This window comes from Pseudomonas fragi, assembly GCF_002269505.1.
In the GTDB taxonomy this organism is placed as follows: Bacteria; Pseudomonadota; Gammaproteobacteria; order Pseudomonadales; family Pseudomonadaceae; genus Aquipseudomonas; species Aquipseudomonas fragi_D.
Window position 1 is genome coordinate 1 of sequence record NZ_NQKQ01000010.1, and the last position, 56,055, is coordinate 56,055.

At 58.8% G+C, this 56,055-nt stretch carries 53 protein-coding genes, 2 tRNA genes and 1 pseudogene (1 of these 56 only partly in view); 37 read left to right on the forward strand and 19 right to left on the reverse strand.

The genetic code is table 11. The features are described from left to right. Position 1: 1 nt before the first annotated feature. From CJU81_RS10840 to CJU81_RS10855, 4 genes are all read left to right on the forward strand, one after another. A tRNA-Glu gene (locus CJU81_RS10840) sits at positions 2–77 on the forward strand. Positions 78–228: 151 nt separating this feature from the next. Next, positions 229–663 (forward strand): acyl-CoA thioesterase, encoded by a 435-nt coding sequence (locus CJU81_RS10845; RefSeq protein ID WP_095036593.1) that lies wholly within the window; start codon positions 229–231, stop codon positions 661–663. 73 nt (positions 664–736) lie between these two features. Then, positions 737–1,696, forward strand: coding sequence for a tRNA dihydrouridine synthase (locus CJU81_RS10850; RefSeq protein WP_083369462.1), 960 nt, complete (start codon positions 737–739; stop codon positions 1,694–1,696). Positions 1,697–1,819: 123 nt separating this feature from the next. Further along, on the forward strand, positions 1,820–2,272 hold the full coding sequence (locus tag CJU81_RS10855; RefSeq protein WP_016780349.1) for an Hsp20 family protein: 453 nt from the start codon (positions 1,820–1,822) through the stop codon (positions 2,270–2,272). Positions 2,273–2,412: 140 nt separating this feature from the next. Here CJU81_RS10855 and pbpG read toward each other — a convergent pair whose 3' ends face one another. From pbpG to CJU81_RS10870, 3 genes are all read right to left on the reverse strand, one after another. Further along, a complete protein-coding gene (pbpG, locus tag CJU81_RS10860) occupies positions 2,413–3,351 on the reverse strand; it encodes a D-alanyl-D-alanine endopeptidase (protein WP_095036594.1) in 939 nt (312 codons plus the stop codon). A gap of 301 nt (positions 3,352–3,652) precedes the next feature. Continuing rightward, positions 3,653–3,862, reverse strand: coding sequence for a helix-turn-helix domain-containing protein (locus CJU81_RS10865; RefSeq protein WP_095036595.1), 210 nt, complete (start codon positions 3,860–3,862; stop codon positions 3,653–3,655). A gap of 9 nt (positions 3,863–3,871) precedes the next feature. After that, entirely contained in the window at positions 3,872–4,423 is a 552-nt protein-coding gene (locus tag CJU81_RS10870; RefSeq protein WP_095036596.1) for a DUF2975 domain-containing protein, read from the reverse strand. Positions 4,424–4,642: 219 nt separating this feature from the next. Here CJU81_RS10870 and CJU81_RS10875 point away from each other — a divergent pair, with 219 nt between their 5' ends. After that, the gene (locus tag CJU81_RS10875; RefSeq protein ID WP_095036597.1) at positions 4,643–5,584 is read left to right on the forward strand and encodes a class I SAM-dependent methyltransferase; all 942 of its coding nucleotides are present in this window, start codon (positions 4,643–4,645) and stop codon (positions 5,582–5,584) included. A 221-nt stretch (positions 5,585–5,805) separates the two neighbouring features. Here the strand turns inward: CJU81_RS10875 and CJU81_RS10880 are convergent, their stop codons facing one another. Next, positions 5,806–6,324 (reverse strand): Dps family protein, encoded by a 519-nt coding sequence (locus CJU81_RS10880; RefSeq protein ID WP_016780352.1) that lies wholly within the window; start codon positions 6,322–6,324, stop codon positions 5,806–5,808. 205 nt (positions 6,325–6,529) lie between these two features. On the opposite strand from CJU81_RS10880, the gene CJU81_RS10885 reads away from it, so the two are divergent. Together CJU81_RS10885 and CJU81_RS10890 are read left to right on the forward strand one after the other, a co-directional pair. Continuing rightward, the gene (locus CJU81_RS10885) at positions 6,530–7,225 is read left to right on the forward strand and encodes an AzlC family ABC transporter permease (RefSeq protein ID WP_095036717.1); all 696 of its coding nucleotides are present in this window, start codon (positions 6,530–6,532) and stop codon (positions 7,223–7,225) included. Beyond that, on the forward strand, positions 7,222–7,533 hold the full coding sequence (locus CJU81_RS10890) for an AzlD domain-containing protein (protein ID WP_095036598.1): 312 nt from the start codon (positions 7,222–7,224) through the stop codon (positions 7,531–7,533). The genes CJU81_RS10885 and CJU81_RS10890 overlap by 4 nt, the downstream gene beginning before the upstream one ends. On the opposite strand, the gene CJU81_RS10895 is transcribed toward CJU81_RS10890, so the two are convergent. The 3 genes from CJU81_RS10895 to CJU81_RS10905 form a co-directional block, all read right to left on the reverse strand. Further along, entirely contained in the window at positions 7,481–7,675 is a 195-nt protein-coding gene (locus CJU81_RS10895) for a hypothetical protein (protein ID WP_095028200.1), read from the reverse strand. The genes CJU81_RS10890 and CJU81_RS10895 overlap by 53 nt on opposite strands. Positions 7,676–7,769: 94 nt before the next feature. After that, a complete protein-coding gene (locus CJU81_RS10900; RefSeq protein WP_095036599.1) occupies positions 7,770–7,964 on the reverse strand; it encodes a hypothetical protein in 195 nt (64 codons plus the stop codon). A gap of 132 nt (positions 7,965–8,096) precedes the next feature. Further along, complete coding sequence (locus tag CJU81_RS10905) at positions 8,097–8,447, reverse strand: hypothetical protein (RefSeq protein ID WP_095036600.1); 351 nt, start codon at positions 8,445–8,447, stop codon at positions 8,097–8,099. A 232-nt stretch (positions 8,448–8,679) separates the two neighbouring features. Here CJU81_RS10905 and CJU81_RS10910 point away from each other — a divergent pair, with 232 nt between their 5' ends. Next, the gene (locus CJU81_RS10910) at positions 8,680–9,498 is read left to right on the forward strand and encodes a shikimate 5-dehydrogenase (RefSeq protein WP_095036601.1); all 819 of its coding nucleotides are present in this window, start codon (positions 8,680–8,682) and stop codon (positions 9,496–9,498) included. Between the two features lie 37 nt (positions 9,499–9,535). On the opposite strand, the gene CJU81_RS10915 is transcribed toward CJU81_RS10910, so the two are convergent. Beyond that, positions 9,536–10,207, reverse strand: a complete 672-nt coding sequence (locus CJU81_RS10915) for a YceH family protein (RefSeq protein ID WP_095036602.1) — start codon at positions 10,205–10,207, stop codon at positions 9,536–9,538. Between the two features lie 114 nt (positions 10,208–10,321). Further along, positions 10,322–11,629, reverse strand: coding sequence for an MFS transporter (locus CJU81_RS10920; RefSeq protein WP_095036603.1), 1,308 nt, complete (start codon positions 11,627–11,629; stop codon positions 10,322–10,324). A 110-nt stretch (positions 11,630–11,739) separates the two neighbouring features. On the opposite strand from CJU81_RS10920, the gene CJU81_RS10925 reads away from it, so the two are divergent. After that, positions 11,740–12,249: a DUF1993 domain-containing protein gene (locus CJU81_RS10925; RefSeq protein ID WP_095036718.1), complete on the forward strand. Its 510-nt coding sequence runs from the start codon at positions 11,740–11,742 to the stop codon at positions 12,247–12,249. 69 nt (positions 12,250–12,318) lie between these two features. On the opposite strand, the gene sstT is transcribed toward CJU81_RS10925, so the two are convergent. Next, a complete protein-coding gene (gene sstT / locus CJU81_RS10930; RefSeq protein ID WP_095036604.1) occupies positions 12,319–13,551 on the reverse strand; it encodes a serine/threonine transporter SstT in 1,233 nt (410 codons plus the stop codon). Between the two features lie 281 nt (positions 13,552–13,832). On the opposite strand from sstT, the gene CJU81_RS10935 reads away from it, so the two are divergent. Beyond that, positions 13,833–14,996 carry an MFS transporter gene (locus tag CJU81_RS10935; RefSeq protein ID WP_095036605.1) on the forward strand — a complete coding sequence of 388 codons (1,164 nt, stop codon included), beginning with the start codon at positions 13,833–13,835 and terminating at the stop codon, positions 14,994–14,996. On the opposite strand, the gene nhaR is transcribed toward CJU81_RS10935, so the two are convergent. Further along, positions 14,983–15,882 (reverse strand): transcriptional activator NhaR, encoded by a 900-nt coding sequence (gene nhaR, locus CJU81_RS10940; RefSeq protein ID WP_095036606.1) that lies wholly within the window; start codon positions 15,880–15,882, stop codon positions 14,983–14,985. The two genes, CJU81_RS10935 and nhaR, sit on opposite strands and share 14 nt — an antisense overlap. 135 nt (positions 15,883–16,017) lie before the next feature. Between nhaR and CJU81_RS10945 the strand changes: the two genes are divergently transcribed. Both CJU81_RS10945 and CJU81_RS10950 read left to right on the forward strand, forming a co-directional pair. After that, positions 16,018–16,257, forward strand: a complete 240-nt coding sequence (locus tag CJU81_RS10945) for a hypothetical protein (RefSeq protein ID WP_095036607.1) — start codon at positions 16,018–16,020, stop codon at positions 16,255–16,257. Positions 16,258–16,287: 30 nt separating this feature from the next. After that, positions 16,288–17,043 carry a TerC family protein gene (locus tag CJU81_RS10950; RefSeq protein ID WP_095036608.1) on the forward strand — a complete coding sequence of 252 codons (756 nt, stop codon included), beginning with the start codon at positions 16,288–16,290 and terminating at the stop codon, positions 17,041–17,043. Between the two features lie 60 nt (positions 17,044–17,103). Here the strand turns inward: CJU81_RS10950 and CJU81_RS24050 are convergent, their stop codons facing one another. Continuing rightward, the gene (locus CJU81_RS24050) at positions 17,104–17,271 is read right to left on the reverse strand and encodes a hypothetical protein (RefSeq protein ID WP_176464827.1); all 168 of its coding nucleotides are present in this window, start codon (positions 17,269–17,271) and stop codon (positions 17,104–17,106) included. 224 nt (positions 17,272–17,495) lie between these two features. Between CJU81_RS24050 and CJU81_RS10955 the strand changes: the two genes are divergently transcribed. Continuing rightward, complete coding sequence (locus CJU81_RS10955) at positions 17,496–18,173, forward strand: peptidase C39 family protein (RefSeq protein ID WP_176464828.1); 678 nt, start codon at positions 17,496–17,498, stop codon at positions 18,171–18,173. A 107-nt stretch (positions 18,174–18,280) separates the two neighbouring features. Here CJU81_RS10955 and CJU81_RS10960 read toward each other — a convergent pair whose 3' ends face one another. Further along, positions 18,281–19,564, reverse strand: coding sequence for an NAD(P)/FAD-dependent oxidoreductase (locus CJU81_RS10960; RefSeq protein WP_095036609.1), 1,284 nt, complete (start codon positions 19,562–19,564; stop codon positions 18,281–18,283). A 184-nt stretch (positions 19,565–19,748) separates the two neighbouring features. Between CJU81_RS10960 and CJU81_RS10965 the strand changes: the two genes are divergently transcribed. Next, positions 19,749–19,825, forward strand: a tRNA-Val gene (locus CJU81_RS10965). A 277-nt stretch (positions 19,826–20,102) separates the two neighbouring features. On the opposite strand, the pseudogene CJU81_RS10970 reads toward CJU81_RS10965, so the two are convergent. Next, positions 20,103–20,955, reverse strand: a pseudogene (locus CJU81_RS10970) (IS5 family transposase). A gap of 333 nt (positions 20,956–21,288) precedes the next feature. Between CJU81_RS10970 and CJU81_RS10975 the strand changes: the two are divergent. Both CJU81_RS10975 and CJU81_RS10985 read left to right on the forward strand, forming a co-directional pair. Next, the gene (locus tag CJU81_RS10975) at positions 21,289–21,804 is read left to right on the forward strand and encodes an AAA family ATPase (protein ID WP_095036610.1); all 516 of its coding nucleotides are present in this window, start codon (positions 21,289–21,291) and stop codon (positions 21,802–21,804) included. An 810-nt stretch (positions 21,805–22,614) separates the two neighbouring features. Further along, the gene (locus CJU81_RS10985; RefSeq protein WP_095036611.1) at positions 22,615–23,283 is read left to right on the forward strand and encodes a DUF3313 domain-containing protein; all 669 of its coding nucleotides are present in this window, start codon (positions 22,615–22,617) and stop codon (positions 23,281–23,283) included. 72 nt (positions 23,284–23,355) lie between these two features. On the opposite strand, the gene CJU81_RS10990 is transcribed toward CJU81_RS10985, so the two are convergent. Further along, positions 23,356–23,562 carry a hypothetical protein gene (locus CJU81_RS10990; RefSeq protein ID WP_016780385.1) on the reverse strand — a complete coding sequence of 69 codons (207 nt, stop codon included), beginning with the start codon at positions 23,560–23,562 and terminating at the stop codon, positions 23,356–23,358. Between the two features lie 560 nt (positions 23,563–24,122). Between CJU81_RS10990 and bcsQ the strand changes: the two genes are divergently transcribed. The 10 genes from bcsQ to CJU81_RS11040 all read left to right on the forward strand — a co-directional run bounded on the left by bcsQ (position 24,123) and on the right by CJU81_RS11040 (position 39,801). Continuing rightward, entirely contained in the window at positions 24,123–25,202 is a 1,080-nt protein-coding gene (bcsQ, locus tag CJU81_RS10995) for a cellulose biosynthesis protein BcsQ (RefSeq protein WP_095036612.1), read from the forward strand. Next, complete coding sequence (gene bcsA, locus CJU81_RS11000; protein ID WP_095036613.1) at positions 25,199–27,421, forward strand: UDP-forming cellulose synthase catalytic subunit; 2,223 nt, start codon at positions 25,199–25,201, stop codon at positions 27,419–27,421. Before bcsQ ends, bcsA begins: the two co-directional genes overlap by 4 nt. After that, the gene (gene bcsB, locus CJU81_RS11005; protein ID WP_095036614.1) at positions 27,421–29,688 is read left to right on the forward strand and encodes a cellulose biosynthesis cyclic di-GMP-binding regulatory protein BcsB; all 2,268 of its coding nucleotides are present in this window, start codon (positions 27,421–27,423) and stop codon (positions 29,686–29,688) included. Before bcsA ends, bcsB begins: the two co-directional genes overlap by 1 nt. A gap of 6 nt (positions 29,689–29,694) precedes the next feature. Further along, a complete protein-coding gene (gene bcsZ, locus CJU81_RS11010; protein WP_095036615.1) occupies positions 29,695–30,933 on the forward strand; it encodes a cellulose synthase complex periplasmic endoglucanase BcsZ in 1,239 nt (412 codons plus the stop codon). Continuing rightward, positions 30,909–34,841 carry a cellulose biosynthesis protein BcsC gene (locus CJU81_RS11015; protein WP_095036616.1) on the forward strand — a complete coding sequence of 1,311 codons (3,933 nt, stop codon included), beginning with the start codon at positions 30,909–30,911 and terminating at the stop codon, positions 34,839–34,841. Before bcsZ ends, CJU81_RS11015 begins: the two co-directional genes overlap by 25 nt. Positions 34,842–34,858: 17 nt before the next feature. Next, positions 34,859–35,527 carry an SGNH/GDSL hydrolase family protein gene (locus tag CJU81_RS11020; protein WP_095036617.1) on the forward strand — a complete coding sequence of 223 codons (669 nt, stop codon included), beginning with the start codon at positions 34,859–34,861 and terminating at the stop codon, positions 35,525–35,527. Then, a complete protein-coding gene (locus tag CJU81_RS11025) occupies positions 35,524–36,186 on the forward strand; it encodes an alginate O-acetyltransferase AlgF (RefSeq protein ID WP_095036618.1) in 663 nt (220 codons plus the stop codon). The genes CJU81_RS11020 and CJU81_RS11025 overlap by 4 nt, the downstream gene beginning before the upstream one ends. Positions 36,187–36,204: 18 nt before the next feature. Beyond that, on the forward strand, positions 36,205–37,620 hold the full coding sequence (locus CJU81_RS11030) for an MBOAT family O-acyltransferase (RefSeq protein WP_095036619.1): 1,416 nt from the start codon (positions 36,205–36,207) through the stop codon (positions 37,618–37,620). Between the two features lie 11 nt (positions 37,621–37,631). Continuing rightward, positions 37,632–38,768: an alginate O-acetyltransferase AlgX-related protein gene (locus tag CJU81_RS11035; RefSeq protein WP_095036721.1), complete on the forward strand. Its 1,137-nt coding sequence runs from the start codon at positions 37,632–37,634 to the stop codon at positions 38,766–38,768. A 202-nt stretch (positions 38,769–38,970) separates the two neighbouring features. After that, complete coding sequence (locus CJU81_RS11040; RefSeq protein WP_095036620.1) at positions 38,971–39,801, forward strand: AraC family transcriptional regulator; 831 nt, start codon at positions 38,971–38,973, stop codon at positions 39,799–39,801. Here the strand turns inward: CJU81_RS11040 and CJU81_RS11045 are convergent. Then, entirely contained in the window at positions 39,798–40,385 is a 588-nt protein-coding gene (locus CJU81_RS11045) for a LysE family translocator (RefSeq protein WP_095036621.1), read from the reverse strand. The genes CJU81_RS11040 and CJU81_RS11045 overlap by 4 nt on opposite strands. Positions 40,386–40,544: 159 nt before the next feature. Between CJU81_RS11045 and CJU81_RS11050 the strand changes: the two genes are divergently transcribed. From CJU81_RS11050 to CJU81_RS11065, 4 genes are all read left to right on the forward strand, one after another. Continuing rightward, positions 40,545–41,102, forward strand: a complete 558-nt coding sequence (locus tag CJU81_RS11050; protein ID WP_095036622.1) for a helix-turn-helix domain-containing protein — start codon at positions 40,545–40,547, stop codon at positions 41,100–41,102. Positions 41,103–41,128: 26 nt separating this feature from the next. Next, positions 41,129–42,475 (forward strand): glutamine synthetase family protein, encoded by a 1,347-nt coding sequence (locus CJU81_RS11055; protein WP_095036623.1) that lies wholly within the window; start codon positions 41,129–41,131, stop codon positions 42,473–42,475. A 121-nt stretch (positions 42,476–42,596) separates the two neighbouring features. Further along, positions 42,597–43,382, forward strand: a complete 786-nt coding sequence (locus CJU81_RS11060) for a hypothetical protein (RefSeq protein ID WP_441007416.1) — start codon at positions 42,597–42,599, stop codon at positions 43,380–43,382. Positions 43,383–43,404: 22 nt separating this feature from the next. Beyond that, complete coding sequence (locus tag CJU81_RS11065; protein WP_095036624.1) at positions 43,405–44,463, forward strand: linear amide C-N hydrolase; 1,059 nt, start codon at positions 43,405–43,407, stop codon at positions 44,461–44,463. A 136-nt stretch (positions 44,464–44,599) separates the two neighbouring features. On the opposite strand, the gene bamA is transcribed toward CJU81_RS11065, so the two are convergent. After that, positions 44,600–46,966: an outer membrane protein assembly factor BamA gene (gene bamA, locus CJU81_RS11070; protein WP_095036625.1), complete on the reverse strand. Its 2,367-nt coding sequence runs from the start codon at positions 46,964–46,966 to the stop codon at positions 44,600–44,602. 183 nt (positions 46,967–47,149) lie between these two features. On the opposite strand from bamA, the gene CJU81_RS11075 reads away from it, so the two are divergent. The 3 genes from CJU81_RS11075 (at position 47,150) to CJU81_RS11085 (ending at position 49,645) form a co-directional block, all read left to right on the forward strand. Beyond that, the gene (locus CJU81_RS11075) at positions 47,150–47,833 is read left to right on the forward strand and encodes a response regulator transcription factor (RefSeq protein WP_095036626.1); all 684 of its coding nucleotides are present in this window, start codon (positions 47,150–47,152) and stop codon (positions 47,831–47,833) included. Continuing rightward, on the forward strand, positions 47,830–49,089 hold the full coding sequence (locus CJU81_RS11080; RefSeq protein ID WP_095036627.1) for an ATP-binding protein: 1,260 nt from the start codon (positions 47,830–47,832) through the stop codon (positions 49,087–49,089). Before CJU81_RS11075 ends, CJU81_RS11080 begins: the two co-directional genes overlap by 4 nt. A 106-nt stretch (positions 49,090–49,195) precedes the next feature. Further along, positions 49,196–49,645 (forward strand): hypothetical protein, encoded by a 450-nt coding sequence (locus tag CJU81_RS11085; protein ID WP_095036628.1) that lies wholly within the window; start codon positions 49,196–49,198, stop codon positions 49,643–49,645. Here the strand turns inward: CJU81_RS11085 and CJU81_RS11090 are convergent. Next, positions 49,639–51,225, reverse strand: coding sequence for an aldehyde dehydrogenase (NADP(+)) (locus tag CJU81_RS11090; protein ID WP_095036629.1), 1,587 nt, complete (start codon positions 51,223–51,225; stop codon positions 49,639–49,641). The two genes, CJU81_RS11085 and CJU81_RS11090, sit on opposite strands and share 7 nt — an antisense overlap. A gap of 341 nt (positions 51,226–51,566) precedes the next feature. Next, positions 51,567–52,178, reverse strand: coding sequence for a TetR/AcrR family transcriptional regulator (locus CJU81_RS11095; RefSeq protein WP_095036630.1), 612 nt, complete (start codon positions 52,176–52,178; stop codon positions 51,567–51,569). Positions 52,179–52,295: 117 nt separating this feature from the next. On the opposite strand from CJU81_RS11095, the gene CJU81_RS11100 reads away from it, so the two are divergent. From CJU81_RS11100 to CJU81_RS11115, 4 genes are all read left to right on the forward strand, one after another. Continuing rightward, complete coding sequence (locus CJU81_RS11100; protein ID WP_095036631.1) at positions 52,296–53,501, forward strand: MFS transporter; 1,206 nt, start codon at positions 52,296–52,298, stop codon at positions 53,499–53,501. A gap of 184 nt (positions 53,502–53,685) precedes the next feature. After that, positions 53,686–54,909 carry an SfnB family sulfur acquisition oxidoreductase gene (locus CJU81_RS11105; RefSeq protein ID WP_095036632.1) on the forward strand — a complete coding sequence of 408 codons (1,224 nt, stop codon included), beginning with the start codon at positions 53,686–53,688 and terminating at the stop codon, positions 54,907–54,909. A 2-nt stretch (positions 54,910–54,911) separates the two neighbouring features. Next, positions 54,912–55,577 carry a methionine ABC transporter permease gene (locus tag CJU81_RS11110; RefSeq protein ID WP_095036723.1) on the forward strand — a complete coding sequence of 222 codons (666 nt, stop codon included), beginning with the start codon at positions 54,912–54,914 and terminating at the stop codon, positions 55,575–55,577. 33 nt (positions 55,578–55,610) lie between these two features. Next, positions 55,611–56,055, forward strand: the 5' portion of a protein-coding gene (locus tag CJU81_RS11115; RefSeq protein ID WP_095036633.1) for a MetQ/NlpA family ABC transporter substrate-binding protein. Its footprint extends 326 nt past the window's final position; the window shows 445 of its 771 coding nt (coding positions 1–445); the start codon lies at positions 55,611–55,613; its stop codon lies beyond the right edge, outside the window.

Consider the following 56,055-nt stretch of genomic DNA (forward strand, 5'->3'; position numbering starts at 1 on the left):
TGTCCCCTTCGTCTAGTGGCCTAGGACACCGCCCTTTCACGGCGGTAACAGGGGTTCGAGTCCCCTAGGGGACGCCACGATTACCCGCTTTGCGGGATTTATAAGGGTCATTCGATTATTGAATGGCCCTTTTGTTTGTCTGCAGTTTTTTAATTCCTGCTCTTCAACCTTCCCGTCGCCCCCTCTGCGTTACACTGCGCTCCTTATTTATGTACAGGGAGACAAGGCATGAGTTGGGATTTGGCAGCACCGTTCATCATTGACCTGCAGGTGCAGGCTGAAGACATCGACGGTTTTGGCCACGCCAATAACGCAGCCTATGTGGTCTGGCTCGAACGTTGTGCCTGGCGCCATTCGCAGCGCCTGGGGCTGGATCTCACCGAGTACCGCCGCCTTGACCGCGCCATGGCCGTTTCCCGGCATGAAATCGACTATCTGGCCAGCGCCTACGAAGGCGACGAGTTGCAACTGGCAACCTGGATTGTCGATTGCGACCAGCGCCTGCGCATGACCCGGCACTTTCAATTGGTACGCCCCTGCGATGGCGTGACCCTGTTGCGGGCCAAAACCACTTTTGTCTGTATCGAACTGTCCACGGGCAAGGCCAAGCGCCTGCCGCCCGAGTTCCTTGACGGTTATGGCCCGGCTGTCGTGACGGCCTGACCGTTAGCACCTGCTCATACCGATTGCCCGCAGAACCACGTAAACTGCCGCACGTTTTTTATGAGAGTCACCCATGCAAATTGCTTTGGCGCCGATGGAGGGGTTGGTCGACAACATCCTGCGTGATGTCCTGACCCGCACCGGCGGTATTGATTGGTGTGTGACCGAATTTATTCGAGTCACCGAACGGCTTTTGCCCGAAGCCTACTTCCATAAGCTCGCCCCCGAACTGCAGCACGGTGCGCAGACGCGTTCCGGTGTGCCCCTGCGCGTGCAGCTGCTGGGTTCCGATCCGGCTTGCCTGGCTGACAACGCGGCGCTGGCGGTGGAGCTGGGCAGCGGGGTGATCGACCTCAACTTTGGTTGCCCGGCCAAGACCGTAAACAAGTCCCGTGGCGGCGCGGTGCTGCTCAAGGAGCCCGAGCTGCTGCACGCCATTTTGCTGCAGGTTCGCCGTACCGTGCCTGCGCATATCCCGGTCACCGCCAAGATGCGCCTGGGCTTCGATACGCCGGACAGCGCCAATGAGTGCGCAATCGCCTTGGCCGAAGGCGGCGCCAGCCAGATCGTGGTGCATGCGCGGACCAAGATGGATGGCTACAAGCCGCCTGCGCATTGGGAATACATCGCTCAGGTGCAGGAAGCGGTCAAGGTGCCGGTATTTGCCAACGGTGATATCTGGTCAGTTGAAGACTGGCGCCGTTGCCGTGAAATCAGTGGTGCTGAAGACATCATGCTGGGTCGCGGGCTGGTGTCGCGTCCCGATCTGGCCGCGCAAATTGCCGCTGCCCGCGCCGGTGTTGAGGTGGTGCCGATGACCTGGGCCGACTTGCAACCGATGATCCGCGACTTCTGGGCACAGGCCGAAGCCCAGTTGACTCCGCGCTCGGCGCCGGGGCGACTCAAGCAGTGGCTGGCGATGCTGACCCGCAACTACCCTGAAGCGGTGGTGCTGTTCAATGCCATGCGCCGCGAAACCGACTGTGAGAAGGTTCGTCATCTGGTCAATAACCCGCCAGCCGACGCTGCCTGAACCAACTGAAAAAAATTTCAAAAAAAGCTCTTGAAATGATTTTGCCGGTCCCTATTTAAGGGGTACGCGATGCCGAAACCGGGTCGCGTAACAAAATCTCGCTGAAATCAGGAGGATGAAATTATGAGCAACGCTTTCTCAATGGCGCCACTGTTCCGTAATTCTGTCGGCTTTGACCGTTTTAGTGATTTGTTTGAAACCGCACTGCGTAATGATTCAAGCGGTGGCTACCCACCTTACAACGTTGAAAAACGCGGTGAAGACAGCTATCGCATCGTGGTAGCAGCGGCAGGCTTCCAGCAAGATGATCTGGACCTGCAAGTAGAGAAAGGCGTGCTGAGCGTAAGCGGCAGCAAACGCGAAAGCACCAGCGAAGAAGGCGTGACCTTCTTGCATCAAGGTATTGCACAGCGGGCATTCAAATTGTCCTTCCGTCTCGACGACCATATCGAGATCAAAGGCGCAAACCTGAGTAACGGTTTGCTAAGCATCGACCTGCAGCGGGTGGTGCCGGAAGAGGCAAAAGCCAAACGCATCCCGATCAATGGGGATTCGCAGCCTGCTCTGCAAAACTGATCTGAGCATGTGCCAGGCAAGAACCCCGTCCAGGTGACGGGGTTCTTTCTATCCGCGGTATGTAACGAGCAGTACGCAGGCATTTGTCCCCGATCCTCTCCCCGGGGCAAGTGCCTGCATTTCACCTCATCTGCAACCCTTTACTTGCCCGCCTGACCTGCAGTCAGCTGGTTTTTTTGCAGGTTTTTTTCGGCTTTGTAGCGCAAGGCTACATCGGGTACACCGCCACTTTTGCCGGTTTCAACCCAATTGCGAATCCGCCCGGCATCAGCGAAGTGGGTGTATTTGCCGAACGCATCCAGAATAACCAGGGATACCGGGCGACCGCCCATTTCAGTGACCAGTACCAGGCAGTGGCCAGCCTGGTTGGTAAAGCCGGTCTTGGTGATCTTGATGTTCCACTTGTCCTTGTTGACCAGATGGTCGGTGTTATGAAAACCCAGGGTGTAGTTGGGCTTGCGGAACGCCACGGTCTTTTCCTTGGTGGTGCTCAACTGGCTGAGCATCGGGTAGTGCCGTGCAGCGGCCAGCAGCTTGCTCAGGTCGCGAGCGGTGGATACGTTGTGGATCGACAGCCCGGTGGGTTCAACGTAATGAGTGCTCATCATGCCCAGGCTTTTGGCCTTGGCGTTCATCGCCGCGATAAACGCTACATAACCGCCCGGGTAGTGATGGGCAAGGCTGGCGGCTGCGCGGTTTTCCGAGGACATCAGGGTGATCAGCATCATTTCGTGGCGCGACAGTTCGCTGCCAATTTTCACCCGCGAGAACACGCCTTTCATCTCCGGTGTGTCGCTGATGTTTACGGATATTGACTCATCCATCGATTGCTTGGCGTCCAGTACCACCATGGCGGTCATCAGCTTGGTTACCGAGGCGATCGGCACGATGGCATCGGGGTTGCTGGCAAAAATGACCTTGTTGGTTTGCAAGTCGATCAACATGGCGCTGCCCGAGGCAATATGCAGCTGCGAGGTATCCCTTGGGGCCGAAATGCTTTCAGCCGCTGCGGCGATTGAAGAGGCGCTGGTGCCTGCCAGAACTAAACACAGGCTCAAAATAGAAAGATGAATTTTCACGCAGAATGACTCAAGAATGGTTGGGAAGTACCGGGCTGCAACGCTTGTTACAAATATAACGTTACATTTAGTCAGTATGGATCAATGCCGCCAGAAATGCCTGATATCGCAGGGGTTTGTCAGAGAAAAATCGAGCGCACTGACGAAACAAGGATTTGTGCCGCGGCGAGCCTAGCAGGGTGATGCTGTTGGTTGGCTGAACAGGCTGGAGTGTCGGCGGGGGAGATTGGATTCAGGCTGCGGGCAGGGTTGCGTGACGGGCCGCTCGCTTCTGCCAAGTGCGCGCAGCGAGCGGGTGTATTCAGGATTCAGCTCGATAGTGCAGCAAGTCTCCTGGCTGACAATCCAGTGCGATGCAGATGGCTTCCAGGGTTGCGAGCCTTATGCCTTTTACTTTCCCTTGCTTGAGCAGTGACAGGTTCTGCTCGGTAATGCCGACCATCTGCGCCAGGTCCTTGGATTTGACCTTGCGCATGGCCAGCATAACGTCCAGCTTAATCTCGATCGGCATTTTGGCCTCTTATACAAACTGCTGGTTTTCCCGCGCCAACGAACAGGCGTTGTACAGGCTGCGGGCGATGATCATAAGGGAAGCCGAGAGGAACAAGGCAACAAGATGCGAGGGATAGAAGCTGACGGTGAACAAGCGTTCGCCCTCGGGCCGCAAAAATGTGATCCAGACGCTCATCACCGGGGTCAGCAGGAGGCAGGCCAGCACCCAGGCAGCGACGCTTTTGCCCACTTTGCCGAGTAACAGCGCAGACTCCGCTGAAAAATACTCACCCTTGCTGTAGGCCAGAAACAGGCTGCGCAGTGCCAGCAAGCCCTTGGCAAGTATCAGCAGGGGAATGCTGGACAGGGCTATGGCGCCAGCAACCTGCCACCAGGGCATTATCTCGATGTTGGCATGCAGTGTTTCGGTCATGGCGCTCAGGCTGAAACCGCCTACATAGGTGCCTATGACGTTGGGGAATAGCCAGTAAGTAATATTGGCCAGCAGCATGGCTACAACAAGTGCCAGCGTGACGTTCGCCAGGATGCGGCTGCGATTGGCCAGGGGATCAGTTGTCATCGAACAATCCTTATCTTTGTATGTGTGTTTGTTGAAAATCTGCAATTCGTACAGGGCGAGTGTCGTGCTCTGAGCGGTGAAAATATCGTAATACGATGAGAAATGATTGTAAAACGATAATTTATTCGCCTTTCATAACAAATATTTCCGCTGCAGTGATTAGGCAGTGCTGCGCAATTGTGTAAAATGCCGGCCCCTTGAAATTGACCGGCCGGCCCGATGACTCCTGAAGCGTTAACCACCCTGCACCAGCACTTATTGACTGCACTGCAGACTGCGCCCGCTGAAACCCGGCGTTTGTTCCATGGGCGCGGGCGCTGCTGGCCCGGGCTTGAGCAATTGACGGTGGACTGGCTGCAAGGCGTGGTGCTGGTGTCGCTGTTCAAGGAGCCCGAGGCCGAACAATTGGTGGCCCTCAAGCAACTGTTGCAGACCATCGCACTGTCACCCGCCTGGCAGGCCAGCGGTGCACACACGTTGGTGCTGCAGCATCGCTATATGCTGCAGAGCGACACCGAGTGGCTGGTGGGCGAGGCGATTGACGAGTGCACGCTGACTGAAGGCGGGCTGCGCTATCGCGTGGATCTGGGCCGCAAGCAGAACAACGGTCTGTTCCTGGATATGCGTTATGGTCGCGATTGGGTTAAGGCCAATGCCGGAGGCAAGCGGGTTTTGAACCTGTTTGCCTACACTTGCGGGTTTTCCGTGGCCGCAATCGAGGGTGGCGCGCAGCATGTGGTCAACCTCGACATGTCCCGTGCGGCCCTGAGCCGTGGGCGCGACAACCACCGCCTGAACGGGCACGACATGAGCAAGGTGACGTTCCTGGGGCATGAGCTGTTCAAGTCGTGGGGCAAGGTGAAAAGCACCGGCCCTTACGATCTGGTGATTATCGATCCGCCATCGTTTCAAAAAGGCAGTTTTCTGCTGACCAAGGATTACCAGCGTGTAGTGCGCCGCCTGCCAGAGTTGCTCAGTGAAAACGGCACGGTACTGGCCTGCATGAATGACCCGGCACTGGGTTCGGATTTTCTGATCGATGGCGTCACCCGGGACGCGCCGAGCCTGCGTTTTGTCCAGCGTCTGGAGAATCCGCCGGAATTTGCGGATACCGACGCCGAGTGTAGTCTCAAGGCGCTGGTGTTCAAGCAGGGCGTTTGACAGGCAAAAAAAGCCCGCAGGGGAGGCGCGGGCAAGGGGTTCATTGAATGAGCAATGAGCGCGGCGAATATACCGTTCGCCGCGCTCAAAGACTGTGAAACAAAATTCATGCTGCGCCAACCTGTAGTCGCTGACGAGGAACGAAGGCTGCGAGCTTTGGATCTTAAGGGCTCGCAGCCTTCGTTCCTCGTCAGCGACTACAGGTTGGAAGGGGTTATGCGTTATTTGGTGCGCGACGACTCAAACAGGAACCATACGCGACGCTCGGCCTCGTCGATCCAGTTTTCCAGCAGGCTGGTAGTCGCCACATCGCCCAGCTCGGAGCACATGTCGTGGGTCTCACGCATATAGGCGGCCAGCTGGATATTGTCTTCGCGCAGTTCTGCCAGCATGTCTTCCGGCGTCACGAAGTCGGCGTCGTTGTCCAGCAGGCGTTGCAGCTTCTTGATGTGGCCGATGGAGCGGATCGTGGTGCGCCCCAGCTTGCGTACACGCTCGGCAATGGCATCGGTGGTCGCGTAAATCTGGTCAGCCTGCTCGTCGAGCAGCAGGTGGAAATCACGGAAATGCGGGCCGGACATGTGCCAGTGGAAATTCTTGGTTTTCATGTAGATGGCGAAGGTGTCTGCGAGCAGCGCGTTCACTTCGGCTGCAATATCGATACAGGCTTGTTCGCTCAGTGCCGTAGGTGTCCGCAGATCGGCCTTTCTGCTTTCCTTGGCGGATTTCAGGTCTTTCATGGTGGTTCCTCGTGGCAGCGGTTGATCGGAATTAACGTCTCTTGAGTGCGGCTGACTAAAGACCAGGTTTGCTCTCTCGTCAAACGCGGCGGGCCGCTTTCAAGCGGGCCGCGTCAAGTTATGAGGACAGCAGAGCAAGATCGTTCAAGACTTTTTGCCCTGGAGTTGCGACCCTTTGCCGCTGCTTACTGCCGGAATGTTTTTGATGCCTGATGCCCTTGCTCGAACCGCGTTTGTTCGCGGCACCATTGCCTGCCTGCCGCTGACCCTGGCGTGCGCCCCTTGGGGGCTGCTGGCGGGCTCCACGGCGATCGATGCCCAATTGACCCCCGCACAAAGCCAGGGGCTGTCGCTGTTTGTGTTTGCCGGGGCGGCGCAATTGGTCGCTATTGGCATGATCAAGGGCGGCGCCAGTGCGATTTCAATTCTGGTGACCACCTTGCTGCTGACCTCGCAACACTTGCTCTATGCCATGCACTTGCGTCCGCTGGTGGCGCCGCTAGAGCCCAGATGGCGCTTCGGCCTGGGCTTTTTGCTCACTGATGAGTTCTTTGCCCTGGTCAGCCCGTTCGACCAGAAGACTTTCAATCGCTGGTACGCGCTGGGCGTAGGATTGTGCATGTACGTGGGCTGGAATATTTTCACCTTGTTGGGCGTCGTGCTGGGCAAGAGCATCCCCGGGCTGGACCAGTTGGGGCTGGAGTTCTCGATTGCCGCGACCTTTATCGCGTTGATTACGCCAATCGTGCGCAATATCCCGACAGTCGTTTGCGTGGCGGTCTCGTTGTTGAGCGTGGTGCTGTTCGGCTATTGGCAGTGGGAGTCGGCCATTGTGCTGGCAGGGCTGGCGGGGATGGTTGCGGGTTATCTGTGCAAGCGTCTGGGAGGTATCTGGGCATGATCTGGGCAATTATCGGCGGGATGACCCTGATCCTGTTTTTCAACCGCTACCTGTTTCTGGAACCGCGCTTGCCAATTCGCCTGAATCGCGGGGTAAAGGAGTTTTTGAGCTTTGCGGTGCCGGGGATGCTGACGGCGATTTGCGGGCCGATCATTTTCGTCAAGGATCACCAGCTCGACCTGAGCCCCGGCAACCCGTACCTGCTGGCCGGGCTGTGCGCCATCGGATTGATGCTGTGGAGCCGCAACGTGCTGCTCAGTGTCGCGTTGAGTGTGGCGCTGTTTTATCTGTTTCGCTGGTGGCTTTGATCTGAGCGGCGGCGCGCGAGGTAAACGGGCCGCTGACGGCAACGCCGTCACTGACCACATACCAGCACGCCAGCAGACCGTCGGCACGCAACGGAGCGGGTACGGCACTGCCGATCACCGACATGACATGAATCTTGGGCATACATACCTCCTTCAACAATGGCGCTACCTTACGGGCCGGGCCGCTGCGCAAGAAATCATTGCGCTTGATAGTCGTCATTGATGCCGATGAGGTGTCAGTCAACCACCTGATCAAGCATGTGCATCACTTCTTGATCGCTCAACAGCCCTTCGCGCACAAGATGCTGGGTCAACAATGACACCAGTTTGGCGGTGCGGTGACCTTCGAGCTGCTTGAGCTCGGTCAGGGTGTTGTACACCTTGCTGGAGGTGCAGAGCCCGACGATATGGTGCGGGTTTTGTGTAGGCATAAAGGTCGTCCTTGTTTTTATGTGTGTGTCGCTGATGGCGCCGCTGGCGCTCATAATGCCGCAGTACGCGGCACTATGATGTTTCATCCGCGACATTCACATCGTCTATCCGGGCCCGCCGTTGTGCCGGGGTTACCAGCGTGGCGGGCCGTAATAGCCCCGTGGCGGGCCGTAGTACACCGGTTGCGGCCGACCGTAGTAGCCCTGATAGTAAACGGGCTGGGGCGGCTGTACATACACCGGTTGCGGTTGGTAATAGACCGGCGGGGCCTGTACATAAACCGGTTGTGGCTGCACATACACCGGTTGTTGTACATACACCGGGCGCTGCTCATGGCCGGCGATAACCGAGCCAACCACCGCAGCCCCCACTACCGCGCCAAAAATTGCAGGCCCGGGGCCCCAGCCACCATGGGCGGATGCCTGCCCTGCGACAGCCAGGGCGCCGATAAGCAAAGCGATTTTGGGGATGGTACGCATCATGACGAATCCTCGAATTCCAGCCCCGACGTTCAGGTCTGCACCAGACCACAGATAATCGCGGGGATAACATTAAGACCGTGTTTTTTTAAAAAACTGCGAAGCGCTCGGGTAAATTTTGTGTAAGGTCTGCGGGCGCTGAGACGTTTCAGCGCGGGCGACTGCATTATGATCCAACAAATTTCCCGGCGCGGCTTGTGCCGTCCATCTAAAAGCATTCAGCAAGGAGATGAGCATGCAAATGAATCCGAATAAAGACACCCGACTGTGCATATCGCTGTCAGGCCGACCGGGTAACTTCGGGCTGCGTTTCCATAATCATCTATACGAACAACTGGGCCTGAACTTTTACTACAAGGCCTTCAGCAGCAAAGACCTTGAAGGGGCGGTCACGGGTATCCGCGCCCTGGGCATTCGTGGCTGCGGCGTGTCGATGCCCTTCAAGGAAGCCTGCATTGCCCTGGTGGACGAGCTGGACGCGTCGGCGCGGGCCATTGCGTCGATCAACACCATCGTCAACACCGACGGCCATCTCAAGGCCTACAACACCGACTACATCGCCATCGCCCAGTTGCTGGACAGCCATAAAGTACCCAAAGACATCACCTTTGCCCTGCGTGGCAGCGGCGGCATGGCCAAGGCCGTGGCTTCGGCGTTGCGTGATGGTGGGTATCGCAATGGCCTGATCGTGGCGCGTAACGAGGCAACAGGGGCGGCCCTGGCAGCAAGCTGCGGCTATGAATGGCAGCCTGAGCTGGGCGCGCAGCGGCCGCAAATGCTGATCAACGTGACTCCGGTGGGCATGACGGGCGGCGCTGAGGCCGACGATCTGGCCTTCGAGGCAGACGCCATCGATCGCGCAGACATCCTCTTTGATGTGGTGGCGATCCCGGTAGAAACGCCATTGATCGTGCGCGGCCGGGCCCAAGGCAAGCAGGTGATCACGGGGCTTGAAGTGATTGCGATCCAGGCCCTGGAGCAGTTCGTGCTGTACACCGGAGTGCGGCCCACTGCCGAGCAGTTTCAGGCGGCAGTGGCGTTTGCTCGCAGCTGATGGCGATGGGGGCGAGTGATCTCGCCCCTGAGCAGATTTACTCCAGCTCTGCCAGACGTGCTTCGAGGGCGGCAATCCGCGCCTCAAGGGCTTCAAGACGTTCCAGTGACACACTTGCGCCGCTGCTGCGCTCTGCAGGTTGTTGGCGGGCGGCCATGATTGTTTCGATTTCGGCCGGGTCGCCCAGAGCGTGCATATAGCGGTCTTCGCGCTGTCCGCTCTGACGCGGCACCAGCAGGGCCAGATCGCGGGCAATCAGACGTTCCAGCTGATGCTGAACCTGTTCGGTGTCTTCGAAGTCGTGCATGCGTGAACTGCGGGTTAGCAGCTCGTTGAGGGTTTGCGGACCGCGCAGGAACAACAGGCCCAGCAACACCACTTGCTCAGGCACCAGTTCCAGCGCCTTGTCGACCTTATGTTCCCAGCGATCCGCCCGGCTACCCATCACCAGACGGGTAAAGCCGCGGCCTTCCAGCGCGCGCAGGCTTTGCCCGACCTGACCTTGCGTGAGGTTAAGCACCGGCTCGCGGCTGGTTTTCTGGTTGCACGCCAGCACCAGCGCATTGAGGGTCAGCGGGTAGGTTTCCGGGTTGGTGGCCTGTTTCTCGATCAGGGAGCCGAGGATGCGGATCTCGGTGCTGTTGAGCAGAGGTCCTGCGTCAGAATCGTTTTGTACGTTTTCTGAGAACTGATCAGCGGGAACTTCCATTTTCATCTCCAATTTGAGTAACCGTTGCCAGCGGCCATTGTGGAGTCTTTTGCGCGGTAGAGCGACTGGCAAGTCATTGCGGCTCGCTGCCACAGGTTGTTATCTGAATGGCTATCAGCGATTGACCAGTTTGGCGGGCAGTGCGATCACCAGCAGGCAACTCAGCAACAGGCAACTGGCGAAGAACCACATCGCGCCGGAACTGCTGCCCGTTACGTCGATGGCAATCCCCATCAGGGAGTTGCTCACCAGTCCGGCGATATTGGCCAGCGAGCACGCCAGAGCGAAGCCGGTAGCGGCTGCGCGGCCCTTGAGAAAGGTTGCCGGCAAGCTGAAAAAAACCGGTACGGCGCCGATGATGGCGGCTGAGGCAATCGCAAACAACAGAACGGTGGCAACCACGCTGTGGCTAAACCAGGTGCTGGCCGCCATTGCGGCCGCACCGACCACAAAAGGCACAATGATATGCCAGCGCCGCTCGCGATGCCGGTCGCTGCTGGCGCCGATCATCAGCATGCCGATCAGGGCGGCAACGCTGGGCAGGGCGGTGAGTACGCCAATATGGAAGTTGTCGGTTACCCCGGCGTTGCGAATAAAAGTCGGCATCCAGAACGCCATGGCGTAAGCGCTGAGCAGGATGGAGAAGTCGATACCGCCCAGCATCCAGATCTTGAGGTTGAAAAATCCGTCGCGAAAACTGTGCATGCTGTTCTGGCCTTCGGCGTTGTCCTGGTGCAGTTGCTGCTCCAGTAACGCTTTTTCGTCGGCGTTCAGCCATTTAGCCGTGTGATGGCTGTTTGGTAGAACCCGGAAGGTCAGGATGCCCAGCAACACGCTGGGGATCGCTTCGAGCGCAAACAGCCATTGCCAGCCGCGTAGCCCCGCGACAGTGTCGAAGGCGCCCATGATCCAGCCTGAAAGCGGCCCGCCGATCACGCTGGAAAGCGGCATGCCGATCATGAACAGGGCAATGATGCGGCCGCGTCTTTGGGTCGGGAACCAGGTGGTCAGGTAATACAGCACGCCGGGCAAAAAACCGGCCTCGGCCACGCCCAGCAGAAAGCGCACGATATAGAACTGGGCAGGGGTGGTCACCAGCAGGGTGCAGGCCGAGAGCAGGCCCCAACTGATCATGATTCGGGCTATCCAGACCCTGGCGCCGACTTTTTCCAGGATCAGGTTGCTCGGCACTTCGAACAGGATATAGCCGACAAAAAATAGCCCGGCCCCCAGACCGAATGCGGTTTCGCTGAACTGCAGGTCGCCGAGCATCTGCAGCTTGGCAAAGCCGATATTGATCCGGTCCAGGTAGGCGGCCAGGTAGCAAAAACACAAAAAGGGTACGAGCTTCCAGGTGATCTTGCGATAGAGCGCCTGAACCGGGGTCGCCGCAGGAGCGGTGCCAGGATGTGCTAAGGGCATGGATGTTTCCTGCGGGAGGCCTGATGGTTGATCTTCATACACCAGATGATCACTGGCGTGTCTATAATCGGCGCACATTCCATTCCTGCCCACAGACTGTCGAGACTTTCATGACTATCTCTCTGTACGCCGCTTCCGTTCCCGTGTTCAAACAAATGCTCAATGCCCTGAGCGGTGTTCTGGCCAAGGCTGAAGCACATGCGACCGCCAAGAACATCGACCCGAGCGTGTTCTTGCAAGCGCGCCTGGCGCCGGACATGTTCCCGCTGGTGCGCCAAGTGCAAATCGCCGTTGATTTCACCAAGGGTGTTTCGGGCCGTCTGGCTGAAATCGAATTGCCAAAATATGACGACAGCGAAGTGACCTTTGCCGACCTGCAAGCGCTGATCAGCAAAGTGCTGGCGTTTGTAGATGGCATCAAGCCAGAGCAAATCGACGGCAAGGAAGGCATCGAAATCATCACCCGTCAGGGCACGCCCAAAGAAAAACGCTTCACCGGCCAGGCGTACCTGCTGTCCTACGGCTTGCCGCAGTTCTTCTTCCACGTAACCACTGCTTACGCGATCCTGCGCCACAACGGTGTTGAGATCGGCAAGCGTGACTACATGGGCGCGTTCTAAGCAAATCCCTTGTGGCAGCGGGCTTGTGCGCGATGGCAGCATCGCGCACAAGCCCGGCTCCCACCTGACTCAGCCCTGTTGCAGGGGCTTGTCTTCCTGGGCCATACAGGCCGCAGCAGTAAACAGAACGTCGGTGGACGAATTGAGTGCAGTTTCTGCTGAATCCTGCAGGATGCCGATAATGAAACCCACGGCCACCACCTGCATGGCAATCTCGCTCGGGATGCCGAACAGGCTGCACGCCAGCGGAATCAACAGCAGCGAACCGCCCGCCACACCCGATGCGCCACAGGCGCAAATGGCCGCCACCACACTCAGCAAAATGGCCGTCGGAATATCGATCGCAATCCCCAGCGTATGCACGGCAGCCAGGCTCAGCACGGTGATGGTGATCGCTGCGCCCGCCATATTGATGGTGGCACCCAGCGGGATTGATACCGAGTAGGTGTCTTCATGCAGGCCCAGGCGCTCGCTCAATGCCATGTTTACCGGGATATTGGCCGCCGAACTGCGGGTGAAAAACGCGGTAATGCCGCTTTCGCGCAGGCACAAAAACACCAACGGGTAAGGGTTGCGACGCAACTTCCAGAACACGATCAGCGGGTTGACCACCAGCGCCACAAACAGCATGCAGCCGATCAACACGGTTAGCAGGTGCAGGTAGCCCAGCAGGGCGCCGAAGCCTGAGCTGGCGAGGGTTGCGGCGACCAGACCGAAAATCCCCAGCGGGGCAAAGCGGATCACCACGCGCACAATCAGGGTGACGCCGTTGGACAGGTCATTGAGCACGGTGCGGGTGGTGTCGCCGGCATGGCGGATGGCTACGCCCATGCCGATGGCCCACGCCAGGATGCCGATAAAGTTGGCGTTGATCAGCGCGTTGACCGGGTTGTCGACCACGCTCAGCAGCAGGCTCTGCAGCACTTCGCTGATACCGCCGGGCGCGGTAATGGCGATGTTTTCAGTGGCCAGTACCAGGTTTGACGGAAACATCATGCTGGCGATAACAGCCACGACGGCAGCAGCAAATGTGCCGAACAGGTACAGAACAAGAATCGGGCGAATATGGGTTTCCTGGCCGTGTTTGTGGTTGGCAATCGAGGCCATAACCAGCACAAACACCAGGATGGGTGCTACGGCTTTCAAGGCGCTGACGAACACCTTGCCGATAAAGGCCACCGAAAGGGCTGCGGAGGGCGCAAGCCAGGCCAGCAAAATACCGGCAATCAGACCGATCACAATCTGGGTTACCAGGCTGGTGCGCTTGAGCTTTTGCAGCAGGGTAGGTGGAGTGTCAGTCATAAGGGTTTCTCTAGTTGTTCTGGGTAGCGCATTGAAAAACTGTGGGGCGAACAGCGGCAAACGGGCAGGCTGATCGACGCAAGTCGGCGGGATGCGAACTTTATCATAGACGTGTAGGGGCTTTCCTATGCAGGGGCAATCTGCCACATCTCCGGCTGAACTTATCTCGGCTCATTTGGCCGCAAGCCGAAGCATTCTGTTACCATTGCCCATCCCCCACTTATCTTCAAATCAGCGGGCCTTAAGGGCTTTCGCTGGCCTCGTTGTCTCTGGAGTTATTCATGCTGTTGCCCATCCTGCTGCTGTCTGCGGCCGGCTTTACCGTGCTCACCACCGAATTTGTGATCGTCGGCCTGCTGCCTTCGATTGCCCGCGACCTTGAGGTCAGCGTGCCCCAGGCCGGTTTGCTGGTGACCTTGTTCGCCTTCACGGTTGCGGCCCTTGGCCCGTTCCTGACCGCCTGGTGCGCGCGCTTTGAGCGCAAGCGCCTGTTTATCTCGATTTTGCTGATGTTCGCCTTCGCCAATACCGTGGCGGCGCTGGCGCCGAATATCTGGGTGATGGCTTTTGCCCGGCTGCTGCCGGCATTGGGCTTGCCGGTGTTCTGGGCTCTGGCCAGTGAAACGGCGGTGGATATCGTAGGCCCGGAATACGCCGGGCGGGCGATTGCCAAAATCGGTTTCGGCATCGTCTGTGCGACCGTGTTTGGCATTCCCGTAGGCACCTTGATCTCGGATGCCTGGGGCTGGCGCAGTGCCTTCGGTATTCTGGCGGTGGTCGCCCTGGCCAAGGCCTTGTTGCTGTGGCTGTATTTGCCCGTGACCCGGGTGGTGAAAGAGCATGTCACCTTGAGCTCACAGTTTGCCCTGCTGCGCAGCCCGCTGATGATTGGCCATATCGTGCTGTCAGTACTGGTCTTCAGCGGCATGTTCACGGCCTACACCTATCTGGCCGATATTCTTGAGCGTCTGGCAGGTTTTGACGGCTCGCTGGTGGGGTGGTGCCTGATGGGCTTTGGCGCCGTCGGTCTGATCGGCAACTCGCTGGGCGGGCGCATGGTGGATCGCCATCCGCTGATCGCCTCGATGGTGTTTTGTGCCTTTATGATCAGCGGCCTGGTGGCGCTGGTGCCGAGCATTCACTCAACCTTGGGCCTGGCAGCGGCAATGGGCATTTGGGGGGTGACGCAGGCCGCGATGTTTCTGGTCAGCCATGTACGGCTGATGAAAGTTGCCCCGCATGCACCGGCATTTGCCGCGTCGCTGAACATTGCCGGGGCCAATCTGGGGATCGGCCTGGGCGCCATGATTGGTGGGCGGGTTATCGACAACTATGGCCTGGGCAGCCTGGGATTTGCTGCTGCCGGGTTCATCCTGATCTCGATTCTGCTGGCCTTGTTGCTGATGACCGCCAAGCCGCGCCCGACGTGCGCTAGCGCGGGGTAAACAGCTCGCGGCGGGCCCCCTCGGTAATCGCAACGATGCCGGGGTGGCGGATCTTGCGCTCCACAGTAATGGCGTAGAACGATTCGGTGACCGCCTCGGTGTGGCCGATCAGTTCAACATCAAACTGGCGTATCACCTCCTGCGCAATCACGCTGGGCGCGATAAATACGCCGATGCCGGACTGGCCGAAAGCCTGCATCAGTGCGCTGTCATCAAACTCGCCAACGATTCGCGGCTGTATCTGCTGCTCGGCCAGCCAGCGCAGCAGACGGCTGCGTAGCATGGTTTCGGGCCCTGGAATCAGGAGTGGCGCGCCTTGCAGGCAGTGCGGGAAGTTTTCGGTATAGTTTTTGGCAAGTGCTGCGGTGGCGAAAAAGCTGATGCCGCATTCCCCCAGTTTCTGGCTGAAGCCCTTGATATCGAGGTGCGAAGGCATCGGGCTGTCGGAAATTACCAAATCAAGACGCTGAATAGCGAGGTCCGCGAGTAGCCGGTCAAGCTTGTCTTCACGGCAGGTGATACGGATCGGCTCATCCAGTTCCATGGTCGGGGCGATCAGGCGATACACGATCGACTTGGGCACCACGTCGGCCACCCCCACCCGGAACAGGATCTGCTGCTCCTTGGGCGCCATACGTAGCATGCTTTCCAGTTCGTTGCCGACCTGAAAGATCTGTTCGGCATAAGGCAGTACCTGGCGCCCGGTCTCGGTTAGTTCCAGTTGGCGCCCGACCCGGCGAAACAGCGGCAAGCCATAGGTGTCTTCGAGCAGGCTGATTTGCCCGCTGATCGTCTGCGGCGTGAGGTTCAATTGCTCGCAGGCGCGAACAATGCTGCCGGTCTTGGCCACAACCCAGAAATAATGCAATTGGCGGTAGTTGAGCATCAGCGTCGCAACACTTCGTAAAAACCGAAGTATAGCGCTTAAAAATACGAATTTTTCTGAAGTGTTCGCTTCTCTAGAATCACGCGTTATGCGCAAGCCACTCTGGTGGCCGCCGGTTTAGAGAGGGAAATGACCATGAACATCAAGAAAGTAGCAGTGGCCGTGCTGTTGTCGGCAGGTTTGCTGGCGATCGCGGGTTGTGACCAGGCTGAAAAAGCCGCGCAACAAATGTTGAGCAAAACTGCTGAGTCCGCCAAGCAAGCGATTGACGATACCCATAAGGCCGCCGAGCAAGCGCTTAGCGAAGCCACTGGTGGGGTGATTGAAAAAGAAAAGCCTGAGCAAGAAAACCAAGCTTCATCCAAAGCCATTTAACTGGTCTTACTGCAGAGTCCGAACACACCTATGGAATATCTTTTACAACTGGCTGCCAGCCCCGCAGCCTGGGTCGCTTTAGCCACGTTGATCGTGATGGAAATCGTGCTGGGTATCGATAACCTGATCTTTATCTCGATTTTGACCAACAAGCTGCCTGAGCAATACCGTACCAAGGCACGCCGTATCGGTATCGGCATGGCGCTGATCCTGCGTCTGGGCTTGCTGGGTACCATTGCCTACATCGTGCAGCTGACCACGCCGGTATTTGAAGTGCTGGGCAAGGCCTTCTCGTGGAAGGACATGATCCTGATTGCCGGTGGTCTGTTCCTGGTGTGGAAAGCCACCAGCGAAATCCACCACAGCATGACCCCGCAAGTCGAAGAAAAAACTGACAGCGTGTCGTCGAAAGTCACCTTGGGCTTTGCCGCAGCCATCGGCCAGATCCTGATGCTCGACCTGGTGTTTTCCATCGACAGCATCATTACGGCGGTGGGTATGACCGAACACCTGCCGATCATGGTGATTGCAGTGGTGGTGGCGGTGATGGTGATGTTGCTGGCTTCGGAGCCTTTGGCCAAGTTCATCAACGATAACCCGACCGTGGTGATGCTGGCCCTGGCCTTCCTGATCATGATCGGCATGACCCTGATCGCTGAAGGTTTCGGTGCCCATGTGCCTAAAGGTTATGTGTATGCAGCGATGGCGTTCTCGGCCACGGTTGAAACACTTAACATTCTTGCGCGGCGGGTACGGGAAAAACGGCAGGCTGCGCTAATCAAATAAACTCAGGTTGATACTAAAAAGCCGTCCACTCTCTTTGGTGTGGACGGCTTTTTTGTGGGTTCAATGTGCGTTCGCTGCGCCAGCTACCGGCTTTTCAGGGGTGTCTTGCGGTTTGGCCTGCACCTGCGGATGGTGATGGCGGCTGATGCGCATCAGGCCCCAGAGCATGGCCCCGGCAACGGCCAGCCAGCCGGCGATCAGCAGAAAAATAGTCAGTATCAGGCTCATCAGTGCCTCCTTTGCCCCCAGCGGGCTCAAACACACGCTAAGCAGATGACAGTCTAGTCTGTGCAATGTTGCAGTCTATTGACCGAAGGTCGTGTAGGACTAATCGATTTGCACTATGCCATCAATCGGCCTGTGGCTTAAGGCTATACCTCGCCGTACTGGAGCCCTATGATCGACGGCCTTGGCCGACCTTGAGGTCTGGCGTTCATTCAAAGCGAGGGAATATGCAGGGAGTGATTGGGTTGAGAGCAGTGCGACAGTGGCTGGCGGCGTTGCTTGCGTTGGCGGTGGTGGGGTGTGCCAGTGTCGAGCCGCCTGAATTCAAGCGCTTGCCGGAGCGGGTCGAACTCAATGGCGTGCCCTTTTTTCGCGGCAATGCCAATCAAGGGGCACCTCAAACTCTGGCCGGCATGCTCGGTGAGCAGCGGATCAGAATCACCCCGGGGCTGTTGGTCAAACCGCTGAAACTGCCGGGCGCAGAGGCCTCGTTGCAAAGCAATATCGAGCAATTGGCCGCCGGTTACGGATTGATGGTGTACCCGCTGGACTCATCGCTTTCGGCTTTATTGACCCAGGTGGCTGCCGGTTACCCGGTAATGCTGCGGTTCAGTGATGGCACGCTGTGGTCAGAGCCGCGCTACGCGATGCTGGTGGGCTACAACCGCGCCAAAGGCACCGTGATGCTGCGTGCAGGTATGGAGCGTCGACGGTTGATGGACTTCAACAAATTCGAGTCGGCGTGGAAGGATGCTGGCGGCTGGGCCGTACTGATCCTGTCGCCAACCCAGTTGCCGGCCAACGTCGACAAGGCTCGCTGGCTGAAGGTGGCGAACGACCTGTCCCGTGCGGGGCAGGAACAGGCCGGCGCTACGGCGATCAAGACCCTGCAATCCCAAAAGTAAGCAAGGGCATCACCCTGTGGGAGCGGGCTTGCTCGCGATTCAGGCTACGCGGTCAGTCAGGCATACCGCGGCGATGCCATCGCGGGCAAGCCCGGCTCCCACAAAAATCAAAAGCCGAACTTGTCCCGTAGGCTGTAGTACCAGGCACCCAAAGCCGTCAGCGGTGTACGCAGCAGTTGCCCGCCGGGGAAAGGGTAGTGCGGCAGGTCGGCGAAGGCGTCAAAGCGCTCAGCCTGCCCGCGCAGGGCTTCAGCCAGCACCTTGCCCGCCAGATGGGTATAGGTCACTCCATGTCCGCTGCAACCTTGCGAGTAATAGATGTTGTCACCGATACGGCCAACCTGAGGCAGGCGTGACAATGTCAGCAGGAAGTTACCCGTCCACGCATAGTCAATTTTCACATCCTTGAGTTGCGGGAAAGCCTTGAGCATTTTCGGCCGGATAATTGCTTCGATATTGGCCGGATCACGGGCGCCGTACACCACACCACCGCCGAAAATCAGGCGCTTGTCACCGGAGAGGCGATAGTAGTCGAGCAAGTAGTTACAGTCCTCGACGCAATAATCCTGTGGCAACAGTGTCCTGGCCAGCTCATCACCCAGAGGCTCGGTGGTGATGACCTGAGTACCGCAGGGCATGGACTTGGACGCCAGCTCCGGCACCAGATTGCCCAGGTAGGCATTGCCCGCGACGATAATGAACTTGGCCCGCACCTTGCCCTGAGGTGTATGCACCACAGGATTGGCGCCGCGTTCAATGCGCACAGCGGGAGACTGCTCATAAATGGTGCCGCCCAGCGACTCGACAGCCGCGGCCTCACCCAGCGCCAGATTGAGCGGGTGAATGTGCCCGCCGCTCATGTCCAGCAGCCCGCCCTGATACTGATCACAGGCAACCACTTCACGAATCCGGCGCTGATCCAGCAGTTCCAGTGACGTATTGCCATAGCGCTCCCAGAGCTTCTTCTGCGCCTCCAGGTGGCCCATCTGCTTGGCCGTGATGGCAGCGAACACACCGCCGTCCTTCAAATCACACTGGATCTGATACTTGGCCACACGCTCACGAATGATCTTGCCGCCTTCAAAGGCCATCTGCCCCAACAACTGAGCCTGCTTGGCGCCGACAGTTCGCTCGATCACATCGATATCACGGCTGTAACTGTTAACGATCTGTCCGCCATTGCGCCCTGAAGCACCGAACCCCACCTTGGCAGCCTCCAGAACGGCGACCTTGAAACCGGCCTCCAACAAAAACAGCGCACTCGACAGCCCGGTATAACCGGCGCCGATCACACAAACATCCGTCTCCACCTCACCCTGCAGGGCTGGTCGCTCAGGGGCTGGATTGGCTGAAGCCGCATAGTAGGACTGGGGGTAGGGAGTGTTCGACATTCTGCAGCCTCTGTTTTATATTTTTTACGAGTGCGACCGATGCTACCTGAGTTGAAAACCGCCCGCCAGCCACCGGAGGCTGAGTGTTTTCAGGTTAAAAATAAAAAATTCGACTATTCATAGGGTTAGCTGCAAAAAAGGTGTTGACACCCCTCTGCAAATCTATAGAATGCGACCCCACAGCAGGCACGTAGCTCAGTTGGTTAGAGCACCACCTTGACATGGTGGGGGTCGTTGGTTCGAGTCCAATCGCGCCTACCAAACAAAATCCGCTCTGCTGGGCGGTCTAGAAGGGCTCACCGAAAGGTGGGCCCTTTTTTGTTGTCTGCGATTTGCAAAACGTTTGCAAAATCTCGGGTTCGTTCACGCAGGGCAATATGAATGTTTATAGTGGCTTTATCTGGTGTTGCTAAGTGGGCGATCATGAAGTGCGAGTAGTTCTGGCGATCAGTCCATAAACTGGCTAATGGGGGAGCGGGCAGTCATTACTCTTCCTAGTCTTGTGGACTATAGTGTTTAGCGCAAATGGTTAGCGTTTCTAGGTTCTGTACGAAAAGTAATGTCGCAAACACCGCATCGCACAGGCCAGCGAGACCATCGCAGCATAACTTCTTGCAAGCTTGCGAGGCGGGTAACGATCCGACGGCTTTCCTTCAACCAGCCGAACATACATTCAATAATGTTGCGTTGCCGGTACTTGGGACGATCAAAGAGTCTCGGTAACCCCGGCTTTGGTTTGCGTTTCATGTTGCGCAGAGGAATCACCGGCTGCATCCGATATCGGTCGCAATAGCGGCGTTACGCTTCGGCGCCATAGCCTTTATCCGCCAGCAACCATCGGCATCGTTTGCGGGGACGACCGCGCAAGCTGGGTATATAGGCTTCGTCGAGTAACGGCTGGGCGTAAGCGATATCGCTGGCTTGTCCACCCGATAATAGAAACTTCAGTGGCACACCATTGGAATCGCACAACATGTGTATCTTAGTTGTCAGGCCGCACCGGCTGCGCCCGAGTGCGTGATCTTGCGGTTCTTCAGGCCCCCTTTTTTCCCGGCGCCAGAAGAGCCTCGGGTTGCTCGTACTGCTGTGGAGTCAATCATCCAGGTCTCCAGATCAATTAACCCTTGTTGGTTGAGCTTGATATGGAGTCGTTTGAGCATCTGGTCAAATGCCCTGCGATTGCGCCAATCACGAAAACGCTGCTAAACCGTCGACCACGGGCCAAAGCGCTCGGGCATATCGCGCCAAGCGGCACCCGAACAGAGCACCCAAAGTATCCCGTTGAGCATCAAGCGATCATCTGCTCTCGGGCGCCCGCTACGGTGAGGTTCGTCGAAGATATCCGCAACCAGATCCCAGGCTGCATCGGGGATTTCGTACCGTTTGGCCATCGTGGGCTCCTGCCTTTGATGGTCGCGGACTTTACTGAATCTCGATGCTTATGGGTTTCAAATTGGTTTCGGCTGATTTCGTACAGAACCTAGCCAGCACTTGTATATAGACCTCTTTTTGAGGTTCCATTCTCTGGAAAGATTTTCGCTTTCCGTGGTCGGCGTGGTGATCGAATTAGGTGTAGTGGTCTAATTAAACCGGATACCCATTTATGCCAGGGATCTGGATGCGTTTCGATTTTTGCCCTTGGCAATCGAGCGCTGCAGGGATAATTTCAATTGCCAGATTGCGGCGTATAAAGGGCTGTAGCCAAGCCCATTCAAGGACATAAAATGCTTATAGTCTTTAGCGGCCTTCCAGGCACTGGCAAAACGACTATCGCAAGCGATCTTGCTGGCAGAACGGGTGCCGTATACCTGAGGGTCGATACAATCGAGCAGGCAATTCGAAACGCTGGCGTTCTTGCAAAAGACGTGGGCAAGAGTGGTTACATGGTCGCCAATGAACTTGCCCTGAGCAACCTTGGTTTTGGTCGCACTGTGATAGTTGATTGTGTAAACCCGGTCGTTGAAAGCCGAAAGGCATGGGCTGATATCGCGCAGCACGCGGATGTGCCCTTGGTTAATATTCAGGTGGTCTGTTCTGACAGGGATGAACACCGGCGCCGGGTGGAAACCAGAGTCATTGATATTGCCGGGCTGAAGCCACCTACCTGGCAGTCTGTTCTCGATCATGAATATGAGAAGTGGGACACGGCTCCGTTTTGCATAGACACTGTCCTGATATCTCAAGCGCAGGCCGTGGCGATGATCACGCAACGGTTTTTGTCCAGGGAGCGCCTGGACTGAAAGTGGTCAGTGTGTCGTAGCCTTGGCGAAGGCGGTGTTTTATCCGCATCGGAGTGCGATCTGCCTGATGCTTGTCAGCTGCGCTTGCGCATTGACTGACAGCCCCCGATTGCACTCCGATGCGACCTCCCGCGAGGGATCGGGCAGTTATCGACAGGCTGTCGTTGGCGCTGGTTGTTCGGTACTGGCCTATATCTGTAATTGAAGCTTGATCACGTTAATTTGCACTGCTTTTTGCAGGTTTATTTATCGTCGCTGTCATTCCGCTGCCCAGGCATGAAGCAGCAGGTGTCGAGGAATTATCGGTCGCTTTTGTAGTCATATGTATGACCTTTTCTTTCAGGACGCTCAAATGAAGCGCACAACCCTACTGCTCCTGGCCGTCTCTGGCTCCCTTCTGCTGGGCGGCTGCGTGCCCGTCTGGGACGTCGGGGGCCGGCATGGTCATGATCGGGGTTACGACTCGGGCCGGGGATACGATCGGGGGCATGATGATCGGGGTTATGACCGCGGCTACGATCGTCGCGACAATGATCACCGGTATGACCGCAATCGCGACCGTGACGACAGGGACGACTGATCCTCTAGCTGTCTGTCTGTGCGCAGCGTGTCATGCATGCTGCGCTTGCTTGACCATCCCTGCCATTTGTTTCACCCCTGCAATATCCCTGCATCGCGGACACAAACCGGACATCTGCCAGCAATTGCGCTCAGGCAATCTGCGCGCAACTTGGCTCCGTAGCGTTCCTTCTGGCGCCCGGGGCTGATTACAACCCTCCTGTAAAAATACCGTCCGGGAACTCCTGCTCCATGCGAACCAGTCTTTCGCTGCCGCTGCTGGCTGCTTTGTCCATTTTGCTTACGGCCTGTGCCAGCAAAACCATCCCGCCCGAAGACTTTTCGGGTTTTCTGTCCGACTACAGCCAATTGACGCAAAAGCAGTTGCCGTCCGGGCAGGCTGTATTGTCCTGGGTAAGCCCTGATCTGGATGTCAGTCATTACACCGGGGTCTATATCGAGCCCAGCAAGTTTTACCCGTGGGTGCTGCCGAACGGGCGGGGGCCGCAATCCACCCTTTCAGCCATAACCGGTTATTACGATGCAGCGCTCAAGCGCGAGCTGAGCAAGGTCATGACCGTCGTCGCGGCCCCGGGCCCTGGCACGCTGATCGTCAGACCGGCGATTGTCTCGCTGTCGGCAAGCACCCAGAGCCTGCGGTTTTATGAGTACTTGCCGGTGACCCTGCTCGCGGCAGGCGTCAGTACGGCAGCCGGTGTGCGCGATCAGGACAGTGAGATCAGTAGTGAAATAGCCGTGATTGATGCCGCCGACCAGCAGGTGGTCGCGCAAGTGGTGCGCAAGGGGGCAGGGCTGACCCTGGAAAATGATAAACAGGTCATGACGCTTGATGATTTCAAACTGGTGCTCGATGGCTGGGCGCTTGATATGCGCCGCGAATACTTGTCCAGCCGCCATTAAGAGCCGGTCAGGTGCTGGTCCGGGGCTCGCCGCAAGGCGGGCTTTTTTTTGTCGGCGATTTGTCTGGCTCCATTACACCACTTCAAGGGCAGCCTGAATCTGATCGGCGTACTTGTTCAGGTTATTCATCTCCGTCTGCAACTGACCGGAGCTGGCCGAGTTTAAAACCTTAGCCTGGATCAGGGTCAATGCAGCCGCGACGGCCAGTTCACGTTTGCCTTCCGGGCTGGCAGCACCAAAGGGGGTATCGCCCCTGAGGTTTTTGAAATGCTCAGACATGACGCTCTCCTTATTGATGCTGTCAATACCGGCAACCGGTAATAACTAAAGTTTAGGGCAAGATTGCAAGAACGCAGCAAAAAGGCCCTGGAAGCACCGGGTTAGACGGGGTAGTGCTTGAACGATCAGGTATGGGGCAGACGAAACGAAGGGTGCTAGCCAGCAGATTTGTCCGTGGCGACCAGCGGTGTTCGGTTTAGTCACTGCAGAAGGTTCACATTTGTTCATAATGGCGCGAAAATTGCTCTTTGTCGGTCCTCCAACGGATCGCTGCATCTCTTATGTGCGTTACCTGCACATTCTCAGGACTCTCCCGCGCCGCGTAAAAACTCGGTGATTACAAAGGATTGAGTTGTTTTGCTGAAGGCGAGGCGAGCAGCGCCAAATAAAAAATTGCTGAATTCGTCAATAAAATGGCTAATAACGCAGTTATCTGTCCTTGTTATTATCAACTTAATGCAAGCTTGTTCAATTTATTGACGATATCATTGTGATGGCTTATTTTGACGCCCTGTTGCTGGCCATGCGTCGTGAATACTCAGTCCGGAAGGAACCTACTTATGAGTCGTACAGACGACATATCGAATTTGTTCAGCAGGTTCGGCGCCACTTCGGACAGTTATCACGAGTTCGACAGTCAGTTCGAATACCCCAATACACCGCCAGCCCAAGTTAAAGCCTCTGTGACTGAAGAAGTCCCGGCCCCGGTACTCGCTGCTCTGCCACCGGTTGCGCCAGTGTGCGTGGTATTGGCGAAAACCGAAGAACAGGCACCGCTGATGAGCACTGCCGACGTAGCCACCCCGCTGCGTAATTTGCTCGCCGAAGTGGCCCTTGCCCGTCAGGCTGAAACTCAGGCTTTGCAGGCACAGTTGCGCGCACCGCAGTGCAAGGCCCGTGTCGTCGCGCTGGTCTCGGCCAAGGGCGGGGTTGGCAAGACTACGTTGGCCGCCGGCCTGGCCAGCAGCATGCGCCTGGAGGGCGGCAAGACCCTGGCCATCGACCTTGATCCACAAAATGCCCTGCACCATCACCTCGGCGTTGAATCCGGCGTGACTGGCATGGGCAGTACCGACTGGGGCAGCCATCTGCAGCAGGGATACAACGATGTACAAGTGCTGCCCTACGGCCTGTTGAATGATGAGCAGCGCTGCACCCTGGAGCGCGAAATGAGCCAGGATCGTCACTGGCTGGCCCGCCAACTGGAGCGCATGGAGCTGGGTGTTCATGATCTGGTGATTATCGATACCCCCAGCGGCTGCTCGGCGTATCTGCAGCAGGCGCTGGACGTGGCCGATCAGGTACTGGTAGTCACTGCTGCCGATGCGGCCAGCTTTATTGCCCTGGAACATACCGACCGCCTGCTGGGTGCCGAGGTTGCGCGCAGCTATGTGGTCAATCAGTTTGAGCCCGACCGGGAGTTCTCCCGCGACATGCTCGAAGTGCTCAAGCGCCGCCTGGGCGCTCAGTTGTTGGGGGTGGTAGTGCAGGATCACGGTTTCGGCGAGGCCCTGGCTTACGGCCGCAACCCGTTGGCCGTGCCAGCCCGGTCTGCAGGCGGTGAGGGGGTTTTATTGCTTGGCGAACACCTTAAAGCCGCTTTGCAGAGCCCCGGTGTGGCCGAGAAATCAGCCCCATGAGCGAGTCAAACAGCGCCCCCCAGGTTGCGCAAAGCCGGTTTCAGCGTTGGGCCCAGTCGTTGTCAGATCATCTTGATCAATGGCCGGCTGCGGCACGCCGCGCGCTGCTTGCCGGTACCACAGTGTTTTGCGGGCTTTTGGGCCTGTTGATCATTACCGTACCGTTCGAATTCTATGCGCAGTGCATCTTTGCCATCGGCTGCTTTAGTGCCGCCTTGGTGCTACGCAGGATCCCCGGACGGCTGACTATCCTGATCATGATCGGCCTGTCACTCACCGCCTCGTTACGCTATATGTACTGGCGCCTGACCGAAACCCTTGGGTTCGATGACTGGGTCGACATGGCGTTCGGTTATGGCCTGGTGCTGGCTGAAATCTATGCCCTGGTGGTGCTGGTGTTCGGCTACCTGCAAACGGCCTGGCCGCTGCGGCGCCAGCCGGTATTGCTCAAGGGCCCGCCGAGCGAATGGCCAGTGGTTGACGTGTTTATCCCGTCATACAACGAGACGCTCGATATCGTGAAGCTGACCATCTTTGCCGCTCAGGCAATTGACTGGCCACAGGACAAGCTGCGCGTGCATGTGCTCGATGACGGTCGCCGCGAAGACTTTCGCGAGTTCTGCGAGCAGATCAACGTCAACTACATCACCCGTGACAACAACCGTCATGCCAAGGCCGGCAACCTCAACGAAGCATTGCAGGTCACCAGTGGCGAGTTCGTGGCATTTTTCGATGCCGACCACGTGCCGACCCGCTCTTTCCTGCAAGTGAGCATTGGCTGGTTCCTCAAAGACCCCAAGCTGGCGATGTTGCAAACGCCGCACTTTTTCTTTTCGCCGGACCCGTTTGAAAAGAACCTCGATACCTTCCGTTCGGTACCTAACGAAGGTGAGTTGTTCTATGGCCTGGTGCAGGACGGCAATGATTTGTGGAACGCCACGTTTTTCTGTGGCTCCTGTGCTGTGATCCGGCGCAAGCCGCTGATGGAAGTGGGCGGGGTAGCGGTAGAAACCGTGACCGAAGATGCCCACACTGCGCTTAAGCTCAATCGCGCCGGCTACAACACTGCTTATCTGGCGATACCGCAGGCAGCGGGTCTGGCCACGGAAAGCCTTTCACGCCACATTAGCCAGCGTATCCGCTGGGCGCGGGGTATGGCGCAGATTTTCCGCACCGACAATCCGCTGTTCGGCAAGGGCCTGAATCTGGGCCAGCGCCTGTGCTATCTCAACGCCATGCTGCATTTTTTCTATGGTTTGCCGCGCTTGGTGTTTTTGACGGCGCCGCTGGCTTTTCTGTTTTTTGATGCGCAAATCTTTCATGCCTCGGGCCTGATGATTACCGCCTATGCATTACCGCATATCTTTCATGCCAGCCTTACCAACTCCAGCATTCAGGGGCAATACCGGCATTCGTTCTGGAACGAGGTCTACGAGACCGTGCTGGCCTGGTACATCATGGCCCCGGTGCTGGTGGCGCTGGTCAACCCCAAGTTCGGTGGTTTCAACGTGACCGACAAGGGCGGGATCATTGACGAGAAGTATTTCGACTGGAAGCTCGCTCGACCATACATCGTGCTGCTGACTCTCAACATGGCAGGGATGGCGTACGGGATCGCGCGGCTGGCAATGGGTGAGGAGGACGCCACGACCACGCTGTTGATCAACCTGTTGTGGACGCTCTACAACGTGATCATCACCAGTGCCGCCGTGGCTGTGGCCAGTGAAACCCGGCAGGTTCGTGCCGAACCGCGGGTTGCGGCCACATTGCCGGTACGCCTGACCCGTGCCGATGGCAGTGTGATAGACGGCGTCACCCAGGACTTTTCGCAAAAAGGCATGGGCTTGCGCTTGCCGCAGGGCGTCAGCGTACCTCAAGGCGAGCAGGTGCAGATTTCGCTGTTGCGCAGCCAGCACCTGAGTCTGTTCCCGGCTGTGATTGTATTCAGTCGCGGTGAATTGCTCGGCGTTCAATTTGATGCCCTGACCCTGCGCCAGCAAAGTGATCTGGTACGTCTCACCTTTTCCCGTGCCGACACCTGGGCATCGACCTGGGGTAGCGGGCAGGTCGATACCCCGCTGGTGGCCCTGCGCGAAGTCAGCCGTATTGGTTTTCGCGGTATCCACGAACTCTTTAAAGCTTCGCTCATGGAAGTGCGCAGCTTGCTGCGCCGTCGCCGCGTCGCCCCATCAAAGCTAGAAAACATCCAGGATAAGTGATGAATTCAACGTCTTCAGTCTTCGCCAATTTGCGCGATCCGCGTCGTGCCCTGGCACGCATTGCGTGTGCCTTGCTGGCTTTGAGCAGCGGCGCTGCCTGCGCCGAGAGCGCTCCAGCCGTTGCTGCAACCGGTAGCAATAATTACACCGTGACCCTCAAACAATTGGGCCGCAATTACCCGATGAACCTGCGTGGCGTGGAATCGAGCGACAGTGTCAACTTCGATGTGCGGGCCGACTCGATCGTGACGGGTGCCAAGTTGAACTTGCAGTACACCTACTCGCCGGCATTGCTGGAAGAGCTGTCGCAAATCAACGTCATAATCAACGATGAGGTGGCGGCAAGCCTGCCGTTGCCCAAAGACAAAGCCGGGCAACTGCAACAGCATGTCGTCGACATACCGGCGCACCTGATTACCGAGTTCAACCGTCTCAGCCTGCAGTTTATCGGGCACTACACCATGAGTTGCGAAGATCCGCAGCACACCAGCTTGTGGGCCAAGATCAGCAACGCCACCAGTTTGAGCATTGATGTGTCGCCCTTGGGTTTACCCAATGATCTGTCCATCTTGCCGTTGCCATTTTTCGACCGTCGCGATGCCCGGGCCCTGGATTTGCCGTTTGTGTTCGTCAACGCGCCTGACAACGCCACGCTCGAAGCAGCCGGTGCACTGTCGTCGTGGTTTGGCGCCCAAGCCAGTTATCGCGGTGCACGGTTTTCCTCGAGTTACAACCAGATTCCCGCCAGCGGCAGTGCGGTGGTATTGATCAGTGGTCCGGATGCGCTGCAGATTGGCAGTCTTAGTCTGCCGCCAGCGAAGGGCCCGACCCTGACCTTGATGACCAATCCGAATGACGTCAATGCCAAGCTGCTGGTGGTCAGCGGTCGCGACGGTGCCGAACTCAAGAGTGCCGCAACGGCTTTGGTACTGGGCAGCCAGGCCTTGTCGGGCAGCAGCGTGGTGATCGATCGATTGCACGTGGTGCAGCCCCGCAAGCCCTATGACGCGCCGAACTGGTTACCCAGTGATCGCCCGGTAAAGATTGGTGAGTTGATGCAGGCCAAGCAACTGGCGGTGTCCGGCTACAGCCCGGGTGACATCACTGTGCCGCTGAATTTCCCGCCGGATCTGTTTACCTGGCGTAACGAAGGCGCGCCGCTGAATCTTAAATACCGCTATACGCCCCAAGAGAAGTCTTACAATTCGTCGTTCATTATCAGTTTTAACGACGCGCTGATTCAGTCCCAGAACCTGCTGTCCCGGGACAGGCTCGACAGCAATGTGCTCAGAGCACTGAAGTCAGACGACAGCCTTGACCGCGAAACCAATGTGTTGCTGCCCCTGAACTCGGTGGCCCTGCAGTCCCGCCTGCAGTTGCGCTATATGTTCGATTACATCAAGCAGGGCCAATGTAACGACATCATCATTGACAATATGCGCGGTGCGATTGATCCCGAGTCGACCCTTGATTTGAGCGGTTACGACCATTTTATCGCCATGCCCAACCTGGGCGTGTTCAAGGATTCCGGCTTCCCGTTTACCCGTCTGGCTGACCTGTCGCAAACCGCCGTGGTGTTGCCGGATGATGCCGGGGTTGCTGATCTGAATGCCTACCTGACACTGCTCGGCCGATTTGGTCAGTCCACCGGTTATCCGGCTACTGGCGTACAGGTGATTCAGGCGGATCAGGTGGCGGGGGCTGCGGACAAGGACTTGCTGGTGCTGGCGTCCGATGCCAACCAGCCTTTGCTGACACATTGGGCCGATCGTCTGCCCGCTACCGATGGCGAAGGCCAGCAGAGCTTCCATTTATCTGACTTGCCGATGCGGCTACGTGATTGGTTTAGCCCCGATCCTGAAGCCAATATTCGCAAGACGCGGTTGGCGATGGCGTTTTCCGGTGGCGCGCGCAGCACTTACCTGACCGGTTTCGAGTCGCCGCTTAAAAAAGGGCGCAGTGTTGTGGTTATCGCCAGTGGTCAACCGCAAGGTCTGGCCGATGCCACAAATGCACTGATCGGGGGTGAGGATTACACCCATTCGATCCAGGGCAGTCTGGTGGTGGTACGCGGTAAAAACATCGAGCCTCTGGTGGCGGACGAGCAGTACTACGTTGGCAGCCTGGGGCCTATCAAGTACCTGCAATGGTTGATGTCGCGCCATGTGGTCCTGTCCCTGGTACTGACCGGTCTGGGGGTGATTTTGCTCAGTGGTCTGGCTTATCTGGCATTGCGCGCACGCGCCAACAAACGGCTAGGTAACTGACGGCTCATGGGGCTCTTCGTGATCAAACGTTTTAATCCCCCACCGCGGCGCCTGCATCGGGCGCTGCTGTGGTTGGCGGGCGCTCTGGCAGGTATCGCCCTGACCCCCGCAATGGCCAGGGACACCAGGTGCGAAAATGTCGACTGGCCGCTGTGGCAAACCTACGCTTCGCGCTTTGTTCAGGCTGACGGCCGTATGCTGGAGTCCAGCCCGCAGCTCAATCAGAGTTCTTCCGAAGGTCAGTCCTACGGGATGTTATTTGCGTTGATCGGCAATGATCAGGCGCGCTTTGACAAGTTGTGGCAATGGACCCTGGCCAATATGGCTGGCGCCGACGTAAGCAAGCGTCTGCCAGGCTGGTTGTGGGGGCAGGGCAAGGACGGTACGTGGCAATTGCAGGACGCCAATTCGGCGTCCGACTCGGACTTGTGGATTGCCTATTCGTTGCTCGAAGCGGCACGTCTGTGGCAGCGCCCGGACTACCGCGAGGCAGCCTTGCAGCTGCTTGAAAATATACAGAGCCAACTGGTCGTGAGCCTGCCCGGCCTGGGCAAAATGGTGTTGCCCGGGCCTCAAGGCTTCGTGCAGCCCGATCATCTGTGGCGCTTGAATCCCAGTTATCTGCCGCTGCCGTTGCTGCGGCGGCTGGCCATGCAGGCACCGGCCGGGCCGTGGAAAGAAATTGCCGAAAACACCGTGAAAATGGTCAAGGCTTCCAGCCCCAAAGGCTATGTTGCCGACTGGATCGGCTATCGTGCCACCGGGCCGAACAGCGGTCTGTTTGTGGTGGATCCGGTCAATGGCGAACTGGGCAGTTACGACGCGATTCGCGTTTACCTGTGGGCAGGCATGACGCCCAAATCCGATGTGCTGGCAGCACCGTTGCTGGCGCGACTGGAGGGCATGGCGAATAGCACGGCTTCCACCGGCATTCCACCGGAAAAGGTTCAGGTCCTGAGCGGCACGCTTGAGGGGCAGGGGCCGTTCGGCTTCTCCGCCGCGCTGATTCCCTACTTCCAGGCCAAAGGCCAGCCCTGGCTTGCCCAAGCCCAGCAGCGTCGTACAGAGCTAGCCCTGACGAAGGTGCTGGCGCAGGCCGATGGCGAACGTACCGAGCCTTTGTATTACAACTTCATGCTTAGCCTGTTCGCACTCGGCTGGGCCGAAAACCGCTTTCAGTTTCGTGATGACGGAACACTCAAACTGTCTTGGGAGACGTCATGCGTCCGCACCGCCACGCACTAGCCATCGGGATTCTAACCGCACTAATCGGCACAGGCGTCCACGCCGATACCAGCGACGTGCAAGCGCGGCTGGTCGAACAGGGCCAGTACTGGCAAGGTCGCGCTAACGCGCAACGGGCGGCCGAGGCCTGGGAAAAAGTCTTGCGCCTGGACCCCAATCAAGTGGATGCCCTTTATGGTATGGGCTTTGCCAGCCTCAAACAGAACAAGCCCGAGCAAGCCAGGCAATACCTGGCGCGCTTGCAGGCCCTGTCGCCCCGACCGTGGCTGGCGGCGCAGCTGGAGCAGGATATTGCCCTGACGGATACGCAGAACAAAGCACTGCTGGATGAGGCCCGACGCCTGGTCGATAGCGACCAGCGTGATCAGGCGACCAAGGTGTTTGCCAAACTGTTTGCCGGTCGCACACCGTCGGGCACGGTGGGACGTGAGTATTACAACAACCTGGCGTTCAATCCTGCAGGTTGGCCAGAAGCGCGAAAAGGCATGGAGCGCTTGCTGCGCGAGACGCCCAACGACTCGATTCTGGCGCTGTTTCTAGCCAAGCAACTGATTCGTTACGAAGACACTCGCCCCGAAGGTATCCGTACTCTGGCCAAGTTATCGACCCGGCCCGATATCGGCGGTGACGCTGATGAGAGCTGGCGTCTGGCGCTGGTCTGGTCCGGCCCGCCGAATGCTGCCCAGGTGCCGTTGTTCGAAGCCTTTTTAAAGGCTCATCCGGATGATCAGGAAATTCGTGATCTGCTGAACAAAGGCAAATCGAAAGCCAGCACTGCAGACCGTGTACCGGCCTGGCAACCGGACCCGCTGGTCGAGCGTGGGCTCAAAGCGCTGGAAAAAGGTGATCCGGCAGGTGCCGAGCAAGCCTTTGCCGCACGCCTGAAAAACCAGGCCAATGATCCTGATGCATTGGGTGGGCTCGGTGTGGTGCGCCAGCAACAGAACCGTCTGAGCGAAGCCGAACAGCTTCTCAACCGCGCTATCGGCAACGGCGGCACGCGCTGGAAGCCGGCACTGGATAACGTGCGCTACTGGGCTTTGCTGCAACAGGCGCGTAACCAGGCCAAGAGCCAACCCGCCAAGGCCCGGGAAAGTATTGCCCAGGCCATGCGAGTGAACCCCAGGGGCATCGAGGCCCGTTTGGCCCTCGCGGATATTCAGGCCCAGAACGGTCAGCTCGATGAGGCTCAAGCCAGTTACCGTCAGGTGCTGAGTGTGCAGAAGGACAATGCCCAGGCCGTACAAGGCCTGGTCAATGTTCTGTCGCAAGCGGGGCAGGCCGATGAGGCCTTGCGTTTGCTCGATACCCTGACCCCGGCTCAGCAAGCCGAAATGGGCGGTGGCGGTCGACTGCGTGCGCTGCGTTCCACACAGGCTGCGGCATTGGCCGAGCAGCGTGGCGATACCCGTGGCGCACAACAAGCCTTGGTGCAAGCCGTCAAGGATGATCCGGACAACGTCTGGACCCGTTTTGATCTCGCCCGCCTTTACCTGAAAACCGGTGAGCCGCAAAAAGCCCGGGATCTGATCGACAGCTACCTCAAAGCCCATCCGACAGACGTTGACGCCCTCTATACCAGTGCTCTGCTTTCGGTGGAAATGGAGCAGTGGGAGGCTGCCCAGGCTGCCATAAGCCGGATTCCAGTGGGTCGTCGCACCGCAGACATGAACGATTTGGCGGATCAGATTACGCTGACGGTGCAGGTCAAGCTCGCTGCCACCATGGCCAAGCGTGGCCAGCGTCAGGAAGCCCTGGCGCTGCTCGACCGGTTGCAACCCATGGCGAGTCGCAGCCCGGATCGTATGGCAACGCTGGCCTCTGCTTATGTGGACACCGGAGATTCCACACGGGCGTTGACCATGATGCGCGATGTGATCAACCAGACACCGACACCTTCCGCCGACCTGATGTTGCAGTACGCCAATCTGCTGCTCAAAACGGATAATGACGCCCAGGTCAATTCGATCCTGCGCGGCCTGCAAAACCAGCAGATGAGTGTTGCCACACGTAAGCGTTTCGACGATCTGCTTTACCAGTACCGTATCCGTCAGGCCGATTTGCTGCGTGAAGGCGGTGACCTTGCAGGCGCTTATGACACTCTGGCACCGGCGTTGGCGTCACGCCCCGGGGATGCCGGGGCAATATCAGCGCTGGCGCGGATGTACGTCAGCAGCGGTGATAACGCCAAGGCGTTCGAGCTGTACAAACCCTTGCTGCAACGTCAGCCCAATGACCCGCAGATGCTGCTCAATGCAGCGGACGCCGCAGTTCTGGCCCGTGATAACGGTTACGCCGAGCGTGCGCTTGAGCAGTTTGTGAAGCTGCAAAACTACGATCCGCAGTCCTTGACCGAAGCGGCACGAATCTACCGCAGCATGGGTAAGAGCGCTCAGGCCACGCACCTGTTGCGCAAGGCCGTGGACATCGAACAGAGCGAGAAAAAACGCAGCCTGACGGCTCAGGCCGGTGTTACTGGCGTTGCGCCGAACCCGTTCGCCGGCTTGTCGGGCCCGGCCGGTCAATTTGGCCGTGGGGCCATCGATGCGATTCCCGCGCCCGCCCAAGCCACGCTCGATTCGAGCGCTTATAGGGCAGACGACAATGCGCTGTTGGCCCGCGATGTCTATCCGGGGCAAACCCCGCCGCGCATGGCAACCGCCAGAACAGGCAGTGGAACCTTGCCCGTAGGGCGTTCCGCCGGGGCCGGGGCTAATCCATTTTTAGCCCAGGGTACGGTCAATGTAGCAGTGGACCAAGCCAGCTCTGCGCAGCGCGCGTTGGACAGCATCCTCCAGGAACGCAGTGCCTATGTGACCCAGGGCGTGACCATTCGCAGCAATGACAGTGAGCCTGGCCTGGGCAAAATGACCGATATCGAAACACCGCTGGAAATTAACTTTCCGGCGGGTGACAACCGTATCGCCGTACGAGTGACGCCGGTGTCCCTGAATGCGGGGAGGGTGGGTGTTTATGCCGCCGAACGCTTTGGCAGTGGCAAAGAGTCAACCGAGGGGATTGGTGCCCAGCGTGAGAGTGGTGTGGGTGTGAGCGTTGGCTACGCTCGCCCGGATGAAGGCATCAAGGCCGACCTCGGTACCACGCCAATCGGCTTTCAATACAGCACCGTGGCCGGTGGCGTGAGTGTCGATCGCCCGCTCGCCAGCAATTCCAATGTGCGCTATGGCGTCAATGTTTCGCGCCGTCCGGTGATCGACAGCGTAACGTCATTCGCCGGTACCACCGATGAGCGCACCGGGCAGTCGTGGGGTGGTGTTACGGCTAACGGCGGCCGTGGCCAGCTGAGCTATGACGACCAGGCTGTCGGCGCCTATGGCTACGGCGCCTGGCACAAGCTGCTGGGCCACAACGTCGAATCCAACAGCCGTGCCGAACTGGGCGGTGGCGTGTATTGGTATTTGCAAAACACCGAGGACAGCAAGCTGACCCTGGGTCTGAGCGCTACCGGCATGAGTTTTGAGAACAACCAGAACTTCTTCACCTATGGCCACGGCGGCTACTTCAGCCCGCAAAGCTACTTTGCCCTGGGCGTGCCGGTGGCCTGGTCGCAGCGCACCGATCGCTTCAGCTACCAGGTCAAGGGCTCGGTGGGGGTTCAGTACACCCATCAGGCCGGCGCCGACTACTTCCCGGGTGACAAGGACATGCAGGCCGCCAACGACCAGCGCTACGCCAGCGAGAGCAAAACTGGCGTCGGTTATAGCCTGGCCGCTGCCGGTGAGTACAAGTTCGGCTCGAGCGTTTTCCTGGGGGCCAATCTGGGTCTGGACAATGCTCAGGACTACCAGCAAATCACTGGGGCGATGTACCTGCGCTATATGTTTGAAAATATGAATGGCCCTATGGAGCTGCCGGTCAGCCCATACAGTTCGCCTTATTCCAATTGATGTCCTGGAGACTTTAAATGCCTTCTTCCGTTCTTGCCGGTATGACCCTTCTTGTTCTAAGGGAAAGCCACATGAGCCTGCCTAACTGTTTGATGGAGCCGCTGCACGCCAACCTGACCCAGCAGGGCGCAAATGTGCACTCGATTGGCGCGTGCGGTGCCAGTGCCGGCGATTGGTTGATTACCAAAAAAGTCGATTGTGGAGCCGAAGAAAAGGGTAACGGTAAAATTGTGATCAAGGGCCGTGACGCGACCACTACGCCGATCAAGGATTTGCTTGCAGCGGATAAACCGGATCTGGTGGTGCTGGTGATTGCAGACACTATGGCCTCTTACGACAAGCCGGTGTTTCCCAAGGCGTGGGCGTGGCAAAACGTGTCTGCTCTGGCCAAGGAAATTACCGCCAATGGCGCCAAGTGCGCCTGGGTAGGTCCGGCGTGGGGCAAGGAGGGCGGCATGTACAAGAAGAACGATGCCCGCACCAAGCTGATATCTGCGTTCCTGGCGACCAATGTTGCGCCTTGTACTTACATCGATTCGCTGGAGTTTTCCAAGCCGGGGCAGTGGGTGACCACTGACGGCCAGCATTTTACTGTGGCGGGTTACAAATCCTGGGCCAACGCCATCGGTGATGCCTTGGGCAAGCTGCCCCCTGAAGCAGTCAGTGCCAAGGGAGCAAACAAATGATCCGGCCTGTCTTGGGTGTGGCAGTGTTGTTTTGCAGCGCGCATGCGCTGGCTGCCGACTTTGCCCTGTACCCGACAGGCCCTGATCAGGACGCCGCCTTTATCCGCTTCGTCAACGCCACCACCGCCCCTGTGGAGGTGATTGGCCAGGCGGGGCAACCGCCACTGCGCCTTGAAACCGCAGCACCGGCATCATTGTTGTTCCCGGTGGATGCGAGCAGCGCGATCAAGGGTTCGCTGGTCGGCGGCGGGCACACACTGGCACTCGACCTTAAGGTCGAGCCGGGTGAGTTTGCGACCATTGTGGTGGTGCCGCAAGGTGATGGCGTCGAGCAAGTCGCGGTGCGCGAAAAACCGGATGACTTCAACGGCCTCAAGGCTTCACTGGCGTTCGTCAATGTTGATAAATCGTGCAGCGATGCCAGCCTGCGGCCCGCCGGGCGTACGGGCGATCTGTTCAAGGCAGTCCCGGTTGCCAGCCTGCAGCGACGTTCGATCAACCCGGTGAATCTGTCGGTGCAACTGGTGTGCGCCAACGCCAACGTGGGGGCGCCGCTGGATCTGGGCATGCTCAAGGCGGGCGAGCGCTACAGCGTGTTGCTGGTGCCTTCTGCCAGCGGGCCACGCCTGTTGAGCACCACGGATACTCTGTCCCACTGATCGGATTGCACCGCTGCCATGGTCTTCGCCTCACTCGAGTTCCTGACGCTGTTCTTGCCGGCCTTCATGCTGGTTTACGCCCTGGGCAAGCCGCAGTGGCGTAACGTCATTCTGTTGCTCGGCAGCTGGTTGTTCTATGGCTGGCTGAACCCGATGTTCCTCGCGTTGCATGTGGCGCTGACCATCGTGGCCTGGGTGGGCGGGTTGCTGATCGATCGCAGCCGCGAGGACGCCAGGGGCCGTGTGCGGCTGTTGATCGCGCTGATCGTGTTCAACACGGCGGTGCTGTGCTGGTACAAGTACGCCAATATCCTGGCCGCGACCTGGATTGACTGGATCACGTATCCGGGGGCGATGCCGCTGGAGTGGCAGCGGGTGGCGCTGCCCGCGGGGCTGTCGTTTATCGTGCTGCAGGCAATTTCCTATCTGGTGGATGTGCACCGCCACACCGTGCCGGTGGAGCGCAGCTTTATCAATTACGCCACTTATATTTCGATGTTCGGCCACTCGATTGCGGGGCCGATCATCCGCTATGACTGGGTGCGTCGCGAGCTCACCAAACGTTATTTCGACTGGCAGAATTTCTCTCTGGGTGCACGCCGTTTCATGATCGGCATGTGCATGAAAGTGCTGGTGGCAGATACGCTGTCGCCGTTGGTGGATGTGGCCTTTCACCTCGACAATCCCTCTTTTGTCGATGCCTGGATCGGTTGCCTGGCCTACTCGCTGCAATTGTTTTTCGACTTCGCCGGTTACAGCGCCATGGCCATCGGCCTTGGCTTGATGCTGGGCTTTCATTTCCCGGAAAACTTCAACCAGCCGTACCTGGCCAGCAGTATTCAGGATTTTTGGCGGCGTTGGCACATGTCCTTGTCCAGCTGGTTGCGCGACTACCTGTATATCGCCCTGGGCGGTAACCGCAACGGTGCCTGGAAGACCTATCGCAACCTGTTCCTGACCATGGCCATCGCGGGGCTGTGGCATGGCGGCGACAGCTGGAACTACCTGCTGTGGGGCGCGGCTCACGGTGTTGCGCTGTGTGTGGACCGGTTGTGGTCGCGCTCCAGCCTGCCGCGCATCCCGTCATGGTTGTCGCACACGTTGACGTTGCTGTTTGTGTTTATGGCCTGGACCCTGTTCCGCGCGCCGGATTTTGCCGCTGCCATGAATATGTACGCCGGCCAGCTGGGCTTGCACGATGTTGCCCTGGGCGACGCGCTGGCCGTGACCCTGCGCTCGGCGCACGGTCTGGCAGCATTGCTGGGTGTGGTGTGCATCATCGCACCGTTGTTCAAAAGCCGTTATGAACAGCGCTTTGCTGCCCGTGCCTGGTTTGCGCCGATGGCGGCCTTGTGGCCGGTGGCGGGTTTCATGCTTTCGTTTGCGTTGATCGCGAGCCGCGAAGCAGTGCCCTTCCTGTACTTCCAGTTCTGATGGTCGCGCCCATGTCCTCATCATCGCCCCAACCGGTTGTACCGTCTGAATTCACCGCCCGTGTCAGCAAATTGGGCGGCGCGATATTTGCCGGTTTTCTGGCTGTCAGTTTTGCCTCGTCGCTCTGGCTGTTGTTCAGTACCAAGGTGCCAATGCTGGCGCCTGACCTGACCCCCGACGAAGTGCTGCATGGCGAGGTAACACACAGGCTTGCCAGGCAATTGTCCGCGGCTGCAGTGCCACAAACAGCGGCGGATCTTGAGCGCGCGGCAAGCTGGCTGGCCCTGCACGATACCGGCGCCCGAGTGCGTCCGGGGTGTGCGGGCTGGCTGTTCTTGACCGATGAAATGCGCATCAACCGTCATGCACAGGTTAATGCTCAAGCCAAGGCAGCAGCGGTACGCGACATCCAGCAGCAGTTGGCCGGGCGCGGTATCCGCTTGCTGGTGGTCGTGGTCCCGGACAAAAGCCGGATTGCCGGTGCGCAACTGTGTGATTTACGCCGCCCGGTGCAGTTGCAACATCGCGCCGAAGCCTGGGTTGAGGGGTTGAACAAAGCCGGGGTGAGCGCTGTGGATCTCGCCCCGGTTCTGCACTCTGTGGGCAGCGATGCCTATCTGCGCACTGATACCCACTGGAGTGAAGCGGGGGCCTCGGCGGCAGCCAAGGCCATCGCCGTGCAGGTACAGGCAATGGGGATCAGCGCCACGCCGCACAAGGCTTATGAAGCTGCGCTGCAAGACCCGGCGCGGCGCCCGGGAGACCTGGTGCGACTGGCCGGTCTTGAGTGGCTGCCAGTGGGGTTGCAACCCGCAGCGGAATCGGTGGCGGCCAGCCAGTTCAGTGAAAAAACCGATTCATCCCAAAGCGATGCTGACAATCTGGATGATCTGTTTGGCGATGACAACCTGCCCAACGTTGCCCTGATCGGCACATCGTTCTCGCGCAACTCCAACTTTGCCGGGTTTGTGCAACAGGCCCTTGGCGCACCCATAGGTGACTTTTCCAAGGACGGTGGCGAGTTCTCCGGTGGTGCCAATGGCTATTTCAGCAACCCTGCATTCAAACAGACACCGCCCAAACTGGTGATCTGGGAAATCCCCGAGCGTGATTTGCAGACGCCTTACAGCGATGTGATCCAGTTGTAGTCGCTGACGAGGCACGAGGCTGCGATCGGCTGCGAAGCAGTCGTAAACCTGGGCTGCTCGTTCGTTCTGACACACCGCAGTTGCCGGATATGCGACCGCTTCGCGCTCGATCGCAGCCTCGCTGCGCTCCTCAGCGACTACGGGCGATCGGTGATAGTGCTAGTCTGGCAACCAGACACCTGCCCATCACGGTCCCGATCCCATGCCTGCAAGCTCGCCATCACACTGCGCAACTCCGAGGTTCTGGCGGGATGCGCAGTTGCCCTTTATCGAGGCGCGCTCCATCGCCGATGGCCGCAAGGTCTGTTATGCCCGGCACTCTCACGAGATCTTCTCAATCGGTGCGATCACCTCCGGTTGCTGCAATTACCTGCATGAAAAAACCAGCCACAGGATCAGCGCTGGCACGGTGGTGTTGATGAACCCCGGTGATGTTCACGCCTGTAATCCGGTCGAGGACCAGCAGTGGTCTTATGTGATGCTGTATGTCGATGCCCAATGGCTGGCGGGCATTCAACAGGGGTTTGATGAGGATGCTGGCGGGCTGTTCCAGCCGATTGCGGCCACTTACACCCAATCGCACGCACTGTTCAACGGGCTGACCGGGCTGTATGCGCAACTGATCGATCCTGATCTTGAAGTGCTGGCCAGGCACGAAGCTGCGATCAAGTTTTTTTCGGCGATGCAGCAGGAGCTGGGTGGTTCGGTCACGTTGCGCAAGCCCGCCAATGCGCGGGTGGAGCGCGCCGGTGAATATATCGACGAGCACTTTTTGCGCACGATTCGCCTGCAGGATATCTGCGAGGCCGCCAGCCTGTCAGAGGCTTACCTGATCCGTGCTTTCGAGCAGCGATACCATATGACGCCCCACGCCTATCTGATCAATCGGCGCATCCAGCATGCCCAGGCGCAGTTGCGCGAGGGTGCGTTGATTGCCGATATCGCACAGCAAACCGGCTTTGCCGATCAGGCGCATTTCCAGCGGGTGTTTAAAAAGCACCTCGCGGCCACGCCCGGCCAATACAAGGCTTAAAACCACAGCAAGGACACCGCGCAGCCCGCCAGCATGGCCGCCATACCGCGATTGAACAGGCGGATGCGCCTTGCGCTGTGCAGGTAGCGGCTCAAAAACGCGCCGGTGTAGGCCCAGCAGGCCACCGACAGGTAGCAGATCACAAAGTAGATCAGGGCAAATGCCCAGATCAGTGTGGCTTCACCCCCGGAGACAAAAGCACCCATGCCTGCGACTGCGGCCAGCCAGGCCTTGGGGTTGAGCCATTGCATGGCTGCACCGGTGAGAAACGACGGCTGCCGGGTGTCGCCGCCGAACTCGATGCGGCCGTTGTCCATCGCCAGTTTCCAGGCCAGATACAGCAAAAAAGCCATACCGGCCCAGCGGATCAGATCGGTGAGAACGGGCCACTGCTTAAGCACCTCATGCAGGCCGAAACCGGTAAACAGCAGCAACACTACAAACCCGACGGTAGCTCCCAGCACATGGCGCAGGCTGGGGCCCAGGCCGAACTGCATGCCCGAACTCAGGGCCACCACATTCACCGGCCCCGGCGAAATGGAGGCTGCCAGGGCAAACGCCGCCATCGAAATCAACAGGCTCATCGTAATTGTTCTCCACTTCAAGGTTGAGCCTTGAGGTTATGGGGCGCGCGCGCAGGCGTATTGAACAAAACTCCCCTGTGTCGGGATGACTTGCGTTGGTGAAATTTAGTCTGTATTTTTTCATGAAATTAAATGATTTAAATTTCATGGCGGCCGGGAATGAACAAGCAAGAAGAGATGGCCGCGTTGGCACTCCTTATCCATGACCTGCGCAAACACAAGAAGTACACCCTCAAAGAACTGGCCGACAAGATCGGCCGTTCAGTGGGTTTTTTGTCCCAGGTCGAGCGCGGCCTCTCTCAGCCGACAGTGGCCGATCTGACCGCGATCAGCGAAACCCTGGGCGTGCCCACCACCTATTTCTACAGCCTGCCCAAGCCCAAGCAGTTGCCCTGGGTGACCCGCCCGGACGAGCGCCGCACCTTGTACCTGGGCAACGGGATTACCGACATCCTGGTCTCGCCGAAAATCCGTGCGTCCTTCTCCATGCTCGAAAGCCTGCTGGAAGCCGGGGCCAGCAGCGGTGAGCGACCCATGACCGACAGTTCGGAGCAGGGTGGCTACGTGATCGAGGGCCAGTTGACCCTGTGGCTGGGTGACGACAATGAGCCCGCGACCCTCAATGCCGGGGACAGCTTTCAGTTCGACAGCCATACGCGCTGTCGCTACGCCAACCTGACACAGCAGCTCACCCGCGTGCTGTGGGTTTACACCTGACAACAATAAATAAAGGAACCTTGAAGATGGATGCTGCCTGCTCTGATCTGCTGGCCGAAGTACGTGCCTTTCGCCAGCACCACCCTGAGGTGCGTTATGTCGATCTGATTTCCCTGGACATCCCCGGGCATTTCTACGGCAAACGCTACCCCATCGACATGCTCGAAAAAGTCGCGGCCGGCAGTGTTCTCAAATTACCGCAGAACTGCGTGCTGCTGGGGGTACAGGGCGGGCTGTTCAAGATTGGTGATTACTGCTTCAACGATGGTGACCCGGATGCCGTGCGGCGCCTGGTGCCCGGCACGCTCAAGCCGGTGACCTGGGAAGGCCAGCCGTTGGGCCAGATGCTGATCACTTCGGACGGCACCGACCAGCCGATTGTTTTCGAGCCCCGCGAAGTCCTGGCCCAGGTGCTGGCACGCCTGGCGCGCAAAGGCATTCACCCGGTGGTGGCGTTTGAGCTGGAGTTCTACCTGTTCGACCGGCACTTGCGTGATGGTTTGCCACAGTTCCCCCGTGACCCCTTGAGCGACGATCCTGATGACCAGCCCAATATGCATATCGAGCGCCTGTCGCGCTTCGCGCCGGTGCTGGATGAAATGGTCGACGCGGCGCAGGCCCAGGGCATCGATGCAACCGTGATTACGGCCGAGCTGGGGCCGGGGCAGTTCGAAATCAATTTCGGTCATCTTGATGACGGTTTGCGTGCTGCGGACTGGGCGGCCCTGTTCTGCCGCAGCACTCGTGGCGTGGCGCTCAAGCATGGCTATCGCGCCAGCTTTATGGCCAAGCCCTACCTGCAACATCCGGGCAGCGGCATGCATGTGCATGTCAGCTTGTACGATGGGGCAGGCAACAACCTGTTGGCGGCTCGCCAGCAGCAACCCTTGCGTCACGCCATTGCCGGTTGCCTGGAATTACTGCCAGCGTGCATGCCGGTTTTTGCGCCTAACCACAACGCCTTTCGCCGCCTGGGCGGAACGACCAATATCGCCACCCAGGCCAGCTGGGGGTATGAAGACCGCGACGCGTGCTTGCGCATTCCCGAGTCGGACGCCAACAACCTGCGCGTTGAATATCGCCTGGCGGGGGCCGATGCCAACCCGTATCTAGTGCTGGCGGCGATTCTGGTTGGCCTTGAACACGGTCTTGATGCGGGCAAAGAACCGATCCTGCCACTGAACGAAGACCGCAACAGCGGCATTGCCTTCCCTCTGGACATGCTCGAAGCGGTGCGGGCCATGCAGCACCAGCCACAGTTGCGTGAAGGCCTGGGCGCCGAGTTTGTCGATGTGTACTGCGAGAACAAGCGCCAGGATCATCTGGCCTTTATGCAGGAAATCAGTGCCCGGGAATATCGCTGGTTTATGTAAAAAACCATGCAAGGTTTTTTGATCGCAACAATGACGATGCCTGACAGAAAGTTTTCAGGTGGGAACTGCTATACCTACTGATCAAATCAGATGTCGGTCAGTCAGGGCGATGAAAAATACAATGTTCAATAGAGCTGCAACGGCTTTGCCGCTGTTGCTGTTCGTGCAGATGGCACATGCTGATCAGCCTGCGGACTCACAATGGCTAGTGCTGGCCAGCCCCTTTGTCTGGGCGCCGTCCATGAGCGGGCAGGCCGCGCTTGGCGGGGTCAATACCAAGGTCGATGTGCCGTTTGCGGATGTCTGGGAGAACCTGAGCTCAGTGTTTATGGGCAATCTGGAATTGACCAACCGCACACTGGGGTTTTATGTCGACGGCGTCCACGCCAAAACCGATCAGTCCGAAAGGGTCTATGGACGCAAGCTGGGACTGGCGATCACCCAGAGCACCCTGGCCGTGGGCGCGTATTACCGGGCCTATGAATATGAGTTGGGTGGCGAGACAATTTTTGGTGAGCCACGGGCCTGGCGTATCGAACCCACAGCGGGGGTACGCTGGACCAAGCTGTCCACCAAGCTGCATATCGATTCGCTGGGGTTCAGCACCAAGAAAAAAACCGAGTGGAGCGACCCCTTCATAGGCCTGCGCATGCACGCAGACCTGACAGACCGCTGGACCCTGTCCGGTGAAACCGACACCGGCGGGCTGGATACCTCCTCGAAGAAAACCTGGAACGCTCAAGGCTATCTGGGCTATCGCTTGTACCTGGCCGATCACCCCACGATCATCCGCGTCGGCTATCGGGTACTGGCGCAGAACTATCGAACTACCGACTTTACCGGCAACACGTTCAAGTACGACGTGACCCAGCGCGGCCCGGTACTGGGCCTGTCCATGCGCTTCTGACAAGCACCGAGGAGACAAGGCAATGCTACTGCTCAAACACACCCGCACTCTGACGCTGGCACTGGCAGGCTTTATGCTCGCATTGCCGGTTGCCAATGCCTGCACCCGTCTGGTGTATCTGGGGGACAACGACCGGGTGATCACCGCGCGATCCATGGACTGGAAAACCGACGTGGCCACCAACCTGTGGATCTTCCCCCAGGGCATGCAACGCACCGGCGAAGTGGGGCCGGGGTCGCTCAAGTGGACGTCAAAGTACGGCAGTGTGATCGCCAGCGGCTATGATATTTCCACCACCGACGGGGTCAACGAGGCGGGGTTGTCGGCCAACCTGCTGTGGCTGGTCGAGTCCGAGTACCCACCGGTCAACCAGGGCAAACCGGGGCTGAGCATTGCCGCCTGGGCCCAGTATGTGCTGGATAATTTCAGCAGCGTGTCTGAAGCGGTGGCTGTGCTCAGGACTGAGCCCTTTACCGTGGTCACGGCCAATGTGCCGGGTGAAAGCCGACTGGCAACCTTGCACCTGTCGATGTCCGATGCCTCGGGAGACAGCGCCATCATTGAGTTTATTGATGGCAAGCAGGTGATCCACCACGACCGCAGCTATCAGGTGATGACCAACTCCCCGGCGTTCGATGCGCAGCTGGCCATGAACGCCTACTGGCAAGCCATCGGCGGGACGGTGATGTTACCCGGCACCAATCGCTCGGCGGACCGTTTTGCCCGTGCCTCGTTTTACGTCAATGCAGTGCCGAAAAACCAGGATGCACGCTTGTCACTGGCCAGTGTATTCAGCGTAATCCGCAACGTCTCGGTGCCGTACGGCATTACCACCCCCGGTGAGCCGAACATTTCCTCGACACGCTGGCGCTCGGTGATCGACCACAAGCAGGGGCTGTACTTTTTCGAGTCGGCGATCACGCCAAACACCTTTTGGGTGGACTTGAACAAGATCGACTTCTCCAGAGCCACAGGTGCGGTCAAAAAGCTGGACCTGGGCCCGGACCAAAGCACCCTTTACTCCGGAGAGGTCTCAAGCCGCTTTCAGGTCACACCGGCCTTCAAGTTTGAAGGGGCGTAAAAGCCCCAGCTGCTGTCGACGGTCAAGCAAGCGCCACGTGGGAGCGAGCCTGCTCGCGAAGGCCGTTCGCGAGCAGGCTCACTCCTACAAGTTGCAGTTCCTCTGCAGCTACTGACAGGTTAAAGATTCCGCGCTTTTAAAACGTCTGCCCCATGGAGAACTGGAACACCTGTGTTTCAGCGTCATCAGGTTTGCGGATCGGCAGCGCGAGGTTGACGCTCAGCGGGCCCATCGGACTGTACCAGGTGACGCCGACACCTACGGAGCTGGCCATCTGGCTGAGGTCCACGCCGTCGCAGCCGGTGGTGGTGCTCAGGTAGCACTTGTCCGAGTACACGCTGCCGACATCCCAGAACAGCGAAGTGCGCAGGGATTTGTTGTCCTTGATAAAGGGCATCGGGAACAGGTATTCGACTCCTCCGGTGATCATGATGTTGCCGCCCAGCGCCTCGGTGTCACGGTCGGAGTAATACGCTTGCCCGGCGCTGGAGTAGGTGCCGGTGGCCGGGGTGTTACGCGGGCCCAGGGTGCCGCTTTCAAAGCCGCGCACCGTACCTTCGCCGCCTGCAGTGTAGTTTTCATAGAACGGCAGGCCATCGGTGGAGCCATAGCCATTGCCGTACCCAAGCTTGGTATGAAAGCGCAACGAGGTCGATGCGCTCACCGGCAGGAAGGTCTGGCCGGTGTAGTCGATCTTGTAGAAGCTCAAGTCGCTGCCGGGTACCGTGACCATCAGGTTGAGGTTTTGCGAGTAGCCGCGGGTCGCCAGGATGCCCTTGTTCAGGGTCGACTCAGACCAGCCCAGGTTGGCCTTGAAATTGGTGAACTCCTTGCCTTCACGGTCGATAAAATCATAGATCTCGTCGGCACTGTAGGTGCCGGGTTCAATGCTGTCATGCTGCGCCGTCAGGCCAAAACTGATCCGTGAGGTCTCATTGATCGGGTAGCCCAGTGTGGCGCCGGCGCCATAACTGTTGATCGAGTAGTACGACACGCCATCGTCGTAGTAATCGTTGTAGTCGGTTTTGTTGTAAAAGGCGTTGTAGCCCAGGCTTACGCCGTCCTTGGTGAAGTACGGGTCGGTGAAGCCGATGTTGTATTTGCTCTGGTACTCGGAGCGGGTCAGGCCCAGGCTGGCCGAGTTGCCCGTGCCCAGGAAGTTGTTCTGGGTGATCGAACCGCCAAGGATCAGGCCGGCGCTCTGGGCAAAACCGACACTGGCAGTGATCGAGCCGGAAGACTGCTCTTCAACGCTGTAGTTGACGTCAACCTGGTCATCGACACCCGCCACCGCCGGTGTCTCCACGCTGACTTCCTTGAAGTAGCCCAGGCGCTCAAGCCGCGTCTTGGACTGGTCGATCAGGTAGGTGGACGCCCAGCCGCCTTCCATCTGACGCATTTCGCGGCGCAGTACCTGATCTTCGGTCTTGGTGTTGCCGCGAAAGTTGATGCGGTTGGCGTAGGCGCGCTTGCCCGGGTCGACCACGAATTCGATGTCGACCGTATTGCCGTCCTTGCTCGGGGTCGGCACCGCATTGACGTTGGCAAAGGTATAGCCTTCGTTGCCCAGGCGACGGCTGATCAGGTCCGAAGTCGTGGTCATAAGTTTGCGGGAAAATACCTGCCCCTTTTGTACCAGCAGCAAGGCGCTGATCTGCTCTTCGGGCACTTTCAGGTCGCCGCGCAGCTTGATATCGCGCACGGTGAATTTGGTGCCTTCACTGATATTGACGGTAATGAAGACCTGTTTCTTGTCCGGGCTGATCGACACCTGGGTCGACACGATTTCCATATTGATATAGCCACGGTCCATGTAGTACGAGCGCAAACGCTCCAGATCACCGGACAGTTTTTCACGGGCATATTTGTCATCGTTCTTGAAGAACGACAGCCAGTTGGTGGTTTTGAGGGTGAACTGATCGTCCAGCTCGGCCTGGTCGAAAACACTATTGCCCACCACATTGATATGCTTGATCGCGGCCACTTCGCCTTCGTCGATCTTGATCTTGAGGCCGACGCGGTTGCGCGGTTGGGCAACCACCTCGGCGTCGACCGCGGCCGAGTAACGCCCTTGCGCCACATACTGGCGCAGCAGCTCATTGCGCACACCTTCGAGCGTGGCGCGCTGGAACACTTCGCCTTCAGCCAGCCCGGATTGCTTGAGGCCTTTCATCAGGTCATCGCTGGAGATGGCCTTGTTGCCTTCAATGTCGATACTGGCGATGGACGGCCGCTCGACTACGGTTATCACCAGGACGTCGCCGTCGCGGCCCAGCTGGATGTCCTGAAAGAAACCGGTCTTGAACAGTGCGCGTGTGGACTCCACCAGTTGCTGGTCATAGACCTGTTCGCCGACGTTCAAAGGCAGGGCGCCGAACACGCTGGCGGCGGACACCCGCTGCAGGCCGTTGATGCGGATATCGGCAATCTTGAAACCCTGGGCGTGGGCCGCAGAGGCATTGAGCAGCAGTGCAACCGAGCAGAGCAGGCGCGCAAAATTCATGTAGATCATTTATCCAGGACACATCGACAAACAGCACAAGCAGGCTGGTGGAGGTCCAGCATAAAAGCTCGGGGCGTATGGTGCGGTTAACCGAGTGTCAAGTTAGGTAAAGGTTGGCCGCAGGCAATGACGCTGCGGGCCGCAAGGACGATAATGGGTAGATCCCCCCTTCAAGAGTTCGCCATGATCCGTGTATTGCTCGTCGACGATGACCAGGAACTGACCGGTTTGCTCAGTGAGTATCTGGAGCGCGAAGGCTTTGAAGCGACAGCGGTGCATACCGGCGAGGAGGGCGAGGTGCAGGCGCTGTCCGGGCAATACAGCATTGTGGTGCTGGATGTGATGCTGCCTCGGCTTTCCGGGATTGAAGTGCTGCGGCGCATTCGTGCCCGCAGCCAGGTGCCGGTGGTGCTGCTCACCGCCCGCGGGGACAACATCGACCGCATCACCGGCCTGGAGCTGGGCGCCGATGACTATGTGCCCAAACCCAGTTCGCCGGGGGAGCTGGTGGCGCGCTTGCGCGCCATCATGCGCCGGGTGCAGCCGGTGGATCAGGCCACTACCGAGGTGATCAAGACCGGCCCGCTGGTGCTGTGGCCCGGCAAGCGCCAGGCGCTGTGGCAGGGCCGGGAGTTGGGAGTGACCAGCACCGAGTTCAGCCTGCTCGAAGAGCTGGCCCGCAGTGCCGGGCAAGTGGTGAGCAAGCAGGACTTGTCACTCAATGCCCTGGGTTGCCCGTTGACCCGTTACGATCGACGCATTGATGTACATATCAGCAGCATCCGCCAGAAGCTTGGCCCACGGCCGGATGCCAAAGCGTGGATCCAGAGCGTGCGCGGGCTCGGCTATCTGTTGATCGCAGAATGATGAAACCCAGCCGACTGTTCTGGAAATTGTTCCTGGCCTTCTGGCTGGCTACCAGCCTGACGTTTTTTGTCGGTATCGGCATTATCACCTTGAGTCGCCAGGGCCCTGGCAATCCGCACCTGGATACCATCCTTGAAAGCGAGGAGCAGTTGCTGCGCCAGTTCGGTGTCGAGGCTGGCAAGCAGTTGCTGCAGGTGTGGCACCACCCCGATGACGAGGCCATTGCGGTGTATGACAGTGGCGGGCAACTGCTGGCCGGGTTGCCGATTGTGCGCCCGGTGTTCGAGCGTACGGTGATCAGCAAGGAAGGTCTCACTCTGTCGCTCAGGTCGACGCGAGTACCTGGCAATGGTGGCGGCGGGGAAGGCGGGCCGGGGCTGATGCCATTGCTTATCGGCACCGTGATGAGCGCGCTGTTCAGCAGCTTTATGGCTTTTTATCTGGCCTGGCCGCTGGCTTATTTGCGCCGGGCGATGAGTGATGTGGCCCAAGGCCGATTCGAAACCCGGGTAAAGCCGTTTATGGGCGCGCGGCGTGATGAAATTGTCGACCTGGCCGAAGACTGCGACCGTATGGCCAACCAGCTCAAGCTGCTGGTTGATGCCCAGCAACACTTGTTGCATGACATCTCCCATGAATTGCGTTCGCCCCTGACGCGCATGCAGGCAGCCATCGGGTTGTTGCATCAAAACCCGGCCCGTGCCGATATGGTCGAACGTATCGAGCGCGAATCGCAGCGCATGGACACCCTGATTGAAGCCCTGCTGACCCTGGCGCGTGTACAAGGTCGCCCCGACAGCATCGAGCGCGAGTCGGTGGACATTATCGAGTTGCTGCACTTGATAGTCGAAGACGCGCAGTTCGAAGCGGGCATCAAGGGCTGCCGGGTCATCTTGCAGGGGTGCCCGTCCTTTGTCAGCCGGGTCAGCGGCGAGTTGTTGTATCGCTGTTTTGAGAACGTGATCCGCAATGCCGTGCGCCATACCCGTGCGCACAGTTCGGTGCTGGTGGTGGCCGAAGCCAGCCCGGCGGGTCATTGCCTGACGGTACGGATCAGCGATCAGGGGCCGGGTGTCGAGGAGTCCCGCTTGCAGCGGATCTTCGACCCGTTCGAACGCGGTACCAGCGAGGTGGGTAGTGGTTTTGGCCTGGGTCTGGCGATTGCTTCCAGGGCGGTGGAAATGCACGGCGGCAGCATCAAGGCGAGCAACCTGCCGGGAGGCGGCTTGAGCGTGGCAATCACCTTGCCGCTCTAGCTGCTACGGGATCGCCGGGGATCTTTACACGAAATTACAATGCCTTGACGGCCCTGTACGCCATGCCCCCGTAGACTTTGCCGCTCAATATCGAGCGGAGGTGGGCATGTTTCTGGTGCATAAAAAGGGGTTCGTTGCCGGCAAGAAAATGGTCGATGGCCTGGTGCCCTACGACTTTTTTTGCGAGGACAATCCGGCCATCAACCTGTTTGTATTTACCGGTGCCGGAGCACTGGGCAAAACGGTTGAAGAACAGACGCTGTGGGGGTTTACCCGTCTTGAACGCTTTGAAGCACTGACCAGTACCCTGGTCGCGAACAAAAAGAACCAGGGCTGGTTTCAAAGCGTCAATGTGCTCACCGGGCCCGCACAGAACGGCACCCAGACCGTGAAGTTCCAGCGGGTGTCGAAAATCATCAAGCATGTCAGCGTCAACAATCGCGTAGCCAGCAGGGCCGGCTACGAGATCCTGACCGATGAAGGCGACACCTACTTCACCCTTAAGCAGGTGCCGGGACACAGCGCCCAGACCGTGATCTACGCTGCCGATCAGTGACCCAGCGGGTTGCGGCTGTGGCTGCCGTTGACCAGACGTTCGATCCCCAGCGGGTTGGCATTTTTCAGCGCATCCGGCAGCAGGCTGTCAGGGTAGTTCTGGTAGCACACCGGGCGCAGAAAGCGATCGATGGCCAAGGTCCCCACCGAGGTCCCGCGGGCATCGGACGTCGCCGGGTAAGGCCCGCCATGGACCATGGCGTCACACACCTCGACACCGGTAGGGTAGCCGTTGAGCAACAGGCGCCCGGCCTTGTGCTCCAGCACCGGTACCACCTCGGCAAATGCCTCAAGGTCGGCGGATTCAGCAATCAGTGTGGCTGTCAGCTGGCCATGCAGGCTGTGCAGCGCTTGCAGCAACTGTGCCCTGTCCGCGACCTCGACCACCAGGGTGGTCGGCCCGAATACTTCCTCCTGCAACACCTCGGCACCGCCTATCAACAGGCTGGCACTGGCCTGGAACAGCTGCGGGCTGGCCTGGTTGCCCTGTTGCGGCGCACCGGCAAGGTGGCGAATGCCATCGACCTGGGCCAGACGCTGGATGCCTTTGCTGTAACTGGCCAGGCCCCCGGCGTTGAGCAGTGTTTGCGCCGGTTGAGCGCTGAAGAACTGGCCTAGCGCGGTGATAAAAGCACTGAATTCAGGGGAGCGGATGCCCAGCACCAGACCCGGGCTGGTGCAAAACTGACCCGCGCCCAGCATCACTGAACCGCCCAGCTCCTTGGCGATCTGCTCGCCACGTGCCAGCAAAGCCTGTGGCAATACCAGCACCGGGTTGATGCTCGACATCTCGGCAAACACCGGAATTGGCTGGGGTCTGGCGGCGGCCATATCGCACAGGGCGCGGCCACCGGACAACGAACCGGTAAAACCGACGGCCTGAATGGCCGGGTGCTTGACCAGCGCTGCGCCCACACCCGCGCCGTAGATCATATTGAATACACCGGTGGGCATCTCAGTGCGCTCGGCAGCACGCACGATGGCCTGGGCAACGTGTTCAGCGGTTGCCATATGCCCGCTGTGTGCCTTGAACACCACCGGACAACCTGCGGCCAGTGCCGAAGCGGTATCACCGCCGGCGGTGGAGAACGCCAGCGGGAAGTTGCTGGCGCCAAACACGGCCACCGGGCCTACGCCGATGCGGCACTGGCGCAGGTCTGCGCGGGGCAGGGGCAGACGGTCCGGTAGTGCCTGATCGATGCGTGCGCCGTAAAAGTCGCCGCGCCGCAGTACGTTGGCGAACAGACGCATCTGCCCGCTGGTGCGTCCACGCTCGCCCTGGATCCGGGCGGCAGGCAGGGCGGTTTCGCGACAGACGATGGCAACAAAGTCGTCACCCAGCGCGTCGATTTCATCGGCGATAGCTTCCAGAAATTCGGCCCGGCGTGCGGCCGGCAAACTGCGAAAGGCGGGGAAGGCGGTATTGGCCGCGCTGACGGCGGCATCCACTTCGCTTTCGGTGGCCTGCACAAATGCGTATGGCAATGCCTCGCCAGTACTGGCATCCACGCTGTACAGGTGAACGGTGCCGGCGCCGCTGCGCTGACCGCCAATAAAGTTCTGGCCGGTGATGGGGAGCATATGGATTTCCTTTAGGTGGGAAGGCAGAGACACTCTGTTGCGAGACGAATCCTGTAGCCGCTGACGAGCGCAGCGAGGCTGTGACAAGGACCGAAGGGCCTTGAACATGCAGGGAGCACCAGCAGCCCATCGCAGCCTCGCTGCGCTCGTCAGCGGCTACAGGGGATTGCCACCAAAGGTGTAGGCAATGGCAGCGTTTTCGCCGCCTGTTGTGGTTATAAGTTGCACCGCAGTTATCCCGATAGCGAGCCATACAGGCTCTTTCAGGCGACCACTGTAAGTTTTGTCGTGGACACTGCCCAATGACGAATACTGATTGGCCGATAACCAGTGCTCATCCCTTATGCGCGCGCGGCATCCCAAGCGCTCATCACCTGGGTGATCGCAGCATCCAGTACGGCATGGGCTACACCATCCCGGGCCAGGGTGGTCAGGCCCAGCAGAAAACTCTCGAACACCGTGGCCAGCGCTCTGGGATCGGTCTGTGCGGCAAGCTCACCCTCACGGATGGCGCGCTCGGCACACGCAATAAACCCGGCCCGGTTACGCGCCCTTGCTTCGGCCAGAGGTGCGCTTATCGCCACCGCTTGCGCTGAGCTGGCACTCATCAGCCCCAGAGCCACCAGACAACCCCGTGGGTGACCCGGCTCACATTGCATTTTGGCGGAGCTGCGCAACGTTCGCTCGATCGCTTCGCGCGGGGGCAGGCGAGTGTCGAACAGGCTTTCGGTGACCCTGCCGTGGCTGTTCAGGTAGCGCGTCATGACCTCTTTGAACAATGCCTCCTTGGAGCCGAAAGCCGCGTAAAAGCTGGGCGCGGAAATGCCTGAGCCCATATTGGCCTTGAGTTGGCTCAGCGATGTCGAGTCATAACCGTGCTCCCAGAACAGGTGCATGGCCTGGGTAATTGCCGCGTCCCGGTCAAATTTGCGCGGGCGTCCCATCTGTGCCATTTGAGTCTCCTTCGTAGCGAGATATAAATACTAGTCGATACAAAAGTCATTGACCAATATTTCCCTGCGCCCTACATTTGTACCTATCGATACATAACTAGCAGGAGCAGAGCACCCATGGGCAAAGAGCAAAACACCACTGAGCGATTACCCATGGGGGCGCTGCTGGCGCTGGCCATGACCGGTTTTATCTGCATTGTTACCGAGACATTGCCCGCAGGCCTGTTGCCGCAAATCAGCAGCGGCCTGCAAGTGTCATCGGCGCTGGCGGGGCAGATGGTTACCGTTTACGCGCTGGGCTCCCTGCTGGCGGCCATCCCCTTGACCATCGCGACCCAGGGCTGGCGGCGCCGCAATGTACTGTTGCTGACGATTGTCGGGTTTCTGCTGTTCAATTCGATTACCGCGTGGTCGTCTGAGTACGGAGTGACCCTGATTGCCCGCTTTTTTGCCGGTGCATCAGCCGGATTGGCCTGGAGCCTGCTGGCAGGTTATGCCCGGCGCATGGTTGCCCCGCACTTGCAGGGCCGGGCCATGGCAGTGGCGATGGTGGGCACCCCGATTGCCCTGTCACTGGGCGTGCCATTGGGCACCTGGCTGGGCGCGCTGGTAGGGTGGCGTACGGCATTTGGCCTGATGTCGGCCCTGACCCTGGTGTTGATGGCCTGGGTAGTGCTCAAGGTGCCTGATTATCCCGGGCAGTCAGCTTCGCAACGGATCGGTTTGCGACAGGTGCTGCTGACACCGGGAGTGCGCTCCGTGCTTGCAGTGGTACTGACCTGGATGCTGGCGCACAACATGCTCTACACCTATATCGCGCCTTTCGTGGCATCGGCGGGCCTTGCCGATAAGGTCGATAGTGTACTGCTGGTCTTCGGGCTGGCGGCGTTGCTGGGGATCTGGCTGACCGGGCGACTGGTAGACCGGCATCTGCGTAAGGCCGTCATGGCTTGCCTGGCGACATTTGCTGCGATTTCGCTGCTGTTCGGTTTTTTCTCCCAGTCGGTGGCTGTTGTATATGCAGGGATTTTTGTTTGGGGGTTGTCCTTCGGCGGTGCCGCCACCCTGCTGCAAACCGCTCTGGCCGATGCGGCAGGCGAGGGCGCCGATGTTGCGTTGTCGATGAACGTGGTGGTGTGGAACAGCGCCATTGCCGCCGGGGCATTGACCGGTGGCATATTGCTCGATCAATTCGGGGTGAGCGTCTTCCCCTGGGTGTTGCTGGTGTTGTTGCTGGTCGGGCTATGGATAGTGTTCAGTGCCCGCGCCCATGGTTTCCCTCAAGGGCACAGGCAGGCGGGGGCGGCGGTTGTCGGTCATTAGGCCGATCGCAGTGTTTGTCAGGCAACAGTTGCTGCGCAGACTGTTGCCCTGGCAACGGCGAATGTTTTTTTGTTTCTATAAGTTATTGATATTTAAATAAAAATTAGATGGCATGGATTCTGCTTTGAAGCTTTTAACGGTTGCATCTGCCAGCGACCCACTAAAAGCAAGAAGAGAGAAGTTCATGTCGTACAACCCTGCCGATGCCCCTTACCCGCTGTCAGTTGCCAACGCGCATATCATCCGCACGGATGCCGAAGCCATCGAGATCGCCCATAAAGTGGCGACGTTTTTGCTGGAGGGCGATGCCGAGCGTGATCGGCTGCGCCAGGTGCCTGCCGAGGTGGTGGATGTGTTTTCCAACAGCGGCCTGTGGGGCATTACTGTGCCCAGGGAATACGGCGGCGCGCAGGTGTCGTATGCGACGCTGGCCGAAGTGATCACCATTATTTCTGCTGCAGATGCTTCCCTGGGGCAAATTCCGCAAAACCATTACTGCCTGCTTGAAGATATCCGCCTGCAAGGCACGGATCAGCAAAAGACCTTCTTCTTTGCGCTGGCGCTCAAGGGTAATCGTTTCGCCAATGCCATTTCGGAAACCGGCGGCAAGACCGTGCAGGACATCCAGACGCGCTTCGCCCGTGACGGCGACGAGGTGGTGGTCAATGGTCGCAAGGGCTATTGCACCGGCTCCCTGTACGCCCACTGGCTGGGGGTACTGGCGCTGGATCACGAGGACAGGGCGCACCTGGCTTTTGTACCGCGCAACAGCCCGGGGCTGACGGTTGTGGATGACTGGTCGAGCATTGGCCAGCGCAACACGGCCAGTGGCACGGTGCTGGTGCAGGATTTGCGGGTGGCCGACTTCAACGTTTTCAAGACCTACCGCTCTTACGCGAACCCGACGCTGGCGGGGCCTTTTGCGCAGATCACTACGGCTGCCATTGACGCCGGAATCGCTCGGGCGGCGCTGCGTGACACTCTGGTGTTTGTCCGTGAACAGGCAAGGCCCTGGATCGACTCTGGCCTGGAAAAGGCCAGTGACGACCCCTTGACCATTATCCAGATCGGCAAATTGAGCATTCAACTGGACGCCTCTGAAGCCTTGCTCGAACGGGCCGGCAGAGTCATGGACAGCGTGCGTGCAAACCCCGATGAGGACGGTGTAGCCCGCGCCTCGGTGGCGGTGGCCAAGGCCAAGGTGCTGACCACTGAAATTGCCCTGGAAGCCAGTACCCGCCTGTTTGAACTGGGTGGCACGCGTTCTTCGCTAGCGCGCCACAACCATGACCGGCACTGGCGCAATGCGCGGGTGCATACGTTGCACGACCCGGTGCGCTGGAAGTACCACGTGGTCGGCAACTGGCTGCTCAACGGGGTCAACCCGCCACGCCACGATTGGTCATGAACATGCTTGAGCTGCTGAGCCACCTCAATTGGGCGGAAATTGCCCGGGCCTGCCTCGCCACACTCAGCATGCTCAGTGTGGCACTGGGTTTTACCGTGCTGCTGGGCATGCCGCTGGGCGTGTTGATGTTCCTCACCGGCAAGCAGCAGCTTCATGCCAGGCCCGGCGTGTACCGGGTGCTGTCGATGCTGGTGAATGTGTTCCGCTCACTGCCCTTCATCATCTTGTTGATCGTGCTGATCCCCCTGACTGCTTTTCTCACCGGCACTTCGCTGGGGGTGAAGGGGGCTATCCCGCCGCTGGTGGCGGGTTGCACGCCGTTTTTTGCGCGGCTGGTGGAAATCGCCCTGCGTGAAGTCGACCACGGTGTGGTTGAAGCCACCCAGGCCATGGGTGCCAGCACCTGGCAGGTGGTGTGGCACACCTTGCTGCCCGAGGCGCGCACCGGGCTGATCGCGGCCATCACCGTAACGGCCATCGTGCTGGTGGATTACACCGCGATGGCGGGAGTGATCGGTGGCGGCGGGCTGGGGGATCTGGCGATCCGCTTTGGTTATCAGCGTTTTCAGACGGATGTGATGGTGGTCACCGTAGCACTGCTGGTCTTGCTGGTGCAGGGCCTGCAAATAAGCGGCGACCGTCTGGTGCTGCGTTACAGCCGTCGTTGAGGCGGCCCTTTAATTTCTGTTCGGAGTTGTGCCATGAAAAAGCTTGTTGCCCTTGCGGCTGTTTTTGCTGCACTCACGGCCCATGCCGGAGAACAACTGGTGGTTGGGGCAAGCCCGGTGCCTCACGCCGAGATTCTGGAGTTCGTCAAACCTGAGCTGGCCAGGCAGGGTGTTGACCTGGATATCAAGGTCTTCACCGACTTTATCCAGCCCAACGTGCAATTGGCCGAGAAAAACATCGACGCCAACTACTACCAGTACCGGCCGTTCCTGGACGAGTTCAACAAGACCCGCCACACCGATCTGGTGCCGGTGGTCGGCGTGCATATCGAACCGTTCGGTGCGTATTCAACCAGGATCAAACAGCTGTCCGAACTCAAGGACGGCGCGTCGGTGGCCATCCCCAACGATCCGGTCAATGCCGGCCGCGCACTGGTGCTGCTGGATGAGGCGGGGTTGATCAAACTCAAGGACCCGA

Coding starts and splice junctions, on each gene's coding strand:
- CJU81_RS10910 (WP_095036601.1), top strand. CDS start 8,680: ATGCAAATGAATCCGAATAAAGACACCCGACTGTGCATATCGCTGTCA.
- CJU81_RS10935 (WP_095036605.1), top strand. CDS start 13,833: ATGCTGTTGCCCATCCTGCTGCTGTCTGCGGCCGGCTTTACCGTGCTC.
- CJU81_RS11090 (WP_095036629.1), bottom strand. CDS start 51,225: ATGCTCCCCATCACCGGCCAGAACTTTATTGGCGGTCAGCGCAGCGGC.
- nhaR (WP_095036606.1), bottom strand. CDS start 15,882: ATGCTCAACTACCGCCAATTGCATTATTTCTGGGTTGTGGCCAAGACC.
- CJU81_RS10990 (WP_016780385.1), bottom strand. CDS start 23,562: ATGTCTGAGCATTTCAAAAACCTCAGGGGCGATACCCCCTTTGGTGCT.
- bcsZ (WP_095036615.1), top strand. CDS start 29,695: ATGGGGCTCTTCGTGATCAAACGTTTTAATCCCCCACCGCGGCGCCTG.
- CJU81_RS10975 (WP_095036610.1), top strand. CDS start 21,289: ATGCTTATAGTCTTTAGCGGCCTTCCAGGCACTGGCAAAACGACTATC.
- CJU81_RS10865 (WP_095036595.1), bottom strand. CDS start 3,862: ATGCCGATCGAGATTAAGCTGGACGTTATGCTGGCCATGCGCAAGGTC.
- CJU81_RS10960 (WP_095036609.1), bottom strand. CDS start 19,564: ATGTCGAACACTCCCTACCCCCAGTCCTACTATGCGGCTTCAGCCAAT.
- CJU81_RS11105 (WP_095036632.1), top strand. CDS start 53,686: ATGTCGTACAACCCTGCCGATGCCCCTTACCCGCTGTCAGTTGCCAAC.
- CJU81_RS11110 (WP_095036723.1), top strand. CDS start 54,912: ATGCTTGAGCTGCTGAGCCACCTCAATTGGGCGGAAATTGCCCGGGCC.
- CJU81_RS10895 (WP_095028200.1), bottom strand. CDS start 7,675: ATGCCCAAGATTCATGTCATGTCGGTGATCGGCAGTGCCGTACCCGCT.
- CJU81_RS11080 (WP_095036627.1), top strand. CDS start 47,830: ATGATGAAACCCAGCCGACTGTTCTGGAAATTGTTCCTGGCCTTCTGG.
- CJU81_RS10915 (WP_095036602.1), bottom strand. CDS start 10,207: ATGGAAGTTCCCGCTGATCAGTTCTCAGAAAACGTACAAAACGATTCT.
- CJU81_RS10890 (WP_095036598.1), top strand. CDS start 7,222: ATGATCTGGGCAATTATCGGCGGGATGACCCTGATCCTGTTTTTCAAC.
- CJU81_RS10875 (WP_095036597.1), top strand. CDS start 4,643: ATGACTCCTGAAGCGTTAACCACCCTGCACCAGCACTTATTGACTGCA.
- CJU81_RS11055 (WP_095036623.1), top strand. CDS start 41,129: ATGGATGCTGCCTGCTCTGATCTGCTGGCCGAAGTACGTGCCTTTCGC.
- CJU81_RS11085 (WP_095036628.1), top strand. CDS start 49,196: ATGTTTCTGGTGCATAAAAAGGGGTTCGTTGCCGGCAAGAAAATGGTC.
- CJU81_RS10925 (WP_095036718.1), top strand. CDS start 11,740: ATGACTATCTCTCTGTACGCCGCTTCCGTTCCCGTGTTCAAACAAATG.
- CJU81_RS10945 (WP_095036607.1), top strand. CDS start 16,018: ATGAACATCAAGAAAGTAGCAGTGGCCGTGCTGTTGTCGGCAGGTTTG.
- CJU81_RS11100 (WP_095036631.1), top strand. CDS start 52,296: ATGGGCAAAGAGCAAAACACCACTGAGCGATTACCCATGGGGGCGCTG.
- CJU81_RS10845 (WP_095036593.1), top strand. CDS start 229: ATGAGTTGGGATTTGGCAGCACCGTTCATCATTGACCTGCAGGTGCAG.
- CJU81_RS11015 (WP_095036616.1), top strand. CDS start 30,909: ATGCGTCCGCACCGCCACGCACTAGCCATCGGGATTCTAACCGCACTA.
- CJU81_RS11040 (WP_095036620.1), top strand. CDS start 38,971: ATGCCTGCAAGCTCGCCATCACACTGCGCAACTCCGAGGTTCTGGCGG.
- CJU81_RS10920 (WP_095036603.1), bottom strand. CDS start 11,629: ATGCCCTTAGCACATCCTGGCACCGCTCCTGCGGCGACCCCGGTTCAG.
- CJU81_RS10855 (WP_016780349.1), top strand. CDS start 1,820: ATGAGCAACGCTTTCTCAATGGCGCCACTGTTCCGTAATTCTGTCGGC.
- CJU81_RS11030 (WP_095036619.1), top strand. CDS start 36,205: ATGGTCTTCGCCTCACTCGAGTTCCTGACGCTGTTCTTGCCGGCCTTC.
- CJU81_RS10955 (WP_176464828.1), top strand. CDS start 17,496: ATGCAGGGAGTGATTGGGTTGAGAGCAGTGCGACAGTGGCTGGCGGCG.
- CJU81_RS10905 (WP_095036600.1), bottom strand. CDS start 8,447: ATGATGCGTACCATCCCCAAAATCGCTTTGCTTATCGGCGCCCTGGCT.
- CJU81_RS10950 (WP_095036608.1), top strand. CDS start 16,288: ATGGAATATCTTTTACAACTGGCTGCCAGCCCCGCAGCCTGGGTCGCT.
- CJU81_RS11065 (WP_095036624.1), top strand. CDS start 43,405: ATGCTACTGCTCAAACACACCCGCACTCTGACGCTGGCACTGGCAGGC.
- CJU81_RS10870 (WP_095036596.1), bottom strand. CDS start 4,423: ATGACAACTGATCCCCTGGCCAATCGCAGCCGCATCCTGGCGAACGTC.
- CJU81_RS11060 (WP_441007416.1), top strand. CDS start 42,597: ATGTTCAATAGAGCTGCAACGGCTTTGCCGCTGTTGCTGTTCGTGCAG.
- CJU81_RS11075 (WP_095036626.1), top strand. CDS start 47,150: ATGATCCGTGTATTGCTCGTCGACGATGACCAGGAACTGACCGGTTTG.
- sstT (WP_095036604.1), bottom strand. CDS start 13,551: ATGACTGACACTCCACCTACCCTGCTGCAAAAGCTCAAGCGCACCAGC.
- CJU81_RS11020 (WP_095036617.1), top strand. CDS start 34,859: ATGCCTTCTTCCGTTCTTGCCGGTATGACCCTTCTTGTTCTAAGGGAA.
- CJU81_RS11035 (WP_095036721.1), top strand. CDS start 37,632: ATGTCCTCATCATCGCCCCAACCGGTTGTACCGTCTGAATTCACCGCC.
- bcsB (WP_095036614.1), top strand. CDS start 27,421: ATGAATTCAACGTCTTCAGTCTTCGCCAATTTGCGCGATCCGCGTCGT.
- CJU81_RS10885 (WP_095036717.1), top strand. CDS start 6,530: ATGCCTGATGCCCTTGCTCGAACCGCGTTTGTTCGCGGCACCATTGCC.
- CJU81_RS11025 (WP_095036618.1), top strand. CDS start 35,524: ATGATCCGGCCTGTCTTGGGTGTGGCAGTGTTGTTTTGCAGCGCGCAT.
- bcsA (WP_095036613.1), top strand. CDS start 25,199: ATGAGCGAGTCAAACAGCGCCCCCCAGGTTGCGCAAAGCCGGTTTCAG.
- bcsQ (WP_095036612.1), top strand. CDS start 24,123: ATGAGTCGTACAGACGACATATCGAATTTGTTCAGCAGGTTCGGCGCC.
- CJU81_RS10850 (WP_083369462.1), top strand. CDS start 737: ATGCAAATTGCTTTGGCGCCGATGGAGGGGTTGGTCGACAACATCCTG.
- CJU81_RS11050 (WP_095036622.1), top strand. CDS start 40,545: ATGAACAAGCAAGAAGAGATGGCCGCGTTGGCACTCCTTATCCATGAC.
- CJU81_RS10900 (WP_095036599.1), bottom strand. CDS start 7,964: ATGCCTACACAAAACCCGCACCATATCGTCGGGCTCTGCACCTCCAGC.
- CJU81_RS24050 (WP_176464827.1), bottom strand. CDS start 17,271: ATGAGCCTGATACTGACTATTTTTCTGCTGATCGCCGGCTGGCTGGCC.
- CJU81_RS11095 (WP_095036630.1), bottom strand. CDS start 52,178: ATGGCACAGATGGGACGCCCGCGCAAATTTGACCGGGACGCGGCAATT.
- CJU81_RS10880 (WP_016780352.1), bottom strand. CDS start 6,324: ATGAAAGACCTGAAATCCGCCAAGGAAAGCAGAAAGGCCGATCTGCGG.
- CJU81_RS10985 (WP_095036611.1), top strand. CDS start 22,615: ATGCGAACCAGTCTTTCGCTGCCGCTGCTGGCTGCTTTGTCCATTTTG.
- CJU81_RS11045 (WP_095036621.1), bottom strand. CDS start 40,385: ATGAGCCTGTTGATTTCGATGGCGGCGTTTGCCCTGGCAGCCTCCATT.
- bamA (WP_095036625.1), bottom strand. CDS start 46,966: ATGAATTTTGCGCGCCTGCTCTGCTCGGTTGCACTGCTGCTCAATGCC.